We start from the raw sequence: 56928 nt of genomic DNA, 5'->3' as shown, positions 1-56928 counted from the left end.
GTTGGTCGATCGGCTTGTGAATGCGGCCCATGGATCGGTGTTTGACACGATTACGACGCGGACCATTGAAGCGGTATCTCTCGTTCAAGGCCCGAAAGAGGTGTGTGACCAGTTCGAGCATATGGTAACCCCGATGTTCCAACGTCTGCTCGCCAACGTCCAAGAATCCCGCACCCTCGCTCAGACCCGCGACCTCCTCCTCCCCCGCCTGATGTCGGGGGAGTTGCGGGTGGCACAAGCCACGGAGAACCCTGAATGATAGTTTGTCGCACGTTTCAGGAATTGGCGTTCTGGGTCATGGACCGCATGGACCATGCGCTCCGCCGAAATCTTGCGTTCTCCGAGGAGACGATCACCGAAACTCTGCTTCTCAAGCTCGACGAAAGGCTTTCGCATTTCGGGCTGCGCGTAAAGTCATGGACCAAGAAAGAGGAGGGCGTCGGGACGAAAGCTACGGGTGGTCGCCCTACCGGCGCTGATTACGATATATGGTTTCGAGACATTGAGGGCGATGGCATCGGCGTCCGTATTCAGGCCAAACGGATGTTTCCCTCGGGGCTTTATAACAGCCTCGACGGCAATGGTCAGCAGATCATGGACCTTCGGAACAACTGCGGGTCGATGATCCCGATCTACCTCTTCTATAACCGAAACAACGGCAGGTTTACACCCATACCGACCTGCATTGCATCGGCAGAGTTTCGAGTCTGGGGCTGCGCCTTCGCGCCAGTGGATGGCATCCCCGCAATCAACAGTCCTTCTCCAATACAGATCGTCGGCATGCGGCCGTGGCACGAGTTGGTTTCAAATTGCGATTTGGGCCATGGCGAGCAAGGGCCGGGAAGGGACTTTAGCCTCACGCAGTCGGTTGCGGGCAACCTGAGGCGTGCATACGATTCCATTGCGGGGGCTAAATACGATTCCTTTTCACCGCGATTTGATCGTTTCCTGGACGCCCCGAAACTGAGTTTTGAGCCAAGCCGGAGAGAGCCTGACTGGGTCAAGGCTCTGGAACTCTCGCGTGATCGTCCGGGTCTCATCAACGACTACCTTGCAGGAACTGACCTCGAGGGTGTGGCGCTGATCGAGCAGAAGCGGAGGCTATTCTGATTTGCAGTCAACCCTGACCGAAGCCGAAGTCGAAGCCGTTCTGCTCGATCACCTCGGGCGCCTGGGCTATGCCTGCCTGAACGATGCGGTCTCGGGCCCCGATGGGTCTGCGCCCGAACGCGAAGCCTATTCCGACACGGTTTTGGCCGGGCGGCTGCGCGCGGCCATCACCCGCCTGAACCCGCAGATCCCCGAAGATGCGCGCGAGGATGCGCTGCGCCGCGTGATCGCCTCTGACCGACCCTCGCTGATCGAGGAGAACCGGCGCCTGCACCGGGCGATGATCGAGGGCGTTCCGGTGGAATATCGGGCCGAGGATGGAGGGGTCCGCGGCGATGCGGTGCGGCTTCTGGACCCGGAAGACCGGCTGAACGACTGGCTGGCGATCTCGCAGTTCACGGTGATCGAGGCGGGCCACAACCGGCGGCCGGATGTGGTGGTGTTCCTGAACGGTCTGCCTGTCGCGGTGATCGAGGTGAAGAAACCGGGGGCCGAGGCCGCGACGCTTGGCGCCGCTTTCAACCAGTTGCAGACCTACAAGGCGCAGATCCCGTCGCTGTTTCGCGCCAATGCGGTGCTGGTCACAACCGATGGCATCGGCGCGCGGATCGGCTCTCTGACGGCCGATCTGGAGCGTTTCATGCCTTGGCGCACGACCGACGGCACCGATGTCGCCCCCAAGGGCGCGCCCGAAATGTCGGTGCTGATCGAGGGGGTGTTTGCGCGGGAACGCCTGTTGTCGCTGATGCAGGATTTCACCGTGTTCGGCGAAACGCCCGGCGGCATGGCCAAGATCATCGCGGGTTATCATCAATTCCATGCGGTGAAGCGTGCCGTGGTCAGCACGATTGCCGCCAGCCGCTCGGGCGGGGATCGCAAGGCGGGGGTGATCTGGCACACGCAGGGCTCGGGCAAAAGCCTGCTCATGGCCTTTTATGCTGGGCAACTGGTGCGTGCCCCCGCGATGGAAAACCCGACCCTCGTCGTGATCACCGACCGCAACGACCTTGACGACCAGCTTTTCGGCACGTTTTCGATGTGCCGCGACCTGATCCGGCAGACGCCGTTGCAGGCGGACAGTCGGGAAGACCTGCAAAAGGCGCTGTCGCGCGCCTCGGGCGGGGTGGTGTTCACGACCATTCAGAAATTCGCGCCGGAGAAGGGCGAGGCCTATCCGCTGCTGACGGATCGGCGCAATGTGGTGGTGATCGCGGACGAGGCGCACCGCAGCCAATACGGGTTCAAGGCGCGGATCGAGAAGACGGGCGAGATCGCCTATGGTTTTGCCAAGCACCTGCGCGACGCGCTGCCCAATGCCTCTTTCATCGGCTTCACCGGCACGCCGATCGAACAGGACGACGTGAACACCCCGGCCGTGTTCGGCCATTACATCGATGTCTACGACATCAGCCGGGCCGTCGAGGATGGTGCGACGGTGCCGATCTATTACGAAAGCCGCCTTGCGCGCATCGAACTTCCCGAAGAGGAAAAGCCCAAGGTCGATGCCGAAATCGAGGAGCTGACCGAGGATGAGGCGGTCGGCGAGCAGGAGCGGCTGAAGCGGAAGTGGTCGACGGTCGAGGCGCTGGTTGGCGCTGAAAAGCGGCTGCGGATGGTGGCGGAGGATCTGGTCGCCCATTTTGAAGCCCGCGTGCAGGCGATGGATGGCAAGGCCATGGTGGTCTGCATGAGCCGCCGCATCTGCGTGGATCTCTACAACCAGATCGTGGCGCTGCGCCCTGAGTGGCATTCCGATGACGATAATGCGGGTCTGGTGAAGATCGTCATGACTGGCTCGGCCGCGGACCCGGAGGATTGGCAACCCCATATCGGCGGAAAGGCCCGGCGGGATTTGCTGGCCAAGCGGGCAAAGGATCCGAAAGACCCGCTGAAGCTCGTCATCGTGCGCGACATGTGGTTGACCGGCTTTGACAGCCCCTCGATGCACACGATGTATATCGACAAGCCGATGCGGGGCCACGGGCTGATGCAGGCGATTGCCAGGGTCAACCGCGTGTTCCGCGACAAGCCAGCAGGGCTCATCGTCGATTACATCGGCATCGCCCAGAATCTGAAATCCGCGCTGGGCCAATATTCCAAATCGGATCAGGAGCAGGCGGGGATCGACGAGGCCGAGGCGGTTGCGGTTCTTCTGGAGCGTCTTGATGTCGTGCGCGCCATGTTCCACGGCTTCGACTATGCGAATGGGCTGACCGGCACTCCGCACCAGCGCCTGGTCGCGCTGGCAGAGGCGTTGAACTGGATCCTGGCCAAGCAGGACGAAGCGGCCCAGCGAGAAACCGACAAGGAAGCGAAGAAAGCCGCGCACCGCCGATACCCGGATGCCGTGCTGGCGCTTTCGAAAGCCTTTGCCCTGTGCTCGGCCAGCGATGCCGCCCGCGAAGTCCGCGACGAGGTCGGCTTTTTCCAGACCGTTCGGGCGGCAATGGTCAAGGCCGCGGACCCATCCGCTCGCTCCGCCGCCGACCGCGATCTTGCCATTCGTCAGATCGTGAATGGCGCCGTCGCATCGACCGAGATCGTCGACATCCTGTCCGCAGCCGGGCTTTCCTCGCCCGATATTTCCATCCTGTCTGACGACTTCCTCGCGGAAGTCGGTCAGATGGAAAAGAAGAACCTGGCGCTCGAAGCCTTGCGGAAATTGCTGAACGACGAGATCAGATCGCGCAGCCGTTCAAACGTGATCGAGACCCGGAAATTCTCGGAGCGGCTCGAAGACGCCATCGCGCGCTATCACACCAATGCCATCAGCACGGTCGAGGTTCTTCAAGAACTGATCGCGCTGGCCAAGGAGGTTCGCGACGCCCGGAGCAGGGGCGAGGAAACCGGCCTGACCCCCGAGGAAATCGCCTTTTATGACGCGTTGGCCGACAATCAGAGCGCCGTAGACATCCTTGGCAATGACCAGCTGAAGATCATCGCCCATGAACTTCTAAAGGGGCTCAAGGCCAACGTCAGCATCGACTGGGCGCACCGCGACAGCGCCCGAGCCCGCTTGCGGGTGCTGGTCAAGCGCATCTTGCGGAAATACGGCTATCCCCCTGACCTCGAAGACGCCGCCGTGCGCGGCGTCCTCGCTCAGGCCGAGGCGATGTTGTCGGAAATGTCGGGGTAACCGATCATGACAATAACACTGATACGAACCTTGATCCCGCTACTGGCCTTCGTGGTTGCCTCACCTGTGCTCGGCCAGAACTTTTCTTGCCGGATCGGCTCACAACCCGCCTGTCTGGACTACGGAGACCAGGTTTGTTCCAGCAGCGGGATGTGCGTCGACCGCGGCGCTGCCTGCTTCGACACATACCAGTGCAATTACGAAGGCTTCACCTGCAAATCGAACGTGACCGAATGCGTCGCGGCGCATGAAACGCTGCTGAAGGAACACAACGAACTGGTCGAAGACTTCAACGGCAACTTGAAGATCGCAAAGGAGATGGCCTCGAGGCTGGACAATATAGAGAGCTGCCTGACCTATGCCAGCACACTGGAGGACGCCAAACTATGTGCGCAATGAAACTCGCAATGAGAGCCGCGTACAGCAAAGAAATTTGTGGTCGTCGGCATGTGCGTCCACGTTCTACCACAGAAGTGTCCGACCGACATAAGCGTCTTGGCGGCCGTGCATCGGTGCCGTGCCCAGAAAAACGCTCGACGATCAAAGCTACCTGCTTGTGACTATTGGGAAATACGTGCCACCTTGCCTGAGGCAGGAATCAACGTTGCATCTACCGTGAACAGGGAGCGCATGTCACACAAAGCCTTTTCCCTAGAGAATAATCCGTTTCGCGTTCTCCAGGCCAATTATCGATCTTCCGCTGCCGAGATATCCCAACTTGTTGAGGATGCGGAACTCGATGGTATTCACTCGGAAGATGAATTGCAGAGAGCTCGTCAGGCCCTCGTTACTCCGAAGTCGCGTTTGATTTTCGAGCTGTCGTGGTTGCCCGAACTGAGCCAGCTCCAAAAGAGCAAACTAGAGGAAATATTGCGTCAGGATGACCCGGCTGTCATTTTGACCCAAATTGATCACTTTCCGGATCTGGCAAGAGCGAATATCGCTGCGCACCTCTGCTCCAAGGGGAATGCCTCAATTGAAGTTGTGTATTCATTGGCTCAATCTTGGGGCGAGCTTGATGAGGTAAACCTTCTCAAGTTTCTGAATGCGGAACGTCGCTCATCCGGTTTACCAGCGGTAGAAGAGAACCAGTTCCGGGATGGATTGAGGGATATTCGCCAGCGCCATGCCACTGCCGCTGCGAACTGGATATGGTCGCTTCCGGTTCCAGGGAAAGGGATGAATGACGTTGTAGAACAGGAGCTGGAGAGAAATCCCGAGGGGTCGTTTCTGCGGCACCTTGTCGAAATGTATGATAAGGAGAGTGAACCTCATCTTGCGGTTATCAAGGAATCCGTATTGACGGTGACCGAAGCGGCCAGGAAGGTCTCGGCCGATTTGCCTCAACATATCAAAGAAGTTGAGAGACTCCTTGCGGCGTGGGATTCAATCAACCAGCCAGTGCAGGTCTATTCGCAGTTTCGAGGTCAGGAGGAAGGACGCTCCAAACAATTGTATGAGATCATCCGCAAGCTGTGCCTCGAGCTTGCCAACGATCACGGTCGCTATGATGAGGCGTTGACGCTTTCGAACGCTCTGCTGACGACGTTTCCAGAACTGGAGTCGGTCGCGGAATCGCTCAAGGAGGACATAACTACCCTCGAGTCCCTGTCTCACCAGAAGAAGATCTCCGACAAACTGGATCCCCTTGTTGATGCCTGCGAGCGCGCGAAGAACAACGCATCGCGGTTCGGTCAGGCCTTGAGGTCTGATGGCTTCTCCGAGAGCGGTGGCAAGCTTCTGAGTGATGTCGTGAGATCCTTCAATGATGCGAGGAAGTCTCTGTCAGAGCCTGAGATGGCGTACCTTGTGGTGCGCGATCTGGCACTGTCGCTCAATAACGAAAGCAACGATCCGCAGTCTGCATTTCTCCTCGTTGATGGCCTGATTGAGCTTGGCAGCGGCAAAGGGCCCAAGGAGGTGCTTGATAAGTTGCGGGAAGAAAGAGCTATCCTTCACAAGAACTGGAAGATGAAGGAACTGGAGCGCCAAAGTGGAAATCTGAATGGGATGCTCAGGGTCGTCGATGACATGATTGTCTTCGCCAATCCTGCGGACCGTCGAGATTTGGAGAAGCTGAAGTCCAAAATTGAAGGCAAGAGACTTGTCAAGAAGGCGAAGCTCGTGCTTCTTGCGGGAATAGGAGCTGTCATTCTCTATTTTGTTCTGATGGATGAGTTCCGCAAACCTGCGTCCGGGCATTATTATATCCCGCCTGTTGCAGAACGAAGCACGGTTCCAGCGGTGCCGAGCGTTTCGGATCCGTACGAGGTTTCTGATCCGTACGAGGAGGATATGCCGCCCGTCGGAACTGGGCTGTCATTGACCCGAAACCAAGTGAGATACTGCATCTTTCAGGGTGCCCGCTTGGACTACATCCGGCCAATGACCACAAACAACAGACAGATAGACAGGTTTAATGCCCTGGTGGACGACTTTAACGCCCGCTGTGGGAGCTTTCGCTACACATCCGGTGTACTTGAGTCGGTGGAGGGCGAGTTGACGAGTAGAGCTGCGACACTAAGAGCAGACGCGCAAAGGATCGTGGCCTCATGGTAGAAAGTGCGAATACATCGGGTGTCGATCAGGAGTTGGTCGCGCGCCTTTGTGTGGAGTACTGGAAGCTCGTCAGGGCCAGCCAGCGTGCCGCCCAACAATTGCCAGACAAGGATGGAAAGCGCATGGCGGCCCAGTTGAAGTTTTCTGATCTGCAGCTTGCAACCATCTCTGGGCAGCTTGGCTTGAATCTGGTTTCGTTTGACGGCGAGCAATTTTCTGTCGGAATGCCTGCTTCTGCTGACAATGGAGAGGACTTCGGTCAGGATGAAGACCTCGTTGTCACCAAGACGATCGAGCCTGCCGTCGTGCGAGAGATGAAGGTGGTCCACAAGGGACGGGTTCTCGTTGCGAGGCGCAGCGATGAAGAGCGGGAGGAATAGCTTTGTACCTTGGTATTGATCTCGGAACATCCAATTCAGCGGTCGTGGGCAACATCAACGGGTCAACGAGGCTCTTCAAGACATCGGACGGCTCAGATGTCCTTCCTAGCGTGATCTATCTCGACAAGCGTGGGCATCGATTTGTCGGGAAGGCGGCCCAGGATCGTATCACCTCGGCGCCCGCAAACGTCGCGGCAGGTTTCAAGCGGCTGATGGGCACCAAGAGTCCGGTTCGAATTGGCGGCCTAGAGTGGTCGCCCGAAGAATGCAGCGCGGAGATCATCAAGACACTTGTCGGGCAAGCTCTGACCGAGAGTGGCGAGCGACTGATCGAGGGGGCGGTGATTACCATTCCTGCGGCCTTCAACCAAATGCAGAGCGAAGCAACGATCGCGGCGGCGAGGATGGCGGGCCTGGAAAGAGTCAGCCTTCTCCAAGAACCGGTGGCTGCGGCGATGGCTTCAATCGCGCACGGCAAGCAGAAGGACGGGGTCTTCCTAGTTTATGACTTGGGTGGCGGAACCTTCGACGTCGCGCTTGTGATGAGTACAGGCGGTGCAGTGACCGTGGTTGCACATGAAGGCATCAATATGCTGGGCGGTCGGGACTTCGATCGCATCGTGTTTGATAGCCTGGTGCGTCCCTGGCTGCTCGACAACTTTTCGTTGCCGTCGGACTTTCAGAAGGAGGGAACGTACCGGCATCTCTCGACGATCGCACATCGTGCAATCGAGAAAGCAAAGATTCAGCTTTCTGCATCGGAAACAGCATCGATTTTTGCAAGCGAAGACGAAGTTCGTGCCGCTGATCAGGAGGGAGAGGACATTTACCTGTCCATTGATCTTACCCGCGGACAGCTTGTTTCCCTCGTCAGGGATCGCCTCGAAGATTCCATTGATCTGTGCAGAAAAATAATCACAGAAAATGGGTATACCCATGAAGACATTTCTCGAATTGTGCCAATTGGTGGCCCGTCGAAGATGCCAATTGTCAGGGAAATGCTTCAATCTCAACTTGCGATTGAAGTGGAGCAGGGTCTCGATCCGATGACCGCTGTGGCAGTGGGCGCCGCGATATTTGCAGAAAGCAGGCAGTGGGAAGGTGATCAGTCAGCCCGCAAGACGAGTCGCGGACAGGAGACGGTAGCTGGTACGATCTCGCTGACCGTGGATTTCAAGTCGAGGATCGCGGAAGACAATGCGCGGATTAGAGTGACACCTACCTCTGAAGTTCCTGCCGGGTTTGAGATTGAAGTCGTGGACGAAGCCGGCGGTACGACTGGTCGAAAGCCATTCGACGGGGTCGTGAAACTGAGCGTGCCGGTTCGTAAGGATGGGGAAAATCGCTTCGTCTTGACAGTGCATAATGCTGCAGGTCGAATTGTAGAGGACCTGACACGCGAGATCACCATCGTTCGCACTCAAGCAAGCGCTGCAAGCATTCCCATGACTTACACGCTCGCGGTCAAGACGCAGACGGGAACGGTTGGCTATGAACGAAATCGTCTGGAGCCGATCCTGAAGAAGGGGACCGCACTGCCTGCCGAAGGGCGGCATAGGTTTCGCGCAGGCAAGCCGCTCAAGGCGGGGGAGGATGACTTCATCACGTTCGAATTTTACGAGATGCGCGAAGGTATCGATGATCCTGAGCGCAATCTTCATATTGGTGACTTCCGGATGAATGGGCGGGAGGACTTGGAGCGAGGAGAACGCATAAACCGCGGAGACGACCTGATTGTTCACTGGAAAATGAGTGACAACGGCACCCTAAGTTTCGCGGTCGAGTTGCCGAGCCTCGGGCGGTTGATCGACTCTCATAATTTGTACCTTGCCCCGGGAGGACATATAAATTTCGACGGGCAGCAAGGAGCAGAAGTGGCGTCTATGCTTCTTGAACGGGCGGAAAACGACTTGGAGGACCTCAACGAGACGCTCGGCGGCAAGGCGGATCCATCAGGTGATCTCCGGGCACGTATAGAGCGTCTTGATGCTGCGCTCTCCACCTCTGTTGATGCCGATACTCACAGATCCGTTGCGGAAGAGGCACGCCGGGTACGGCAGGAAGTGGCCCTACTTCGCCTGGCACCGGAAAATGAAGAACGGGTGCTGACGAAGGAGGTCAATGAGATCGAGGTTCAGTTTGACGACCTTCGAAACGACGCTCACCCGGTTGACGCAGATCGGTATGAGAAGTTGCTGGCGACAACGCGTCGGGCTATCCGCGAACGCGATTTCGACACTGCGAGGAATTCGCTTGATGAAATGCGGAGCATTCGGCTCAAGGTCTTGGCCGAAAGCCCTGAGTTCTTGCTCGCGATCTTCCAGAGACTCGGAGAAGAGAAGTTCTTGGCCATTGATGAACAGCTGCATGACCGCCTTGTAGCGGCCGGTATTGCGGCGGTGAAATCGAATGATGTGTCTGGATTGAGAGGCGTTATTGGTCAGATGTTTGCCAACAGGGTATCCGGCGGTGGTGACGCCACCGATATCGTCGAACTGGCACACATCCTTGGGAGTTGATGAGGTAGTGGTAGCGGCAGTTTGATCGGAATGTCTTGGGAAATCCGAGCTGACACTGGAGGCGCCTAATGAATACGTTCCGGGGCCGCTTGTTCTGCAAAACTCGTTACGCCCCAGGATCCAGTTTTCGCTCTCGGCAGCAGAAGGCGTGGTGTTAGGCTGCGCGTCTGCCTCAGGACGCCTGCCAAGCGAGCGGATATCAAGCCGCGTTTCGCATCGGGCGCAGATTGAACGCCGTTGACAGTGTGAAATAGTGTTGTGATCCTGCCCCCGCAACCAAAATACCCGACACCCCGCCAACGCCAAGGCGGGGTTTTGCTTTTGTACCCGCCCCCAAAGACAAAATCGAACCCAACTCCCCATAAAGCTCAATCACATGACCGCCAGGCGTGCTGTGACCCCCGATGTTCATCCGGCTGAAACCAGAGTCGTTTGCTGAATTTGGCGCGGTTGCGCCGACGGAGCAATGGGCGATCTGCGCAGCAGTTCAGTTGCGCGAAGCTGATCACCCCTTTCCTCACCTTATAAGAGCCCGTCCTCCGCGGGCATCTGGCAGCCTTGAAGCGCATCGGCGAGCCGCGCACGCGCGGAGCCGGGGCGGAGCGGTTTTTGCTGGCTTTCATGCGGCTTCCAGCCCGTGAGCCAGACCATGTCGAAGCTCGCCCGCACCCGGCCATCGGGCTCGGAAAAATGCGCGGCATAATGCGCGAGCGCCTGCGCGATCACCGCGCGGCGGGTAAATCGGCGCAACCGGTCCGAAAGCGCATTCGCCTCCCCCATCGCGCGCAGATCCGCCATCAGACGCAAGGGATCGGCATAGGTGACCTTGCGCAGCACACTGTCGGCCACCGGCAGCGCGAGCCCGGCACGGTTCAGAAGCCCACCCAGATCGCGGATCTCGCCCATCGGCAGCACCCGCGGCGAGAGCCCGCCCGTGACCGCCACCTCGGCCTCGGCCAAGGCCGCGCGCAGCTCCGAAAGCGTCTGCCCGCCAAACATCACCGCAATGAAAAGCCCGTCGGGCCGAAGCGCGCGGGCCGCCTGCACGATCTGGCCCACCGGGTCTTCGGCCCAGTGCAGGCCCATCGCATGGACGACGAGATCATGCGCTCCGGGGGCGAGGTCGAGCATTTCCGTATCGGCCACGATCTTCGCGCCGGGCAGAACCGCGGCCCAGGGCGTGGGAAAAGCTGTCACGAGGGCGGGCGACGTAAACGTTTTATTAACCTCGTTCAGCCTCTCATGAAGCTCTTCGGCGGCGTCCTCATGCAGGAACAGCGCCGGCCCCAGCCGCCCGGCCCGGGCCCGGTTGCGCTCCAGCGCGCTGCGATCTGTGAGTTTGTGCGAGAGTGTCATGGTTGAGACGGAAGATAAGGCCCTTCGCGGGCATATGCCAGATGGCTTGCGACAGTCACTCGAGATGGTGCTGCATACGATCTTTCCGCCGCGTTGCATCTGCTGCGGCGCCGCGGTGAGTTCGGATTTCGGCCTTTGCGGACCCTGCTGGCGCGAGACGCATTTCATCACCGGCTGCCAATGCGAGGCCTGTGGCGCGCCGCTTCCGGGCGCGGCGGAGGCCAAGGTGCTTTGCGATGACTGCCTTGCCTCCCCGCGCCCCTGGCTGCGCGGCCGCGCGGCCTTCACCTATGAAGGCACCGGCCGACAGCTTGTACTTGCTTTCAAATATGCCGACCGGCTCGACCTCGTGCAGCCGCTGGGCGAGATGCTCGCACGCACTGCCGCACCGCTCATCAGCCCCGGCATGGTGGTGGCGCCGGTGCCCTTGCACCGGCTCCGGCTCGTCAAGCGGATGTACAACCAGTCTGCCCTCCTTGCGCAGAGCATGGCGCGGCGGGTGCGGTTGCCCTGCCTGCCCGATCTGTTTGAACGCAAGCGCGCCACCCGCAGCCAGGAGGGGCTGAACCGCGCCGCGCGGGAAGCAAATCTCGAGGGTGCGATCCGGCTGAGGCCCAAATATGCGGAGCGGATCAGGGGCCGGCCGCTTCTCATCGTCGATGATGTGATGACCTCCGGAGCGACGCTTGCAGCCTGCGAGGAAGCGGCGCGCGCGGCGGGTTCGGGGCCGGTTTCGGTTGTCGTGCTCGCCCGCGTTGCGAAGGACGGCTGAACCCCTTAGTTTGAGGGCAACAAGGAGCCCTCATGAAACGCGTTGAAATCTACACCACTCGCAGCTGCCCCTATTGCATCGCCGCCAAGGAGCTCTTGAGCGCCAAGGGCGTTGCCTTCGAGGAAACCGATGTTGGCGCCGACCCGGCCCTGCGGAGGCGCATGACCGAGCGCGCGCAGGGCGGCTATACGGTGCCGCAGATCTTCATCGGCGGCGAGCATGTGGGCGGCTGCGACGATCTCCATGCGCTCGATGCCGCGGGCCGGCTTGACACGCTGCTGGCCAGCTGATGCGCGCCGCTCTCCTCCAGCTCTCGGTGGGCGACGATCCGGCGGCGAACCTGCCGGTGACGCGCGATTTCATCCGCGAGGCGGCTGCCGCGGGTGCGGGCTTCGTGCTCACGCCCGAATGTACCAACCTGCTCTCTTCCGACCGGACCCATCAGAAGGCGGTGCTTCGCCACGAGGAAGAGGACGCCACTTTGGCCGCGCTGCGGGCCGAGGCGGCGCGGCTCGGTCTGTGGCTGCTGATAGGTTCGCTCGGGCTGAAGACCCACGATGCCGACGGCCGCTTTGCCAACCGCTCCTTCCTGATCGGGCCCGCAGGGCAGATCGTGGCCCGCTATGACAAGATCCACATGTTCGATGTCGATGTGAGCCCGACCGAGCGCTACCGCGAATCGGAGGCCTACCGGCCCGGCACGCGCGCGGTTCTGGCCGAGGCGGAGTTTGCCAAGATCGGCATGGCGATCTGTTATGATCTGCGCTTTGCCCATCTGTTCCGCCGCCTCGCGCAAGCGGGGGCCCAAGTTCTCACCCTGCCCGCCGCCTTCAACGACACCACCGGGGCCGCGCATTGGGAAAGCCTGATCCGGGCGCGGGCGATCGAGACCGGCTGCTTCGTGCTTGCCCCCGCGCAATGCGGCACGCATGGCGCGCATGGCGACAAGCCGCGGCGCACGCATGGGCACAGCCTGGCAGTTGCCCCCTGGGGCGAAGTGCTCGCCGATGGCGGCACCGCGCCCGGTGTCACGCTGGTCGACCTGGACTTGACCCGGGTGAGCGCGGCGCGCGCCCGCGTGCCCGCGCTCCACCACGACCGCGCATTCGAGGGGCCCTGAGATGTCCGACCCGCTGGCCGCCGCGCTTTTTGCCGAGGTTTTCATGGCCGACCAGCTGGCGCGCAATGTGGTCAGCCGGGCTCTGCCCAAGGGCATGGAGATCTCGCATTTCTCGGTGCTGAACTACCTCGCCCATATCGGCGAGGAGCGCACGCCCGCGCAACTTGCCGCGACCTTCCACGTCACCCGCGGTGCGATGACCAACACGCTCTCCAAACTCGCCTGGGCCGGGCATGTGCATATCCGCCCCGACTGGGACGATGCGCGGCGCAAGTTCGTGGCGATCTCGCCCGCGGGACGACAGGCGCGCGATGCGGCACTTGCCGCCTTGATGCCGCGCATCACCGAGGTGGTGCGGGCGGTCGGCGCCGACAAGGTGCGTACCGCGTTGCCGATCCTGCGCGAATTGCGCGCCCAGCTTGAGGACAGCTGAGGCCGGCGCCGGGTCTGACGCAAAATCAAAAAGACCCCGCCGAGCGAACGGCGGGGCAAGGTCGTGCCCGGCAGGCCGGGCACTGGCGGTAACTTTTTGATCTTTGAGATCAGTTCATCTCGGCGCGGATCTGCTGGCGCAGAAGGTCGATCGGCACCAGCTTGCCGTCGCGCTTGAAATGCCAGTAGGTCCAGCCGTTGCAGCTCGGTGCGCCTTCGAGATGGGCACCGACCTGATGGATCGAGCCCTTCACGTCATTGCCCACAAGCGTGCCATCGGCGCGCACCTTGGCCTTGTAGCGGTTGCCGATGGAATAGAGCTCCTCGCCCGGGCGCAGCATGCCGCGTTCGACAAGCTGGCCGAAGGGCACGCGCGGCTCGGCACGTTTCGAACCGGTGATTTCGAGCGCCTCGCGGTCGAATTTGCGCACCTTCTCAAGCCGTTTCTGCGCCGCCTCGCGGTAGGCTTCCTCGCGTTCGATGCCGATGTAATCGCGCCCGAGCATCTTGGCCACCGCGCCGGTGGTGCCGGTGCCGAAGAACGGGTCGAGCACGACATCGCCGGGGTTCGTGGTGCCAAGGATGATGCGGTGCAGCAGCGCCTCGGGCTTTTGCGTCGGATGCGCCTTGTCGCCCGCCTCGTCCTTCAGCCGCTCGCCGCCGGTGCAAATGGGCAGTACCCAGTCGGAGCGCATCTGCACCCCTTCGTTGAGCGCTTTCAGCGCCTCATAATTGAAAGTGTATTTCGCGCCTTCGGATTTCGAGGCCCAGATCAGCGTTTCATGCGCATTGGTGAGCCGCTTGCCACGGAAGTTCGGCATCGGGTTCGACTTGCGCCAGACCACATCGTTGAGGATCCAGTAGCCCTGGTTCTGCAACTCGGCGCCGAGCCGGAACACATTGTGATAGGAGCCGATCACCCAGATCGCGCCATTGGGCTTGAGGATGCGTCGCGCCGCGGCCAGCCAGTCGCGGGTGAAGCTGTCGTAATGGCCGAAGGAGCCGAACTGGTCCCATGCGTCATCCACCGCGTCCACCCGGGAATTGTCGGGCCGGTGCAGCTCGCCGCGCAGTTGCAAGTTGTAGGGAGGGTCCGCGAAAATCAGATCGACGCTTGCCTCGGGCAAGCGGTTCATTTCCTCGATGCAGTCGCCTGCAATGATCTGGTTGAGCGGAAGCGCGAGCGGCGCCTTCCGCGGATCGGTCTTGGTCATCTGTGCCTCATTCTGCCCGCGCGGGTCTTGCCCTTGGGTCGCCAGCTTGTGCCGGTCTGTGCGCCCAAACATGAGTCAAAGCCGATTCGGCGTCAAATTCTTTTTTGAATCAGGGACTTACAGATTTTACTTGGCACAAGATATTGTGCACGGGGCGGAACGAACGCCTATGAACGGGCGTCACCCCCAGATCTAGGAGCGCCTGACGATGCTCCTTTGTCGGGTAGCCCGCATTCCGCTCCCAGCCATAGCCGGGGTATTGTTGCGCCAAATCCACCATCAGCGCATCGCGCGCTTCCTTGGCGAGGATCGAGGCGGCGGCAATGGAAACAGAGCGGGCATCGCCTCGCACTACCGCCTCGGCGGAGAGGGTGAGAGTTTTCGGGAGCCGGTTTCCGTCGACAAGCACATGATCGGGCGCGCGGCGCAGCCCGGCGAGCGCGCGCATCATCGCAAGGTGGCTTGCCTGAAGGATATTGAGCGCGTCGATCTCCTCGACGCTCGCATGGGCCACGCACCAATCCGCATGGGCGGTGATTTCGGCCACCAGTTCGGCGCGGCGTTTTGCCGAGAGCTTTTTCGAATCGTCGAGCCCCACGGGAACATGCGCGGGATCGAGCACCACGGCGGCTGCGGTGACCGGACCGCACAGCGGGCCGCGGCCCACTTCGTCCACCCCGGCCACGCGCAAAAGCCCGCGGGCGCGGGCGGTGATCTCGAAACTGTCGTCTGGTCTCTGGGCCATGCCTCCGCATGCCGCGACCCGGCGGCGGGCGCAATGAAAAAGGCGCGAGGTTGGCCTCGCGCCTTTGCGCATCGCTCAGCGGCGCTGGCTCCAGTCGCGCCGCCCCTGATCGTGGCAGCCGGGCGACTGCACCTCGATCCGGCGGCCGTGACGGTCGCGTTCGATGCGCACCACGCAGGCATCGGCGCGGCGGGGATCGTCGCGCCAGCGATCATGGCCGTGATCGCGGCCGCGGTCGTAATAGCCCCAGGCCGGCGGCGGCGGGCGGTGCGGCGTAGCGCGCGGCTTGTCATTCTGATCGACGATTGCGGCAATCGCACCGATGCCGAGCAGGAGGGCCAGCGCATTGCGGTCGCTCTCGCTCATGGCTGCGGCGGGCGTTGCGGTTATGGTGGTCAGGCCGAGCGCCAGAGCGGTGACGGCGGCGGTCAGGCGGGGGAATGTGAAGGCGGTCATGGGCGTTCCTTGTCTCGGGCGGTCAGAGCCGCGGTTGGGATGAAACGACCCTCGGCCCGGAACGTTCCGTAACGCAATATCAGGCCTCCGTTATCCGATAGCAGGCGCGCCAAACCCCTTTGGCTATTGCATAACGCGGCGCGGCGGCGCAGCTTTGGCGGATGATGAGACACATGCTTCCCGCCCTCATTCTGCTCGCTTTGGCCAGCCCCGCCGGGGCTCAGTGCTATGCCGATTACAAGGCCAAGCAGGACAATCCCCTGCGGCTCCATTACGGGGTGGCGCAGGTGCCCGACTCGGCCTGCTCGAAAGGGGGCGCCGCCGCGGCTCTGGCGCCACGGCTCGCCGCCGGGGGGTGGACGTTGCTCAACATCGTCTCCGTTTTCGGACCAGACAAACTCGACAGCAAGAAGGCCAGCGCCGGTGGCTATTTCCTCCGTTACTGAGGGGCTGAAGGCCGGGTCGCGCGCCGTGCTTTGGGGCGTTGGTGCGATTGTTGTCGCACTCTGCGCAGCGGCGGCGCTCTTGTTCCTCTCGCTCCCCGATGCCAATGCCTTCAACGCGCGGGTCGAAGAGATCTTCGTGCAAAACGATGCCCTCACCAACCCCACGCAATTGCGACTGCTTGAGGTCTTGGCGCAATCGGGCACCTCCTTTGCCGAGGTGCTCTCCTCCTATCGGCTGATCATCTTCATCCTGCTCGTGTTCGCCGCGGTGCTGATGGTGGCGGCGCTCGGGCTTTTGCTCACCATCGTCGGGCTCAACCGGCGCATGAGCGCGATTCAGCGCTCTGGTATCGAGGTGCAGAGCCTGCGCATCCTGCGGGCGGAAAACGCGGTGATGCTGAACGACATGGCCTTCACCCTCACCCCCGCGGCGATTGAGACCCTCGCGGTGCTGGCCGAGGCGCGGATGGACGATGATTTCGTCACCGGCGCGCAGATCGAGGCGATGATCTCGGGCAAACCCGAGGCCGATTGCGACGAGGCCGCGGGCGCCACCCGCATCAAGCGGCTGCGCGACGCCTTGGGCAATGCCCTCGTCAGCGAGCTTCTGGTGCGCAACATTTCACGCAAGGGTTACACGCTCGCCGTAGCAAGAGAGCGTCTGCGCGTCGACTGACCCCGATTCCTGTTGCTTATGGGGGGCGGGGGTCCTATATCGCGGCTTCACTTTTCGCGGGGGGGCGCCCATGATCCCGACACCCTTCTACCTGATCGACGAAGCCCGGCTTCTGGTCAACATGCGCAAGATCGACGCTTTGCGCGCGGCCTCCGGGGCAAAAGCGCTTCTGGCGCTCAAATGCTTCGCCACATGGTCCGCCTTCGACATCATGCGCCCTTACATGGATGGCACCACCTCCAGCTCGCTTTATGAGCTGCGGCTGGGGCACGAGAAGTTCGGCAAGGAAACGCATGCCTATTCCGTCGCCTGGTCGGACCGGGAGATCGACGAAGCCTGCGGCTATGCCGACAAAATCATTTTCAACTCGGTGGGCCAGCTCACCCGGTTTGAGGCGCAATCGGCCGGGATCAAGCGCGGGCTGCGGCTCAATCCCCGGTTCTCCACCTCCGGCTTCGACCTCGCAGACCCGGCGCGCCCGTTCTCGCGGCTGGGCGAATGGGATGTGGCGAAACTGCTTGGCGTGGCCGAGCTGATTTCGGGCGTGATGATCCACTACAATTGCGAGAACCGCGATTTCGCGCTGTTTGACGACCAGCTTGGCCGGATCGAGCGCGACTTCGCGCCGCTTCTGGAAAAGCTCGACTGGGTGAGCCTGGGGGGCGGCATCCATTTCACCGGCGAGGGCTACCCGCTCGACGCGCTTGCCGCGCGGCTCAAGGCCTTTTCCGAGCGCTTCGGGGTGCAGGTCTATCTTGAGCCCGGCGAGGCCTCGATCACGCAATCGACCTCGCTTGAGGTAAGCGTGCTCGATCTGCTCGACAACGGCAAGCAACTGGCCATCGTCGACAGCTCGATCGAAGCCCATATGCTTGATCTGCTGATCTACCGCGAAAGTGCAAAGCTGCCGCAAGAGGGCGATCACGCCTATCAGATCTGCGGCAAATCCTGCCTTGCGGGGGATATCTTTGGCGAGGCCCGCTTCCCCGCGCCCCTCAAGGTGGGCGACCGGATCTCGGTGGCCGATGCGGCGGGCTATACGATGGTGAAGAAAAACTGGTTCAACGGCGTCAACATGCCGTCAATCGCCATTCGGCGTGAGGATGGCACCGTCGAGCTGATCCGAGACTTTACCTACGAGGATTACCTCTCATCCCTGTCCTGAGGGGCTGATCGCCCCCCTTCCCTGCCTCATGAAAGGAGCCAGCAGAAGTGAAGAAGAACGTGCTTATCATCGGTGCCGGTGGCGTCGCGCAGGTGGTTGCCCACAAATGCGCGCAACACAACGACATTCTGGGTGACCTGCACATCGCATCGCGCACCCGTGCGAAATGCGACGCCATCATCGCCTCGGTCCATGCGAAAGGCGCGATGAAGGGGCAAGGCACGTTCGAGGCGCATGCGGTGGATGCGATGGATACGGCGGCGGTGGCGGATCTGATCCGCAAGACCGGCGCGCAGATCGTCATCAACGTCGGCTCGTCCTTCGTCAACATGACGGTGCTGGCCGCCTGCATCGAGACCGGAGCGGCCTATATGGACACGGCGATCCACGAAGACCCGGAAAAGATCTGCGAAGCACCGCCGTGGTATGGCAACTACGAATGGAAACGGCGCGCGGCCTGCGAGGCGGCGGGGGTCACCGCGATTCTCGGCGTCGGCTTTGATCCCGGCGTCGTCAACGCCTATGCGCGGCTCGCCGAGGACGAGTTCCTCGACACGATCGAGAGCATCGACATCGTCGACATCAACGCCGGCTCCCATGGGCGCTGGTTTGCCACCAACTTCGACCCGGAGATCAACTTCCGGGAATTCACCGGCACGGTCTATTCGTGGCAACAGGGCGCCTGGCAAGCGAACAAAATGTTCGAAGTGGGCAAGGAATGGGATCTGCCGGTCGTGGGCAAGCAAAAAGCCTATATGACCGGGCATGACGAGGTGCATTCGCTCTCGGCGCGCTACAGCCACGCCGATGTGCGGTTCTGGATGGGCTTTGGCGATCATTACATCAACGTCTTCACGGTGCTGAAAAACCTTGGCCTGCTTTCCGAACAGCCGGTGAAAACCGCCGAAGGGCAGGAGGTGATCCCGCTCAAGGTGGTGAAGGCGGTGCTGCCCGACCCGGCGAGCCTCGCGCCGGATTACGAGGGCAAGACCTGCATCGGCGATGTGATCAAGGGCACGAAGGGCGGCAAACCCGCCGAGGTCTTCATCTACAACGTCGCCGATCACAAGGAAGCCTATGCGGAAGTGGGAAGCCAGGGCATTTCCTACACCGCGGGCGTGCCCCCGGTGGCTGCCGCGATCCTGATCGCTCAAGGCATTTGGGATGTGGGCACGATGGTGAATGTGGAGGAGCTTCCGCCACGGCCCTTCCTGGAGCGTCTGGGGGAGATGGGCCTGCCAAGCCGGGTGATCGACACGCGCGGCACCGACCGCGCGATTTGAGCCGAAACCAAAGGCCCGCGCGCGCGGGCCTTTCTCCGGCCTCGCCCAGCGGCAAAGCGCAAACAGCCTCTCCGACACGACGGGCGCCTCACGCACGGACGCTCCCGTCTTTTACCGGGGGGCGATGCTCCCTATGCCTGCTGTTAGCCGAGTTCGCGCAGGAAATTCTCCGACCACCAGTGCACATCCTGCGTCAGCAGAACCTCGATCAACGCCTGATACCGTTCCCGCCGTTCGGATTGGGACATCGCGAGCGCAGTGAGGATCGTGCTCGCCATCTGCTCGGTGTCATGTGGGTTGACGATCAGCGCCTGACCCATCTGCTCCGCCGCTCCGGCAAATTGCGACAGCACCAGAACGCCCGGGTCTTCGGGGTTTTGCGCGGCGATGAACTCTTTCGCCACGAGGTTCATCCCGTCCATGAGCGGTGTCACCAGCCCCACATGCGCGGCGCGGTAGAGCCCCGCCAGCACTTCGCGGGGGATCGCGCGGTTGATGAACCGGATCGGCGCCCATTGAATATCGGCAAAGGTGCCGTTGATCCGGCCCGAAAGGTGTTCGGTCTCCTCGCGGATCTGGTCATAGGCCTGCACCCCCTCGCGGGTGGGCGGAGAGATCTGCAGAAGCGACACGTGGCGGTGCCATTCCTCGTGGCGGGAGAGAAATTCGCCAAAGGCGCGGAAGCGCTGCGGCACACCTTTTGAATAATCGAGCCGGTCGACACCGATCATCAGCCGTCGCCGCGTCTTGACGATGCCTTCGGGCAGGGCGCGGAACTGCTCCTCTGCAAGGTCCATGAATTCGCGCGCATTGATTGCGATCGGGAAGGCGGCGACCCGGCTTTGCCGTTGCCCAAGGTGCAGATAGCCCGAGCCGAGGTCGATCGCCTCGCCGATCTCGACCATCGAGGCGAGGCAGGCGCGCGTATCGCGCTCGGCCTGCAGCCCGATCAGATCGAATCCGGCGAGCCATTGGCAGATTTCGCGGCCATTGGGCAGCGCCTGCATCGCGAGCGGCCCGGGAAAGGGCGTGTGCAGGAAAAAGCCGATCCGGTTCGTCACGCCCATCACGCGCAGTTCATAGGCCAGCGCGAGCAGGTGGAAGTCATGCACCCAGATCCGGTCTTCCGGCTCAAGCATCGGCACCAGCATCCGCGCCAACCGCCGGTTCACCCGCTTGTAGGCGGCAAGATATTCCTGATGGATGTCCATCAGGTCGGTGCGGCCATGAAACAGCGGCCAGAGCACCGAATTGGCGTAGCCGGCGTAATAGTTTTGCTGCTCTTCTTCCGTCAGATCGAAGCAGAGCCGCCGAAATGGGCCACCCTCGATCTCGCGCAACGCATCGGAGGGCGTGTCGCAAAGCTCCCCCGAGGTGCCGATCCAGATGCCGCCTGCCTGCTCCAGCGCATCGCCGAGGGCTACGACAAGCCCGCCCGAAGGGTTCGCCCCGGTCGGGATCCGGTTTGAAAGACAGATCAGCCGTCCCATGCATCCCCCCCGATCGCAGTGGTGAGCCAGGCCCGGATTTCCGCGGGATCCGCGAGCCGGAAGCGGGCCGCCGTTGCGCCCGCGCCCACCTTCACCCCGTAGCCGCCATGCGCCTCGGCCCAGGCAAGGGCGGGCTCGTCGGTCACATCGTCGCCCGCATAGACCGGGCGGCGCCCGGCAAAGGGGGCGCGCCGGGTGAGCCGCGCGAGCGCGCCATCCTTGGAGGCGCCGCGCGGGCGCAACTCAACTGCCATCTTGGCAAGCTGCACCTCGAAGCCCGGAAAACGGCGCGCGGCCCTGGTTGCAAAAGCTTCGGTCTCGGCCTGCAATTCAGGCCGGGCGCGATAATGGAGCCCCGCGCCGAGTGATTTCGGCTCGTAAAGCAGCCCCTTGTCGGCGGCAAAACCGGCAAGCTCGGCCTGCAACGCCGCAAGGCCCTCGGGGCGCAGCGGTGGTTCCTCAAGGCCCCGCGATTCGGCGCCATGGCTGCCCACCATCGGCCCGTCGAAGCCGCTCAGATAGGTTTCGAGTTCGGGCAGCGAGCGGCCGGAGACGATGGCGAGCGCGCCATCGAGCCTCTCCGCCAAGGCGCAGAGCACGGCGGAAAGCCGCTCCGGAACAATTATCGCATCGGGACGCGGGGCGATCTCGACAAGACAGCCATCAAAATCTAGAAACAGCGCGTCCTGCGCGGTGTCGAGGGCGGGCGGAGCTTCCTCGGCTCCGAACGGATCACTCATCGGCATGCTCCAAGCTTAAGCGAGGCGCGACACATTTGAAAGGCGGCATTGACCTGAGCCATAAACCCATTAAGTCCGGGTCAGGTTTCATCGGAGTGACGACAGGAAGTGACATGACCGAAGACCGGCCCGCGCGCCTTGCCCATGCTCCCGCTGACCACCCCGTGGTGCCACCGGCGCGGATCGGCGTGCTTTTCGCCAATCTCGGCACCCCCGATGCGACCGATTACTGGTCGATGCGGCGCTACCTGAACGAGTTTCTCTCGGATGCGCGGGTGATCGACATTCCGCAATGGAAGTGGCAGCCGCTGCTGCAACTGATCATCCTGTCAAAGCGCCCCTTCACCTCGGGCGAGAACTACCGCACGATCTGGAACGAGGAGCTTGACGAGAGCCCCTTGATGACGATCACCCGCCAGCAGGTGACCAAGCTGCGCGCCGCGGTGGATCAACGCTATGGCGCAGGCAATGTGATCGTTGATTTTTGCATGCGCTACGGCAATCCCTCGACCCATGATGTGCTCAACGAGATGGTGGCGCGGGGGTGTGAGCGGATCCTCTTCTTCCCGCTTTACCCGCAATATGCGGGCGCCACCTCGGCCACGGCGAACGATCAGTTTTTCCGTGCGCTGATGAGCCTGAAGCGTCAGCCCGCAGCCCGCACCGCGCCCGAATACTTCGCAAAGCCTTCCTATATCGATGCTTTGGCGCAATCGGTCGAGCGTGCCTATGCGGCGCTCGATACGCGGCCGGATGTCCTTGTCGCCTCCTATCACGGCATGCCGAGCCGCTATCACCGGGAGGGCGACCCTTACCACTGCCAGTGTCAGAAAACCTCGCGACTTTTGCGCGAGCGGCTTGGCTGGGACAAGGATTCGATTGACACCACTTTCCAGTCGGTGTTCGGGCGCGAGGAATGGTTGCGGCCCTATACGGTCGAGCATGTGGTGAAACTGGCCGAGGCTGGCAAAAAGAACATCGCCGTGATTTCTCCCGCCTTCTCGGCGGATTGCATCGAGACGCTCGAAGAGATCAATGGCGAGATCCGCGAGGCGTTCGAGCATGCGGGGGGCGAGCATTTCACCTATGTGCCCTGCCTCAACGATGACGATGCCCATATCGCGGCGCTGATGGAGGTCGTGGCGGAAAACCTCTGCGGCTGGATCTGCTGAGCGCCCGGCCCGGGCACCGTCTTTGATCTTGCTTTGTCGTGGCCCTCGGCTAGGCTTCCGTGACGGAAGGAGGCGGCGAGGGAGGAAAAGCTGCGACAGGCGCTCTCATCCGGACTGCGGCACGTCGCCGCACGCGCGACCGCCGGGGCGATCTCGGTCTTCGTGCGGTTCCTCACCGCACCGCAGGCGCTTTATGCGGTGGAGCTGCCGCCGGGGCCGCAACGGATCTATTTCGCCAACCATTGCTCCAATGCCGATGCGGTGCTGATCTGGGCGGTGCTGCCGCCCGAGATCCGCGCCCGCACCCGACCCGTTGCCGCCGCCGATTACTGGCTGAAGAACCGGGTCCGCCGTTTTATGGGGCGCGACGTATTCAGGGTACTCTTGATCGAGCGGCTGCGCGAGCATCGCACCGAGAATCCGGTGGAGCGGATGATTGGGGCCGTTGATGAAGGCTCTTCGCTGATCATCTTTCCCGAGGGGCGGCGCAACGAAAGCCCCGAGCTGTTGCTCGAGATGCGGCCCGGCATCTATCACCTCGGACAGGCGCGCCCCGATCTGGAGCTGGTGCCGGTCTGGATTCACAATCTCAATGCCGTACTGCCGCGCGGCGCGCTCATTCCCGTGCCGATCCTCTGCACCGTGGGCTTTGGTGCGCCGCTCCGCCCCGATCCCGAGGAACCGAAAGAAGCCTTCATGGCGCGCGCCCGCGCCGCGTTGCTGGCCCTTGCGTCGCGCGAGGCGCCATGAGCCCGGACACCTCGCTCAACCTCATCGCCATCTTTGCCGGGCTCTTCGCGCTGCTGGGGCTCGCCTCCGCCGTGGGGCAGGGGTTGCGCGCGCGCTTTGACCCGGAGGGGCGCAATCCGGTCATTGCCACGCTCAACGCCCGGATCGACGGCTGGTGGCTGATGATCATCGTGCTCTCGCTCGCCTTCCTGATCGGGCGCGGCGCGGTGCTTTTGCTGTTCGCTTTCGCCTCTTTCAGCGCGTTGCGTGAATTTCTCACCCTCACGCATCGCGCACGCGCCGATCACGCCGCGCTTGCCGCCGCGTTCTTCCTCGTGCTGCCGGCGCAATATATTGCGCTCTGGGCGGGCTGGTCAGGCTTCTTTGCCCTCTTCATCCCGGTCTATGCCTTCCTCGGCCTGCCGATCCTGACGGTGTTGCGCGCGGAAACGGCGCAATTCCTCAGCCGCGTGGCCGAAACGCAATGGGCATTGATGATCGCGGTTTACTGCGTGAGCCATGTTCCCGCGCTGCTGACGCTCGCGATCCCGGGCTACGGCGGCGACACGGTGCTCCTGATCATCTTCTTGCTGATTGTCGTGCAATCGGGTGATGTGCTGCGCTATTTCGCCGACAAGGTGTTCGGCCGCCACCATGTTGCGCCACGGGTCTCGCAAACAAAAACCTGGGAGGGCTTTGGCTTTGGCGTGCTGGCCGCCTCGGCCATCGGCATGGCGCTCGCCTGGCTCACACCATTCCGCCCGCTTGAGGCCTTTGCGATGGCCGCGCTGATCTCGGCGCTCGGGTTTTTCGGCGGGCTGGTGATGGGGGCGATCAAGCGCGACCGCGGCGTGCGCGAATGGGGCCATGTGATCGAGGGGCACGGCGGCTTCCTCGACCGGCTCGATTCGGTGGTCTTTGCCGCGCCGGTGTTTTTCCACCTGACGCGGCTTTTCTGGCAGGGCTAGATCAGCACCACCTGCGTGCCGACCTTGGCCAGCTCGAAGAGTTCTTCGATATGCTGGTTGAAAAGCCCGATGCAGCCGTTCGACGATTTGCGCCCGATCTTGCGCGTGTCATGGGTGCCGTGGATGCGATAATATTGCCAGCTCAGGTAAAGCGCGCGGGTGCCGAGCGGGTTGTCGGGCCCGGCGGGCACGAAATCCGGCCATTCGGGGTTGCGCTGTTTCATGGACGGGGTGGGCGACCAGGTCGGGTTTTTCACCTTGCGGATTACCTCGGTCCGGCCGCGGCGGGTCAGCTCGTTCGAGACCGGCACCGAGGTCGGATAGAGCTTGTAGATCGATTGGTCCTCGGACCAGAAATGCAGCGCCCGCGAGATCGTGTCGACGAGGATCGCGCCATTTTGCGTGTTCGAGAAATAGGGCTGCCAGTCAAGCTCGCGGAAGCTCGAGATATTGCGCCGCATGTTGGTATTGGCGCTTTCCTCAAGCTGCGTCACCCCGGCATCGGGGGTCTGCGCGAAAACCGCCGGGGCTGCGAGCGAAACGCCCGCAAGCGCAGCGGATCCGAGAAACGAGCGGCGGTCGAGCATCTTGCGCGCATCCGTCATGAGAGAACTCCGTTCGGGCCAGTAGCCGGGCCAGTGCCACCCTGCGGCCGGGCGATATCCCGAACCGCCCGCAAGCCGGCTGTCAGCCCGTTCCCTTATTGCGCCTGAGCCGCAGGTGCAAATCAAACCGGCGTCATTGCGCGCTTTCACGCAACTGTGGGTTTGCGCGTCACGCTGCCGCGGTGTATGGCGCCCCGACGGGGGGCCGATACCGGCCTTCTGCGACAGCGACGCCCGGGGGACGATGATGATCGGCGCCAAATACATGGCCAAATATCTGCTTGTGGCCGCGAGCCTGACGCTCGCCGCCTGTGCCTCGGGAACCGATCCGCAGATCGGCCCGGATGGCAAGCCGCTGCCGCAGCTTTACAAGATTTCCCCCCGCGATGCGCAGGAGATCCCCGCCCGCGTGCTCGAGGCGGTCAATGCGCTGCGCGGCGCGCGGGGCACCGCACCGGTGGCCCTGAACGAGGCGCTCACTGCCGCCGCCGCGCGTCATTCGCGCGATATGGCGGCGCAGAACCGGCCCTGGCACTGGGGCTCGGACGGCTCTTCCCCCGTCGATCGCGCGCGGCAGGCGGGCTATATCGGCAAGCTCGTGGGCGAGAACATCTCGGAGACCTACGAGACCGAGACCGAGACGCTCTCGGCCTGGATGGCTTTGGCCGACACCCGCGACGTGATCCTCAACCCCTCGGTCACCCAGATGGGCTTTGCCTGGTATCAGGAACCCTCGGGCAAGATCTGGTGGACGATGGTCACCGGAGACTGACCCGGGCCTCCCTTGCAGACCAAGATCGGAAAGGCCCCGGCGTCGTCCGGGGCCGTTTCGGTTCAGGGGAAGAGAAAGACCGGTGTGCCGACGCCGACCATGGCATAGATTTCCTCGATCTCCTGATCCGTCACCGCAATGCAGCCCGCGGTCCAGTCGCGCATGCCGGGCGGGTTCTTCCCGGCCTGGCCATGGATCATGATATCCCCGCCGGGCTTGCGGCCCAGCGCTTCGGCATAGGCGACATCATCGGGGTTCGGATAGGATACGCCGAGCGAGAGATGATAGGCCGAATTCGGGTTGCGGCGGCTGATGTAATAGAGCCCTTCCGGGGTCTTGCCGTCGCCCTCGAACCGCTTGGCGCCCACCGGCGCGCCGCCCAGCCCAATCTTGTAGCGCTTGACGACCTTGTCGCCGGAAAACAGGAACATGCGCCGCTTCGCCTTGTAGATCTGGATCTGGGTGATCCGCGGCCCGTTATAGGACTGGAACTTGCTTGAATCGCCGCCACAGGCGGCCAGAAGGGTGAGGCTCGAGAGCCCCAGAAAGACGGTGCGACGCTGCATGATGTGCCTGTATTGGTGTTTTGCGCAGCCTAGCAGAGGACCTGCAGGCTGCGAAGCACTAAGCGCGTGAAAACCGCGCCGCAAGCTCGATATGTGCGGACCAGCGGAACTGATCGACGACGATCAGCTCTTCGAGCATGAAACCGGCGCGGGTGAGCCGCTCGGCATCGCGCGCGAAGGTGACGGGGTTGCACGACACATAGGCAAGGCGGGTGCAGGTCGAGGCGGCGATCTCGGTCACCTGCGCCTCGGCGCCCGCCCGCGGCGGGTCGAGCACCAGCGCGTCGAACCGCGCGATCTCGTCGGGAAGCAGCGGGCGGCGAAACAGATCGCGCGCCTCATGAGTGAGTTTTTTCAGCCCCGGTGCCGCGCGCCAGCCTCGGTCGAGGGCCGCGAGCATCCCGGCTTCGCTCTCGACCGCATGCACCTCTGCGCCGCGGGCGAGTGGCAGCGCAAAGGTGCCGCACCCGGCAAAGAGATCGGCGATCTTCGCTGCGCCCTCGGTCGCGCGGGTGACAAAGGCCACGAGCGCCGCCGCACCCTCGGCGGTGGCCTGCAAAAAGGCGCCCGGCGGCGGGGTGACGCGCGCTGGTCCGAAGCTTTGCAACGCCGGGCGGCGCGCAGCGATCGTTTCGTCGTTCCAGCTCAGCCGGGCGAAGTCTTGCGCCTCGGCAAGCGCGGCGAGGCTTTGGAACAGCGCCGGTTCGATCTCCTTGCCGCCGGTTGCGGCAACCTCCACCCCGGCCTCCGAAAGCGTCAGAGCGAAAGACATCTCGCCCTTGCGCGAGGCGCCGAGCGCAGTTGCCTCATGGAGCGCAGGGAGCGTGGCCAGCAGTTCGGGCCGCAGGATCCGGCACTCCGGCACTTCGACCACGGTGTCGGAGGCGCGGGCGTGAAAGCCGACGAGCGTGCTCTTTTTCGTGCGCCGCCCGGAAAAGCTGGCGCGGCGGCGCGAGAAGGCGGGGGATGTCTCGACCCGCGCCACTTTGGCGGCGATGTCGCGCGCGGCCAGTGCGGTCTCCACCACCTCGGCCTTCCAGCCTTCCACAAAACGGTCGGAGGCATGTTGCAGAACGCAGCCACCGCAGGCGCGATAGTGCGGGCAGGGGGCCTTCACCCGCTCGGGCGAGGGGCTCAGGATGCGAGGCGCCGCGATCCGCCCGGCCTCGACCGCACCTTCCACCGTTTCGCCCGGCAGCGCCATGGCGACATGGAGGCGCCCCGCGGGCGTTTCGGCAATGCCATCGGCGAGAATGGACAGACGGTCGATGATGATCGGCATGGGGCCTCCGTTCCGGCCCCCTTACCGCAAGCTCTGCCCTGCGCCAAGCCTATTGCGCAGCCTCGACCGGGTCGGCCTCTTCACCGCCGCCCTCGTCCTCATCGGTGCCGATGAAGCCGCCCGACTGCCGGTTCCAGTAGCGCGCGTAAAGACCCTGCGCCGCCAGAAGCTCGGCATGCGAGCCCTCTTCGACGATCCGCCCGCTGTCGAGCACAACGATCCGGTCCATCTCGGCAATGGTGGAGAGCCGGTGCGCGATGGCAAGCACGGTCTTGCCCTCCATCACGCGCCTCAGCGCGGCCTGAATTTGCGCCTCGACCTCGCTGTCGAGCGCCGAGGTGGCCTCGTCGAGCACGAGAATGGGCGCGTTCTTCAGAAACGCTCGCGCCAGCGCGATCCGCTGCCGCTGCCCGCCCGAGAGCTTCACGCCGCGCTCGCCCAGAGCCGCATCATAGCCGCGCCGGCCCTTGTGATCGCTCAGCCCGAGGATGAACTCATGCGCCTCTGCCGCTTTTGCCGCGGCGATCATCTCTTCCTCGGTCGCATCCGGGCGGCCATAAAGAATGTTCTCGCGTGCCGAGCGGTTGAACATCGCGGTTTCCTGCGTGACCATGCCGATCTGGCGGCGCAGGCTCTCCTGCGTGACCGCGCGCAGGTCGGTGCCATCAAGCCGGACCGCGCCCTTTTCGGTGTCATAGAGCCGCAACAGAAGCGCCACGAGGGTCGATTTGCCCGCGCCCGAGGCGCCGACGATGCCGATCCGCTCGCTGGGCGCGATCTTCAGGTCGATCTCCTCGATCCCGCCGCGCCCGCGGCCATAGGCAAAGCTCACATGGTCGAAATGGATCGCGCCCTTGATCCGCTCAAGCGTGCGCGCGCCGGGGGCGTCGGTGATCTCATGCGCGGGGGTGAGGGTGCGCATCCCGTCCTCGACCTCGCCGACGTTCGACCAGAGCGCCATCAGCGATTGCGAGACCCAGCCCGACATCTGCGTGATGCGCATCGCCACGGCGCCCGCGGCGGCGATGTCGCCTGCCGTGGCCTCGCCGCGCCGCCACATCAGGAGCGCGCCGCCGACCAGCAAGATCGGCAAGAGCCCGGAAAAGGTGATCTGGCTCGCCCGATACCAGGTGGTTGTCACCCCAAAGTTCTGGGTTGCCGTGCGAAAGCCCTGCATCGCGCCCAGCGCCGCCTGATCCTCGTGGCTCGCATGGGCGAAAAGCTTCACCGTCTTGATATTGGTGATGGTGTCGACAACCTGCCCCGTCACCATCGCGCGGGCAGAGGCGCGCGCTTTCGACCGGCCCCGCACATAGGGCAGGAACGAGCGGATCAGGAGCAGATAGAGCATCAGCCAGACACCGAGCGCCAGCGCGCCGAAAATGTCGATCCCGGCCAACAGGAAGACCGAGCCGATGATCGAGGCAAGCGCGAAGAACACCGTGCTGATGACCTCGGTCACCACATCGGTGACGGCGCGGGCGGTCTGCATCTGCTTTTGCGCGATCCGGCCCGCGAAATCGTTGTCAAAGAAGGTGACCGCATGCCCCATTGTCCAGCGGTGCAGCCGCGAGAGCACCTGCGGCATCAGGTTTGGCGCCACCAGCATGTTTGACGACCATGTCGAGGCGGCAAAGGAGGCCGGGCGGATCACCAGATAAAAGACCACAAAGGCCAAAAGCAGCCACAGATGCTGGCTGACGAAGGTGGTAGGATCTGCGCCGACGATCGAGTCGATGACAAGGCCCAGAAGCCAGGCCGCGCCCACCTCCATCGTGCCGGCAAGGGCCGAAAAGACACCGGCAATGGCCACGGCGGGCCAGGCGCCGCGCAGGCACCAGCGCAGGAAGGCAAGAAGGCGCTGGGGCGGCGGCCCCTCGGCGGGGGTGAAGGCGTTGATCATCGGGATTCCTTTCGCCGCCACCATATAGGCGCGCGCCGGGAAAGGGAAAGCTCACGCCCCCCCGTCTCACGCCCCGCCGCGGAGAAGCGCGTCCCGCGTGAGCGTGAACCCGGAGGCGATCCAGCGCGCCTCAAGTTCTTTCAGGCGCATGCCGAGGGCTGGGCCCTCAAGGCCGGGCATCAGGTCGGCCGCGGTGATGGGGAAGCGTTGCGCCGCGCCGAATGTGACCCTGTTCAGGTCCAATGAGGGTCTTTCTGCTCCAAGCATCGCGGCGCGGATCAGCAGCGCATCGCGCGCGCCCTCCGCGCCGTAGCGATAGCCGAGCTCGGCGGCCTCCATCGTTTCGCCCAGCGCCGCGCGGATCGCCGTGAGCCGTTTTGTCTCGGGCTTGGAGAGCCGCAGCCGTTCCGCCACCTCCGTGCCGCCGAGGCAGGCCAGTCGCCGGATCGGCTCGGGGGCGAGCCCGGCCTCAAGATGAACGAGGGGGGCAAGCGCCGTTGCCTCGGCGCCGGGGATCACCTGCGCCAGCACGCCGCTCGCGGCCATCGCGGCCACCGCAGGGGCCGGGTCCGGCGCGGCCAGAAGCTTGCGCATCTCATGGCCGATCCGCTCGCGCGAAAGCGTCTCTATTTGGGCGGAATGGGTCGCGCAGGCGGCCAGCCCCTCGGCATCCATGCCAAGGCTCGGGTCGCCATACCATGCGGTGAAGCGGAAGAACCGCAGGATACGCAGATAGTCTTCGGTGATGCGCGCCCCAGGCGCGCCCACAAAGCGCAGATGGCGGGCGTGAAGGTCGGCCAGCCCTTCGCCGAGCGGGTCGAGCACGGTGCCATCGGCGCGGGCGTAAAGCGCGTTCATGGTGAAGTCGCGCCGCGCCGCATCTTCTGCAAGATCGGTGGAAAAGGCGACCGTGGCGCGCCGCCCGAAGGTTTCGACATCGCGGCGGAAGGTGGTGACCTCATGGGGCTGATGGTCGACCACGAGCGTTACCGTGCCATGGTCAATACCGGTGGGCACGGCCTTCACGCTTGCGGCTTTCGCCAGCGCCAGCACCCGCTCGGGGCGGGCATCGGTGGCAATGTCGATATCGGAAACGGGCTGCAACAGAGCCGCATTGCGCACGCAGCCTCCCACCAGAAGCGCCTGATGCCCGCCCGCTTCCAGAAGCGCCAGCACCCGCTGGACATGATCGGCGCGGAGCCAGTCGGCGGAAAGCTTCATGGGCCGAGCCGGTCGGTCAGCCCGCGCAATATCCGCGCGGTGGCGCCCCAGATGTAATAGGGGCCGAAGGGCGCGACGTAATAAGAGCGCATGCCCCCGCGCCAGCGCCGCGCCTCGACATGGAAGCTTGCGGGGGTGAGGTGTGAAAACGGCACGGTGAAGATTTCGTCCACCTCGCCCGCCTCGGGGCGCGGGGTGAAGGAGGCCGTGAGCCGCGCGATGACCGGTGTGACCATGAAGCCTGTCACCGTCTCGTGCGGCTCAAGCGTGCCGAGGATCTCCACTGCGGTGCGCGGCAGGCCGATCTCTTCCTCCGCCTCGCGCAAAGCCGCGGCAACGGGGCCCGCGTCGCCGGGATCGACCTTGCCGCCCGGAAAGGCGATCTGCCCCGGATGATGGCGCAGATGCGAGGCACGCTTGGTGAGATAGAGCCTGAGCCCGGCCTCGGTCTCCTCGAAAGCCGCAAGCACCCCCGCAGGCCGCAGCTTCCTGTTTTCCGGCAGCACCGTGCCGGGGTTGAGGTCATAATCCGACGAGGGCCGCCCCGGCCTTGCAAGCGCGGCAAGGAGCGGGGCGAAGGCCTCAGGCATCACCCGCCTCTTTCGGCGTGCCGTCCGGGTTTTTCACCGCCTCGAAGCCGAGCGAGAGCGGGTCGAACACGTAATGCGCACCGCAGAACTGGCAATCGGCGGTCACCGTGCCCTCGGGCGTGGTCATGTGCTTGATGTCTTTTGCCGAGTAGATCGACAGGCTGGTGCGCACGCGCTCTTCCGAACAGGTGCAGCCGAACTGGACCTTCTGCGGGTCGAAGACGCGGGGCACTTCTTCGTTGAAGAGCCGCACGAGCAGGTTCGTCAGCCCGACCGAGGGGCCGGTGAGTTCCATCTCCTCGACGGTGTCGAGAAGCACATTGGCGCGGGTCCAGTTTTCATCCGCTTCGCCCGCGAGAATGTCGGAGTGGCGCAAAAGCCCCCCCTCGCCCGATCCCTCGCGCGCGGCCACCGGGCTTGCGGGCATCATCTGCAGCATCACACCGCCCGCGCGCCAGCGCTCCGCCTGCCCCGGCTCGGTCGAGCGACCAAAGGCGAGCTGGAACCGGGTCGGCAATTGCTCGGATTGCGCAAAATAGGTTTCGGCGCAGCGTGCGAGCGCGCCGCCATCGAGCGGGGTCAACCCTTGATAGGGCAGCGTGCCCTCGCCCTGATCGATCAACACCGCAAAATAGCCCTCGCCGATCTGCCCGAACGGGTCGGCCGTTTCGTCGAGTCGCTCCGCATCAAAGCTCGCCCAGCCACGGATACGGGCGGGCGCGCCCTCCTCGGCGGGGGCATAGTAATCGGTGGCAAGAATCCGGATCGGCCCCTTGCCGCGCACTTGAAGCGAGAGCTTCCAGCGCAGTTTCATGGTTTGCCCGATCAGCGCGGTCAGGATCGCGATTTCCGCCACCAGACCCTCGACGGTGGCGGGGTAATCGTGCTGGCGCAGCACGTCCTCGAGCACGCCATCGAGCCGCGCGATGCGGCCGCGCACGTCGGAGCGGTCAAGCTGGAACGGCAGGACGGTGTCGTCCCAGGTGATATCGGTAAGCTTGGTCATAAGAATCCTGGGGGTTTTCGCGCAGCCCTCGGGCTGCCATACCGTGCCAATATGGTGGGGGCAACCGTTCCCCCAAGGGGTCGGAGGGCGAAAATGCGGCGGTTTGGCGAAAGACTGGTGCCGGGGCAGCGCTACAAGGCGCGCCCGGGGGCCTATGCGGTCTTGGTGCGGGGCGACCAATTTCTGCTCACGCATCAATCCGAACCGCGGCCCGAATACCAGTTGCCGGGGGGCGGGATCGACCCGGGAGAGGGGCCGCTCGCGGCGCTGTACCGCGAGGTGGTCGAGGAAACCGGCTGGCGCATCGCGCAGCCGCGCTGGCTCGGCGCTTACCGGCGCTTCACTTACATGCCCGAATATGACCTCTGGGCGGAGAAGATCTGCCATCTGTATCTGGCGCGGCCGGTGCTGCGCCTGGGGGCGCCGGGCGAGTCGGGCCATGAAGCGCACTGGCTCAGCGGACCTGAGGCTCTCGAAAGGCTGGCCAACCCGGGCGACAGGCATTTTCTGGCGCAGGTTCTGCATCGATTCAATATGTGATACCGGCAAAATCCACACAGTTTCGTCTTGGCAAAGGTTAATTTGATAGGGCGTTACAACTTACAGCTAGTGTAAACTCGCAACTTGGGTTAACTCCGCCTTAAGCAGCATATCCGGCCGCAAGAGCCGGAATTTTTCGAGGCGGAGCAATACTATGGTAAAGTCTGTTGACTTTGCCGTCCGTGATTCCATGGGCGGAGTGACGCGGGGCGTCGTGGCCGGTGACGGCGCGCGGGATTTCATTCAGGTCGGGGCCGGGGATGATATCTCCCTCAACCTGCGGCGCACGAGCATCCTCAAATATCTGCGCGACGGCGATGATCTTCAGGTTTTGCTGGTCGACGGGCGCACGATCACCCTGTCAGGTTTTTATCACGCCGGCGCGCATCTTTATATTTCGGCCGACAGCGCACTGACACCGGTGGTGCTCGAAGAGGGCGGCAACGGCGTGCTCTATGCCGATTACGGCCATGTCGAGATGATCGGCAAATGGAGCCCGAACGATCAGCTGGCCTTTTTTCAGGGGGATGACATTCTGGCGCCCGGCGACGATGATACCACGGGCATGGCGATGTTTGCGCCGCTGGCGGGGCTGGGCGGGCTCGGGCTTGCGGGCGCCGGTCTGGTCGGGCTCGGCCTGCTTGGCGGGGGCGGTGATGGTGGCAATGACACCGGCAGCGGCGGTAACGACACGGGCAGCGGCGGAGATCAAACGACGGTGCCGACTGTCGATCATCCTGATGAAACCTACACGCTGACGACGAATACCGCTGATCCCTCGGCGACGGTCTCGGGGACGGGAGAAACCGGCTCCACGGTGACGGTCGTGCTCGGCGATCAGACGCTTGAGACCACTGTTGATGCGGACGGGCAATGGTCCGTCACGTTCGAGGGGTCGACCTTCCCGTCCGATGGCGATCTGACATCGACAGTCAGCGTGACCGCGCCCGATGGCACGGTTTACGAGCTTGACGGCCCGGATTTCGTGATCGACATGATCCCGCCGGAGGTGGAGATCACCGCTGGTGCGGAATCGACCGGCGATGTCGAGAACCTCGCGGAGTATCAGGACGGGGTCAGCGTCAGCGGCACCGGGGAGGTGGGCGCGGCGATCACGGTCGAAGTTGCCGGGCAGACGCAATCCACCACCGTGGGCGCAGATGGCAGCTGGAGCGTGACCTTCACCACCGATCAGCTCCCGCCCGGGGAATACAGCGAAGAGATGACGGTCACGGCAACCGACGCGCCGGGCAATGTCACCACGATAACCGATACGCTGGTGATCGACACGGTCGCGAACGCGATCACCGTGAACACGGTCGCGGGCGATGACGTGATCAACGCCGCCGAACAGGCCGCGGGTGTCGTGGTTTCGGGCACATCGGTTGCCGGAGCGGTGCTCGCGGTGACGATGGAAGGGGTCACTCAGCAGGTCACCACGGGCACGGATGGCAGCTGGTCGGTGACATTCGCCGCGAGCGAACTGCCAACGGGCAGCTATGAAACCAGTGTCACCGTGACGAGCACCGATGCCGCGGGCAACGTGTCGACAGTGACCCATGCGGTGACGGTCGATACCGAGGCCACCGTCGCTTTCGATGGTGCCCCGGTGACGGCGGATGATCTGGTCAATGCGGCCGAAGCGCAGACCGGCTTTGTGCTCGCGGGCACATCCGAACCGGGCTCGACCTCGGTAATCCTTGATCTCGGTGGCGTGAGCTACAGCACGACCCCGGCCGCCGATGGCAGCTGGAGCGTGACGCTGGTCGATGCGGCGCTGACCACCGGCATCTACACCGCCACCGTGACGGCGATCGATGCCGCCGGCAACAGCGCGACGGCCACCGCTCTGGTGACGCTCGACACCGAGGTGACGAATTTCACGACCGCGGATTCGGTGACAGACGACAATATCGTCAACGGGCAGGAAGCCGAGGACGGCTTCGTGATCAGCGGCACGGTCGAGCCGGGCGCCGCAGTCACCGTGGCGCTGGCGAGCGGCGCGGTGGAAACCGTCACCGCCGGGGACAACGGGATCTGGTCGATCACCTTCGACGCGGGCGATCTGAGCGGCACTTCCGGCACCATGGACTACGAGGTCACGGCAGTGGACGTCGCGGGCAACAGCGCCACGGCCTCGGGGAGCTTCGATTACGATCTCGTCGCCCCCGAAAGCCCCGATATCACCGCTTTCACGCGCGATGCGGGGGCGCTTCTGGGCATCCGCACCGATGTTGGCGAAAGCATTTACGAGATCTCGGCGGTCAATGCCGCGGGAGCCGTCACCGATATCGGGAACGACGTCTCGGTCAACAGCACCATAGGTTACGCGAATTACAATTTCTACGAGAGCGTGCCGAACGGCTCCTATCTTGTGGTGACCGATCACGATCTTGCTGGCAACGAATCCTCGACGCTGCTGGTGGTCGACAACACTTCCGCCGTGACCGTCGATCTGACCCGCGCGGGGCTGGGCGACTTCGACTTCGGCTCGATCGACCTCACCTTTGCCCCGCAGGCACAGCTGACGATCACCGAGGAACAGGTGATGGAGCTCACTGGCGCCGATCACACTCTGGTCATCTCCGGCGACGCGCTCGACCATGTCACCGCGGTCGGTGCGCAGGACAGCGGGAATGATACCGTGATCGGAGGCGAGAGCTACAGCATCTATACGCTTGGCACCGAGGGCGCGACGCTGGTCATCGATGACGACATCACGAATCTGACGATCTGAAGAGGCAGCCATGACCCGAGGGCGCAAGCTGACAGGCCTTCCGGCGCAAGGTTGCGCACGGGTGGTCATGGCGGTCGCGCTGGCCGCGGGGCTGGGCGGTTGCATGGCGGGGGCGCCCTCTCCCACCGACCGCTCCGCCGTTTCAACCGCCTCCATGGGCCTCGCGGCGGGTCCGCCCGGGGCCACGGCGCAAAGCTCGGTGATCATCGCCGATCTGGCCGCGCGGCCCTCCGCCCTGCCGGGAGAGGGCCCCTATGCGCAGGTGGCGCAGGCGGTTTTGCGCGATGCAAAAGGCGCGGCGCAGGCCGAATTGCGTATGAAGCGGCTCACCGCGCAGGCGCAATCGAAGAACTGGTTGCCCGAGATCGGCCCGAGCCTGAGCCTGACCCGGCTCGGCGATCTGGCGGCGCAGATCCTCGTTGAGCAGGTGCTGTGGGACAATGGCGCGAAGCGGGCCGAGCGTGATTATGCTGCCGCCGATGTGGAAGTGGCGGCCGTCGGCCTTTCGAGCGAGATGAACGATACCGTTGCCGATGGGTTGAAAGCCTATATCACCGCCCTCAAGGCGCGCGCGCAGGCGGCGGTTGCCGCCCGTTCGGCGGCGAAGATCGGAGATTACAACCACATCATGCGCCAGCGCGTCGAGGGCGGGCTTTCGGATGGATCCGAGGCGCGAATCCTCGCGCAGAAGCTCACCGAGATGCAAGCCGTGGCCCAGGCCGATCGCGACAGCGAACAGACGGCGCTGGCGCAGCTTGGAGCCATGACCGGGCAGTCCCTCGCGGGGCTTTCCGGGCTCGGAAGCTTTGCGCTGCCAGAGCCGCTTCCCGAGGCGCTCGCCGTGGCCGAGGCGAAAGCCGAGGCCAGGCGCAGCGTGGCCGAAGCCGAGATGGCGCGGACCGGGTATCTGCCCACGCTTTCGGCCCAGGCGAAGACGGGCAGCGGCAAGCCCGATGTCGGCCTCACGCTGGGGCTCGACGAGCGGCTTGGCTTTGGCACAGGCGATGCGATGGCGGCGCTCGAGGCGCGCAAGGAGGCCGCCGCGGCCCGTGTGGAAAAAGCCGGTCAGGATGCGGCGCAGGATCTCGTTTCGCTCCGCGCCAAGCTTGCAGCGCTGCGGGCCAAGGCCGCGCGCGATGCGATCGTGGTCGAAGAGACCGGCGCCGGGCTCGACATGTTTACCGAGCAGTACCGGATGGGCGGGCGCACGCTGATGGAACTCGTGAACATGTACGAAAACTATGCCGAGATGGCGCGTGATCAGGCGGGCCTCACATATGACATCGCTCTGGTCGAGCTGGAAATCGCGCGACGGCACGGAACACTCGTTGCTGGAAGCAGTATCTGACAGGGGCAGGGGTTGGCTGACCGTGTGATAGCGTTCGACATCAATGCCGCCCGCATCAGCGGCGCGGCAGAGGGGGCTTTGCCAAAGCCGACCCCCGCCGTCGCGCGCGACCATGCGCTGCGTCTGCCATCGCGGGCGCGGGCGCGGGCGGAGCTTGTCGCAACCTATGCCGGGTGCCTCGGCGCGCAGCTGCCTGCCGCCGACATTCTCGAACAGATGCTGCTCATGATGGGCGCGGCCCGCGCCGATGCAGCCGGAGCGGCGGCGGACGAGGTGCAGCCCGAGCAAATTGCCGCCGTGCTGCGCGCCGCGGGCATGACCGCCGCGGTCGAACAGATCACGCGCCTCGGCCCCGGCCGCTGGCCCGCGCTGGCTCAGATGACCCCCGGCCAGCTCGTACTGGTGCTCGGTCAGGAGGGGGACACGCTTTTTGTCTACGATACCACCTGCCCGGGCCAGCGCGCCGAAGTGCCGCTTGCAGATTTCACCCCCTTCTTCTCGGGGCGGATCATCCGCGCGCGCAGCACGCTGCGCCAGCTTGAAGCGCGTCACGCCCTCGAAACCGCCTCCGGGCATTGGTTCTGGAGCGCCTTCAGGGCGCAACGCTGGGCCTTTGTTGAAGTCGCGGTGGGCTCGCTGTTCGCAAATATCCTCGCCGTCTCGGTCGCGATGTTCTCGATGCAGGTCTATGACCGGGTGATCCCGCATAAATCGGAATCGACGCTCTGGGTTCTGGCGCTCGGCGCGATTCTGGCGCTTGCGCTCGAAATGGCGCTCAAGCTTGCGCGCTCGGGGCTGATGGATCTCGCGGGCCGCAAGATCGAGCTCACCGTGCACAGCCTGCTGATGGACCGGCTCCTTGGCATGAAAGCCGCGCCCGGGCGACGCTCGCCGAGCCAGCTCTTTGCCGCGATGCGCGAATTTTCCTCGGTGCGGGAGTTCTTCACCGCCTCTACGATCGGCACCATTGCCGATATTCCCTTCATCGTCATCTTCTTCGCCCTTGTCGCCTCGATCGGCGGGAATCTCGTCTGGGTGCTGGCGCTTGGCGCGGTGCTGATGGTCGTGCCCGGCTTCCTGATGCAGGGCCGGATGATGAAGATCACCAAATCCACCCAGGGCGCTTCGGCACGGGCGGCAAAACTGTTGCATGAGGCGATCTACGAGCATGAAACCGTTGCCACCCAGCGCGGTGCCGACCGGTTCAAGCGGATCTGGGAAGAGCTGACCACGCTCTCGGCGGTCAAATCCTCCGAGAGCCGCAAGCTTTCCGCGGCGCTTACCTCCTGGGCGCAGATGGTGCAGCAGGCGACCTATGTTTCGGCCGTGGTGGTGGGCACCTATATGGTGTTTGAGGGCGAGTTTACCGTGGGGGCGATCATTGCCATCGGTATTCTGACCTCGCGCACGCTCGCCCCGCTCACCCAGCTTGCCGGCACGCTCGCGCGCTGGGCGAATGTGAAGGGGGCGCTCGACGGGCTGGACGAGATTGCGAGTGCGGATCAGGTGCAGGCGGGCGGCCGCAGCTATCTGCGCGCGGAGGTGATCGAGGGCGCATATGAGGTGCGCGGGCTCGATTTCAAATACGACCCGGAAGGCGCGAGCACGGTCGACATTCCGGCACTGCGCATTCCTGCTGGGCAACGCGTTGCCGTGCTGGGCGCGAACGGCTCGGGCAAGTCGACGCTCCTGAAACTGCTCGCCGGGATCTATGAGCCCAGCGTCGGGCGGATTCTGCTCGACGGGGTCGACATCGGCCAGTTGCATCCGCGCGATCTGCGCCGTGCCGTTGGCTACCTGAGCCAGGACGTGCGGCTCTTTTCCGGCACCCTGCGCGACAACCTCAACCTCACCCAGCTCGAACGCGATGAGGAGCGGCTTTACAAGGCGCTTGATTTTGCCGGCCTCGGGCCGTTTTTGCGTGCCCATCCGCGCGGGCTCGACCTTGAGATCCGCGATGGCGGCGAGGGGCTCTCGGTGGGGCAGCGCCAGTCGATCGGCTGGGCGCGGCTGTGGCTGCAAGACCCCTCGGTGGTGATCCTTGATGAGCCGACGGCGGCGCTTGATACCACGCTTGAGACCACATTGGTGAGCCGGCTCGAAACATGGCTCGAAGGGCGCACGGCGGTGATTGCCACGCACCGGGTGCCGATCCTTGCGCTGACCGCGCGCACGCTGATCTTGCAAAACGGGCGCATGGCTGTGGATGGCCCGCGCGATGCGGTGCTCGCGCATCTGAGCAAGGCAAAATCCGGTGCGGCGCCATGACCACGGTTGACCCCGCCTCGGTGCATACCGCCGCGCGCCGCATGAGCCTGACGATCTGGCTGGTTGCGGCGACGATCCTCATTTTTCTCGGCTGGGCGGCGATTGCCTCAGTCGATCAGATCGTACGTGGCCCGGGCGAGATCGTCTCCTCCTCGAAGCCGCAGATCATCCAGAACCTCGAAGGCGGCATCCTCGCCGAGCTGAACGTTTCGGAAGGCGAGGAAGTCGAGCCCGGTCAGGTGCTCGGACGCCTCCACGACACCTCCTACAAGGCGCAGGTCGATGACCTCGAAGCGCAGATCGCCGCGCTTGAGATCCGGCAGCTCCGACTTGAGGCGGAAATGGACGGGCTCGACCAGTTCGAACCGAGCGAGGTTCAGGCAAGGCTCGTCCCCGAGATCGTGACATCGGAAAGTGGGCTTCTGATCGCGCGGCTGAGTGATTTCTCCTCGCGGCAAGCGGGCGCCGCCGCCGTGCTCAAACAGGCCAAGGCCGAGCGGGATCTCTACGAAAAGATGTATGAAAAGGACGTCGCGCCGCTGATCGACGTCACGAAGGCGCGCAAGGCCTATTCTGACGCGAAGGCCCAGCTTGACGAGATCGTCACCAAGGTGGAGCTTGAACGCGCCGGCGAGTATTCCGATACGCTCGAAAAGCTCGGCACGCTGCGCCAGCAACTCAAACTGTCGCAGGACCAGCTTGCCCGTACCACGCTGATCGCGCCGATGCGGGGTGTGGTCAACAAGCTCTCGGTGACGACGATCGGCGGCGTGGTGCGCCCGGGCGAGGAGATCATGCAGATCATCCCGCTCGATGACGAGCTCTTCATCGACGCGCGGATCGCGCCGAAGGACATCGCCAATGTGACGCTCGGGCAGGCGGCAACGATCAAGCTTTCCGCCTATGATTACACGATCTATGGCAGCCTTGAGGGCAAGGTGCATTTCGTCTCGGCCGATACGTTCAAGGACGAGCGCCAGCCCGATGCCGAGCCGTGGTACAAAGTCACGCTCAGGGTCGATCTGGCGCATCTGACCGAGCGGCAGCGCCGCCTCGAAATCCGCCCCGGCATGCAGGCCACGGTTGAGCTGCACACCGGCGAAAAGACGATTTTGCACTATCTGCTCAAACCGCTCTACAAGTCGCGCGAGGCGCTGCGCGAGCCCTGAGGCCTCGCCCTCAGCCGTTGTTTTCCTTCGCGCCGTCGAATTCGAACAGCACGGCAGAGGCATCATCGTCGAGCGCATCGCCCGAGATCTGATGCAGGTTCCAGTAAAGCGCGTCGAGCAGCGCCGGGCCGCGCAACGCGCCCAGAGTGACCAGCAATCGAGCAAGGCCCGTTTCGGCCAGCAGTTTGCCATCGGGCTGCATCACTTCGGTGATCCCGTCCGAGCCGAGGAAAAGCCGGTCGCCGGGGACGAGGCGGGTCGTCACTGTCTCGTAGCTGGCGCCCGCGAAAAGCCCCACCGGCATGCCGCCACGGCCCAGGAACTCCACCGCGCCTGAAGCCCGCAATACGGCCGGATAAGGATGGCCCGCCTGCACCAGCGCCACATCGCCCGAGATCATGTCGACATCGGCATAGATCAGGGTGAAATAGCTGTCTGTGCGCATCTCCTCGAGCACCAGCGCATTGAGATGCGCGGCAAGCTCGGCGGGGTCGCGGGCATCATAGATGCCGTATTCGGTCTGGATCAGCGCGATGTTCTGCTCGGGCGAAGAGCCGGACAGATAGCCCGCCAACCGCGCCGTCATCAAGGCCGAGGTGATGCCGTGGCCCGAAACGTCGATCCCGTAAAGTCCGACCCGGCGCGCATTGATCGGAAAAAAGCCGACCAGATCGCCCCCGACATGGCCAGAGGGGCGCAGCATCAGCGACACCTGCGCATTGCCGAAGCCGCGAAACCGCTCGCGCACAAGGCTTTGCTGCAGCTTGCGCGCTTCGATCAGGTCGCGGTCGATCACGTCATAAAGCGCGCGCAATTCTCCGAGCGCCGAAGAGAGAAGCCGGTTCTTCTCCTTCATCTCGTGTTCCATCTTCAGGATCCGCTCGCCCGCGGTGAGGCGCGCGCGCAGTTCCTCGCCATTCACTGGCTTGGCAAGAAAATCGTCGGCGCCGCTTTCCAGCCCCTCGGCAACATCGTTTTTGTCGGATTTCGAGGTGAGCAGGATGAAATAGCCGTAGCCCTCGCGCTTCATCTCCCTGAATCTCTTGCAGAATTCGATTCCGGTCATGCCCTCCATCATCCAGTCGGAGAGCACGAAATCGGGTTCGGTCTCGGCGCAGATCTCCAGCGCCTGCTCTCCGCTTTCGGCTTCGAGCACTTGATAGCCCGAGCGCGCGAGCTGAGCCGAGAGAATACGCCGCTGCATCCGGCTGTCGTCGACCACGAGCACGCGCCGCGGCTGCGCCGTTGCCGCGCCACGGGTTGAGGGTCGCTCATCTTTCAGCGGTTTGGACACGCGGTTCACCGGATACTCTGCTTCGCGTCAAATTGCGGGATCTGACTTAAGAAGCGGTAAACGTCCCTAAACATGACGGGACTTAAAGCTTCGGCAACCTTTGGTCCCTAGCGTGGGACGCGGTGAAGGAAATTGGGGTCCGTGGAGGGCATGATGATTGATTGGGAACGGGTCGCCGAGCTGCGATCCGAGATCGGCGCCGAAGGGTTTGCCGAAGTGCTCGAGCTTTTTCTCGACGAAGTGGAAGCGGTGGTGATGAACCTGGGCCGCAAACCCGGCAAGCTGGGGGATGAGCTGCATTTTCTGAAGGGATCGGCCTGGAACCTGGGCTTCCGAACCTTTGGTGCGATGTGTCAGGACGGCGAGCGGCGCTGCTCGGCGGGCAAAAGCGAGACGGTCGATATTCCCGCCGTGCTTGAGTGCTACGGCGCCTCGAAACAGCAGTTCATGGGCCGGGTGGACGAATTCCTCTCGGCAGCCTGATCAGATCAGGAATTCAGCCAGCGCCGAATCATCGGTGATATCGCGGTAGTCAAAACCTGCCGCATCAAGCTTTCCGGTCAGCGCCGCAAAGGCGCTGGCCTCTTTCGTTTCGATGCCGATCAGCACCGAGCCGAAGTTGCGCGCCGATTTTTTCAGATATTCGAACCGGGCGATGTCATCTGCGGGGCCGAGCATTTCGAGGAATTCGCGCAGCGCACCGGGGCGTTGCGGCATCCGCAGAATGAAATATTTCTTCAACCCCGAGAAGCGCTGGGCGCGTTCCTTGACTTCAGGCAGCCGCTCGAAATCGAAATTGCCGCCCGAGGTGAGGCAAACCACGGTCTTGCCGCGGATCTGATCGGCGAGTTCCGGCAGCACGTCGAGCGCCAGCGCGCCCGCGGGTTCGAGCACGACGCCCTCGTGGTTGAGCATCTCCAGCATCGAGATGCAGATCCGGTCTTCGGGCGAAAGCAGCACATGTTCGGGCGCGATCCAGCCGAGCCTCGAGAAGGGCAGCGCGCCGATCCGCGCCACTGCTGCGCCATCGACGAAACTGTTGACCTGTTTCAGCGTCACGGGTTCACCTGCCGTGAGCGCCGCGATGAGGCTTGCGCCGCCCAACGGTTCGACGAAGCGGTATTCGGTCTGCGGCGCGGTGGCGCGCAAATATCCGGTGACCCCCGCGGCGAGGCCCCCGCCCCCCACCGGCAGGATCACCATGTCGGGCGCGCGGCCAAGCTGGTCGAGGATTTCGACGCCCACCGAGGCTTGCCCCTCGATCACATCCTCATCGTCGAAGGGCGAGAGGAAATGCGCCCCGGCCGCTTCGCAAAACGCCTGACTCGCGGCGAGCGTCTGGTCGAAATAATCGCCCGTCAGCACGATCTCGACCGCATCGCCGCCAAAGACGCGGGTCTTGTCGATCTTCTGCTGCGGCGTGGTGACCGGCATGAAGATCGTTCCCTTCACGCCGAAATGACGGCAGGCAAAGGCCATGCCCTGCGCATGATTGCCCGCCGAGGCGGCGACGAAATGGGTGGCGCCCGGGTCGATCGCGCGGCGCTTGCGCATCGCGGTAAAGGCGCCGCGCAGCTTGTAAGAGCGCACCGGCGTCAGGTCTTCGCGCTTGAGCCAGATCTCGGCACTATAGCGCTTCGAGAGAAAGTCATTGCGCTGCAAAGGCGTCGGCTCGAAGAGCGCGCGCAGCGCACGGGTGGCGGCAAGGGCGGCAAGGGCGAACTGGGTCATCGCCGAGATGTGGCGCCAAGCAGCGCTTTGCGCAAGCCCAAAGGCGGGCGCGCCATTGTGCGGGGCACAATTGGGTGCGGCCAAACCCCGCCGCGGCCCTTGAGAAGCGGGCAAAAACCCACTATGCCGCGCGAAACGCAGCTTCGGAGGCTATCCATGTCCGCTCCCAAGAAAGTCGTGCTTGCCTATTCCGGCGGCCTCGACACCTCGATCATCCTGAAATGGCTGCAGACCGAATACGGCTGCGAGGTGATCACCTACACCGCCGACCTCGGTCAGGGCGAGGAGCTGGAGCCGGCGCGGGCGAAGGCCGAGCTGCTGGGCATCAAGCCGGAAAACATCAACATCGTCGATGTGCGCGAGGAATTCGTGCGCGACTTCGTGTTCCCGATGTTCCGGGCGAATGCGCTCTATGAGGGGCTTTATCTGCTCGGCACCTCGATCGCGCGGCCGCTGATCTCCAAGCATCTCGTTGAGCTGGCGCAAAAGCACGGCGCCGATGCGATTGCCCATGGCGCAACCGGCAAGGGCAACGATCAGGTGCGCTTCGAGCTTTCCGCCGCCGCGCTCGACCCCGCGATCAAGGTGATCGCGCCCTGGCGGCTCTGGGATCTGACCTCGCGCACCAAGCTGCTGGAATTCGCCGAGGCGAACCAGATCCCGATTGCGAAAGACAAGCGCGGCGAGGCGCCGTTCTCGGTCGATGCGAACCTCTTGCACACCTCGTCGGAGGGGCGCGTGCTGGAGGATCCGGCGGTCGAATTCCCCGATTACGTGCTGCAGCGCACCGTGCCGGTGGAACAGGCCCCCGATCAGGCAGAGATGGTGGAGATCACCTTCGAGAAGGGCGATGCGGTGGCGATCAACGGTGAGGCGATGTCGCCCGCGACGATCCTTGCCAAGCTCAACGAGATCGGTGGCAAGCATGGCATCGGCGTGCTCGATCTGGTGGAAAACCGCTTCGTCGGCATGAAGTCGCGCGGTGTCTATGAAACCCCCGGCGGCACGATCCTTCTCGAGGCGCACCGCGGCATCGAGCAGATCACGCTCGACGCGGGCGCGGGGCACCTGAAAGACAGCATCATGCCGCGCTATGCGGAGTTGATTTACAACGGCTTCTGGTTCAGCCCCGAACGCGAGGCGCTGCAAGCGCTGATCGACAAGACGCAGGAGCATGTCTCGGGCACGGTGCGGCTCAAGCTTTACAAGGGCAAGGCCTCGACCGTGGCGCGCTGGTCGGAAGAGAGCCTCTATTCCGAAAAGCACGTCACCTTCGAGGAAGATGCGGGCGCCTACGACCAGAAGGACGCGGCGGGCTTCATCCACCTCAACGCGCTGCGTCTGCGCCTCATTGCCACCCGCAACGCGCGTGTGGCGAAGAAATGAGCGCCAAGGTCGCCATTGTCACCGTTTCCGACCGTGCCTCGCGCGGGGAATACGAGGACAGGGGCGGGCCGGGCTGTGAAGACTGGATCCGGGGCGTCGTGACGACGCCCCTTTCCATTTCCCGCGTGATCATTCCCGACGGGCGCGACAGCGTGGCCGCCTGTTTGCGCGGGCTGGTGGCGGAGGGGGCGGATCTGATCCTCGTCACCGGCGGCACGGGCCCCGCGCCGCGCGATGAAACGCCCGAAGGGGCGGGCGCGGTGATCGAGAAGGAACTCGCGGGCTTTGGCGAGGAGATGCGGCGGGCGAGCCTTCGGGAAGTGCCGACGGCGATCCTCTCGCGCCAGACCGCAGGCATTGCGGGCAAAAGCCTGATCATCACGCTGCCGGGCAGCCCGCGCGCGATCGGCACTTGTCTGAATGCGGTTTTTGCCGCCGTGCCCTATTGCCTCGATCTGATCGGCGCGGCCCATATCGAGACCGATCCGACCAAGATTGCGGCGTTCCGCCCGAAGGCGAAGTAGCAGGGGGGCACTGCCCCCTGCCTTACCGTTTCACCGCCGCGGCGGCGTAGTTCACGCTCAGATCGCGCGACGAGAGCGACCAGCTCCAGCCGAGCGGGTTGAACACCATCCCCTTGCGGTCGATCGGGTCGAGGCCTGCGCCGCGCATCAGGCCGTAAAGCTCGTCGGGCGTGATGAATTTCGACCAGTCATGCGTGCCCACCGGCAGCCAGCGCATCACCCGTTCCGCGCCGAAAATCGCCATCATGTAGCTTTTCGGATTGCGGTTGAGGGTCGACATCACCATCAGCCCGCCCGGGGTCATCAGGCTTGCGCAGGTGTTGGTGAACCCCTGAGTATCGGCGACATGCTCGATGATCTCCATCGCCAGCACCACGTCGAACCGCTCGCCCGCGGCGGCAAGGTCTTCGGCGGCGCAATTGCGGTAGTCGATGGTCAGCCCCGATTGCTCGGCATGGAGCTGCGCCACGGGGATGTTTTTGGGCGCCGCATCCGCGCCCACCACGGTGGCGCCGAGCCGCGCCATCGGTTCGGCGAGCAGCCCGCCGCCGCAGCCGATGTCCAAGAGCCGCAGCCCCTCGAACGGGCGCGAGGCTTTCAGGTCGCGGCCGAACTGGGTGGCGATCTGGGTGGTGATGTAATCGAGCCGGCAGGGGTTGAGCATGTGCAAGGGCTTGAACTTGCCGTTCGGATCCCACCATTCTGCGGCCATTGCCTCGAATTTCGCCACCTCGGCGGGGTCGATCGTCCTTGTCGCAGCTTCCATGCCACCCTCCGGCTGAATTTTTCCTCCGCCCCGTGGCGGGCGGGTTGCCTGCGTTATATAGTGCAGCGATGGACAAGAACGCAGGGCAAAAGCGCACGGCCAGCGCCTTTCTTTATCCGCCGATCGAGCCCTTCGATCAGCGGCTTCTCGACGTGGGCTTTGGCCATCAGATCTATTTCGAGCAATCCGGAAACCCGCAGGGGCGCCCCGTTGTCGTTGTCGTGTGTCATGGTGGACCGGGGGGCGGTTCCAGCCCCGCGATGCGGCGCTATTTCGATCCGGCGCATTACCGCATCGTGCTCTTTGACCAGCGCGGCTGCGGGCTCTCCAAGCCGCATGCTTCGGTCAATCACAACACCACCTGGGATCTGATCTCCGATATGGAGCGGATCCGCACCGCGCTCGGCATCGAGAGCTGGATCGTCTTTGGCGGGAGTTGGGGCGCGACGCTCGCGCTCCTTTACGCGCAGACCTACCCCGACCGCGCCGAGGCGCTTGTTTTGCGCGGCGTGTTCCTTGCGCAGCGCTCCGAGCTCGAGTGGTTTTACGGTGGTGGGGCGGGGCAGTTCTTCCCCGATCTGTGGACACAATTCATTGCGCCAATCCCGGACGAGGAACGCCACGACATGATCACCGCCTATAACCGGCGGCTCTTTTCGGGCGATTACCTGCAAGAGGCGCGGTTTGCGCGGCATTGGGCGATGTGGGAAAACGCGCTCGCCTCGGTCGATTACGATGGCTTTCCCGGCGAGGCGCCGCCCGATTACGCCCATGCCTTTGCGCGCATCGAGAACCATTACTTCATGAACCATGCGTTTTTGGAAGAAGACGGCCAGATCCTGCGCGACCGGCACCGGATCGAGCATATTCCCGCCACCATCGTTCAGGGCCGGATGGATATGATCTGCCCGCCGATCTCCGCCTGGCGGCTCGCGCGCGGCTGGAAGCGATGCGACCTGCGCCTTGTGCCCGCGGCGGGCCATGCGCTGAGCGAGCCGGGCATCACCGCGGGGCTCGTGGCCACGATGGATCGCATGCGCGGCTGAGCGGTTTTACAGGTCTTTGACAGAAAGCTTGCAACGCAGACCGCTTTCGCCTATATGCACCTCAACAGCGGCGTATCGAGGTCCAAACTTGATACCCACCGAACCTATGTTGCGGGCCGCTACGGCCCGTTTTTTGTTTTCAGGGATCGGATATGACCGACCTTATCGCCAAGACCGCGATCGACCGGCGCCTTGCCGAAATCGTCGGCCCCTCCATCGAGGGGCTCGGCTTCGAACTCGTGCGCATCCGCCTGCAGGGCGGCAAGCATCCCCTTTTGCAGATCATGGCGGACCGCCCCGAGGGCGGAATTGACGTGGATGATTGCGCGGTGATCTCCACGGCGATCTCGGCCGTGCTCGACGTGGAAGACCCGATCGAGGAAAAATACACGCTCGAGATCTCTTCACCCGGCATTGACCGGCCGCTGACCCGGCTGAAGGATTTTGACGCCTGGGAAGGCTATGAAGCCCGGCTTGAGACCTCGGAGCAGATCGACGGGCGCAAGCGCTTCAAGGGCCTGCTGCGCGGCACCGAAAATGACGAAGTGCTGATCGAGATCGAGGAGCAGGGCGAGCAGGTTACCATCGGGTTGCAGTTCGACTGGCTCACCGATGCGAAACTGATCCTGACCGATGAGCTGATTGCCGAGATGCTGCGCCAACGCAAAGCCGCCGGCATCATCGACGAGACGAAATTCGACGATATCGAAGACGACACGAACTCCAACGACCAAGATCCCGACGAGGAGACCTGAGAGATGGCAATCACCTCTGCCAACCAGCTCGAACTTCTGCAAACGGCCGAAGCCGTCGCCCGCGAGAAGATGATCGACCCGGATCTGGTGATCCAGGCGATGGAAGACAGCCTCGCGCGGGCCGCGAAGTCGCGCTATGGCGCCGAGATGGACATCCGCGTGGCCATCGACCGCAAGACCGGTCGCGCCAGCTTCACCCGCGTGCGCACCGTGGTCGAGGAGGATGCAGTCGAGAACTATCAGGCCGAACTGACCGTGGCGCAGGCCAAGCAATATCTCTCCGACCCGAAGGTGGGCGATGAGATCGTGGACGAGGTGCCCCCGGTGGATCTTGGCCGGATCGCCGCGCAATCGGCCAAGCAGGTGATCCTGCAAAAGGTCCGCGAGGCCGAGCGCGACCGCCAGTTCGAGGAATTCAAGGACCGCAAGGGCACGATCATCAACGGCGTGGTCAAGCGCGAGGAATACGGCAATATCATCGTCGATATTGGCCGCGGCGAGGCGATCTTACGCCGCAACGAGAAGATCGGCCGTGAGAGCTACCGCCCGAACGACCGCATCCGCGCCTATGTGAAGGATGTGCGCCGCGAGACCCGTGGGCCGCAGGTGTTCCTCAGCCGCACCGATCCGCAGTTCATGGCCGAGCTCTTCAAGATGGAAGTGCCGGAGATCTATGACGGTATCATTGAGATCCGCGCCGTCGCCCGCGATCCGGGCTCGCGGGCGAAGATCGCCGTGATCTCGAACGACAATTCGATCGACCCGGTCGGCGCCTGCGTCGGTATGCGGGGGAGCCGCGTGCAAGCTGTGGTGGGCGAGCTGCAGGGCGAGAAGATCGACATCATCCCGTGGAACCCCGAGCCCGCCACCTTCCTCGTCAACGCGCTGCAACCGGCGGAAGTGGCGAAGGTGGTGATCGACGAGGAAGCGGGCAAGATCGAGGTCGTGGTGCCCGACGAGCAGCTTTCGCTGGCGATCGGTCGGCGCGGGCAAAACGTGCGGCTGGCGAGCCAGCTCACCGGGCTCGATATCGACATTCTGACCGAGGCCGAGGAATCGAGCCGTCGTCAGGCAGAATTCGCCGAGCGCACCAAGCTCTTTGTCGATGCGCTCGATCTCGACGAATTCTTTGCCCAGTTGCTGGTGGCGGAAGGCTTCACCAACCTCGAAGAGGTGGCCTATGTCGACCTCGACGAGCTTCTGTCGATCGAAGGTGTGGATGAGGGCACGGCGGAAGAGCTGCAAGCCCGCGCCCGCGACTATATCGAGGAGCAGAACCGCAAGGCGACCGAGGCCGCGAAGGCCATGGGCGTCGAGGAATCGCTCTTTGACTTCGAGGGGCTGACGCCCCAGATGATCGAGGCGCTGGCAAAGGATGGCGTGAAGACGCTCGAAGACTTCGCCACCTGTGCGGACTGGGAACTGGCAGGCGGCTGGACCACCGTCGATGGCTCGCGCGTCAAGGACGACGGCATTCTCGAGAAATTCGGCATGTCACTCGAAGATGCGCAGACGCTGATCATGACGGCGCGGATCCAGCTCGGCTGGGTCGACCCCTCGGAACTGGAGACGGCCGAGGCGGAAGAAGAAGACACCGAGGAAGAGACCGAGGAATAAGATGAGCCGCGGGGGCCGGGAGAAAGATCACGAGGAGGCTGAACGGCGCTGCATCGTCACCCACGATGTCGCGCCGAAGGTCGGGCTCGTGCGCTTCGTGCTCGGTCCTGACGGCATGATCTACCCGGATCTGGCCGAAAAGCTTCCCGGCCGCGGGATCTGGGTCACCTCGGAACGCGATGTGCTGGAAAAGGCGGTCTCGAAGGGGCTCTTTTCCCGCGCCGCAAGGTCGCAGGCCAAGCTGCCCGAAGACCTTTTGGGTCTCGTCGAAACGGGCCTGGCGCATCGCGTGGTGGAGCTGATTTCGCTTTCCCGTAAGGCGGGGGATGCGGTCTGCGGCTTTGAAAAGGTCAAGGGCTGGCTGGCCGACGGGCGCGCGAAGGTGCTCTTTCAGGCGTCGGACGGTTCGGACCGCGGCAAGGGCAAGCTCTGGACGCCCCCCGGCGGGCGCTGGTTCGGCTGCCTGACCGCCTCGGAATTGGGTTTGGCTTTTGGCCGCGACCGTGCGATACACGGCGCGCTTGCGGCTGGAGGACTCACCCCTCGTGTGATTAGAGAAGCGGCAAGGCTTGCGGGATTGCGCAGGCAGGACGGCGGCCAGACCGCCATGAAGGATACGAAGACGGCATGAGCGATACGGACGGCAAGAAACCCCTTGGTCTTGGTGGCGGCGCGCGCCCCGGTTCGGTGAAGCAGAGCTTCAGCCACGGGCGCACGAAGAACGTCGTGGTCGAAACCAAGCGCAAGAAGGTCATGGTGCCCAAGCCCGGTGCCGGCGGTGCAAAACCGTCTGGCAACCCCGCGCTGGGTGATCCGTCGCGTCGCCCGGCCGGGATCTCCGATGCCGAGATGGAACGCCGTCTGAAGGCATTGCAGGCCGCCAAGGCCCGTGAGGTCGAGGAAGCCGCGCAACGCGCCGCCGAGGAAAAGGCGCGCGAGGAAGAGCGCGAGCGCCGCCGCGCCGAGGCCGAGGCCAAGGAACGCGAGGAGCGCGAGCGCGAAGAGGCGCTCAAGCTCAAGCAGGAAGAAGAGGAGCGCAAGGCCCGCGAGGCGGAGCTGCGCGCCCAACGCAAGGAAGAAGTGCGCGCGAAACCCGCGCCCAAGCCTGCCACCCCCGCCGATCCGGCGGCGGCCGAGGCGGCGGCGGCGCGTGCGGCCACCAAGGGGGTTTCGACCACCGGCCCGCGCAAGACCGACCGTGATCGTGATGACCGCAGCACGCCGCAGGTCGACCGCACTTCGAAGGGCAAGGGCGACGAGGGCCGCCGCGCCGGCAAGCTGAGCCTTTCGGATATCGAGGGCGAGGGCGGGCGTCAGCGCTCGCTTGCCGCGATGAAGCGCAAGCAGGAAAAGGCGCGGCAAAAGGCGATGGGCTTCGGCCAGAAAGCCGAGAAGATGGTGCGCGAAGTGCAACTGCCCGAGACGATCGTTGTCTCCGAGCTTGCCAACCGCATGGCCGAACGTGGCGCCGATGTCGTCAAGGCGCTGATGAAGATGGGCATGATGGTCACCGCCAACCAGACCATCGACGCCGACACCGCCGAACTCATCATCGACGAGTTCGGCCACCGCGCGGTGCGCGTGTCGGATGCCGATGTCGAACAGGTGATCGACACGGTCGAGGACAAGGACGAGGATCTCGTCTCGCGTCCGCCGATCATCACGATCATGGGCCACGTCGACCACGGCAAGACCTCGCTTCTCGATGCGATCCGGCATGCCAACGTGGTTTCGGGCGAGGCGGGCGGCATCACCCAGCATATCGGCGCCTATCAGGTGACGACCGAATCGGGGGCTGTTCTGAGCTTCCTCGACACGCCCGGCCACGCCGCCTTCACTTCGATGCGGGCGCGCGGTGCGCAGGTGACCGATATCGTCGTGCTGGTGGTGGCCGCCGATGACGCGGTGATGCCGCAGACGGTCGAGGCGATCAACCACGCCAAGGCCGCCAACGTGCCGATGATCGTGGCGATCAACAAGATCGACAAGCCCGCGGCCAATGCCCAGAAGGTCCGCACGGACCTGCTGCAGCATGAAGTCGTCGTCGAGGAGATGGGCGGCGAGGTGCAGACGGTCGAGGTGTCTGCCAAGACCGGCAAGGGGCTCGACACGCTGCTGGAGGCGATTGCGCTGCAAGCCGAGATCCTCGAGCTGCGTGCCAACCCGCATCGCGCGGCGCAGGGCGCGGTGATCGAGGCCAAGCTCGACGTCGGCCGTGGCCCGGTGGCGACGGTTCTGGTGCAACACGGCACGCTCAAGCGCGGCGATATCTTCGTTGTCGGCGAGCAATGGGGCAAGGTGCGCGCGCTGCTCAACGACAAGGGTGAGCGGGTCGAGGAAGCCGGGCCTTCGGTGCCGGTGGAAGTCCTCGGCCTCAACGGCACACCCGAGGCGGGCGACGTGCTGAACGTGGTCGAGACCGAGGCGCAGGCGCGCGAGATCGCCGACTACCGGATCCAGGCTGCGAAGGACAAACGCGCCGCCGCCGGTGCCGCGACCACGCTTGAGCAGCTGATGGCGAAGGCCAAGGCGGACGAGAGCGTGGCCGAGCTTTCGGTCGTGGTGAAGGCCGACGTGCAGGGCTCTGCCGAGGCGATCGTGCAGGCGCTCGAAAAGATCGGCAACGACGAGGTGCGGGTGCGCGTCATCCACTCCGGCGTCGGCGCGATCACCGAAAGCGATATCGGCCTTGCCGAGGCGTCTCAGGCGCCGGTGATCGGCTTCAACGTCCGGGCCAATGCGCCCGCACGCGCGGCGGCGAACCAGAAGGGCGTCGAGATCCGCTACTACTCGATCATTTATGATCTGGTGGATGACATCAAGGCGGCTGCCTCGGGGCTGCTTAAGGCCGAGGTCCGCGAAACCTTCATCGGCTATGCCTCGATCAAGGAGGTCTTCAAGGTCTCTGGCGTCGGCAAGGTGGCGGGCTGCCTTGTCACCGAGGGTGTGGCGCGCCGCTCGGCGGGCGTGCGGCTTCTGCGCGACAACGTGGTGATCCACGAAGGCACGCTGAAAACGCTCAAGCGCTTCAAGGACGAAGTCAAGGAAGTGCAATCCGGTCAGGAATGCGGCATGGCCTTCGAGAATTACGACGATATCCGCCAAGGCGATGTGATCGAGATCTTCGAACGCGAGGAAGTGGAGCGCAAGCTCTGAGAACTCCTCTGCTCGCGGCGTTCATGCTGCGGGCAAGAGACCGGAACGAAACAGGGGGGCCTTGGGCCCCCCTTCTGCTTTTTTGGCATACCGGTTGCGGTCAGGCGGATTTCCTGAGCACCGGTTTGCCGGTGAACAGGCCTTCGCCGACACGCACCACGATCTTGCCATTCTCGAGCTGGCTTTCGAATGTTCCCTGAACGGAAACGCAGCTGCCGACAACGATGGTGCGAAGCATGAGGCACTCTCCCATAGGTTTATATGAGTGAGCTTAGTCACGATAATTTTACGAAGTGCAAATGAAAAAGGGACGCACCCGGCAACAAAGTGTAAATTTGTTGCGCATGGCGCCTTTATGACGCAGGATAATTTCTGCACTGCAGTGATTATTTCTGCGCGCGCAACAATCAGAGCCAGTCTTGCAGCACAGCGATCAGCGGTTCGTCGGCGGGCGGCATCGGGTAATCGCGTAGGTCCGAAGGGGCTACCCAGGCCAGTTTCTGCCCCTCGCGCGGCAGCACCTTGCCCTCCCAGCGGCGGCAGGCAAAGACCGGCATCAGCAGGTGAAACTCGGCGTAGGCATGCGAGGCGAAGGTGAGCGGCGCGAGGCAGCTTTGCCAGGTGTCGATGCCAAGTTCCTCGTGCAGCTCGCGGATCAGCGCCGCCTCCGGCGTTTCGCCCGGCTCGACTTTGCCGCCGGGAAACTCCCAGAGCCCGGCGAGCGATTTGCCTTCCGGGCGCTGGGCGAGCAGCACGCGCCCGTCAATGTCGATCAGCGCCACGGCGCTCACCAGCACCACCCGCGCGGGCGCAAGCGGAGCGGGCGTGCCGGGCCCGCAACCACCGCTCACGAGCGGTAATCCGCGTTGATGTCGATGTAGCGATGCGTGAGATCGCAGGTGAAGACCGATTTCGCCGCCGCGCCGAGGCCCAGATCGACGCCGATGACGAGTTCCTGCCCCTTCATGTAAGCGCTCGCGGCCTCTTCCGAGTAATCGGGCACGCGCGCGCCCTTCTCGGCCAGAACCATCTCGCCAAAGGAGATCCGAAGCGTATCACGGTCCGCTTTCGCGCCGGATTTGCCCACCGCCGCCACGACCCGGCCCCAGTTCGCATCCTCGCCCGCGATCGCGGTTTTCACGAGCGGCGAATTGGCCACCGCCATCGCCACCTTGTGGGCATCGGCGACCGTCTCGGCACCGCTCACGCGCACCTCGACGAATTTCGTCGCCCCTTCACCATCGCGCACCACCTGATGCGCGAGATCCATCATCACCCCACGCAGCGCGGCTTCGAAATCCTTCGCCACTTTGGAACGCAGATCGGTGATTTCTGCCGCAGGGCTCTTGCCTGTGGCGGCGAGGATCAGCGCGTCGGAGGTGGAGGTATCGCTGTCAACCGTGATCGCGTTGAACGTGTCATCGACCTGCCGCGAGAGCATCTTTTGCAGAAGTTTCGCAGAGATCTTCGCATCGGTGAAAATGTAAACAAGCATCGTCGCCATGTTCGGCGCGATCATCCCTGAACCCTTGGCGATGCCGGCGAGATGGATTACCCCGCCCTCGGTCTCGACCTCGGCAGAGGCCCCTTTGGGGAAAGTGTCCGTCGTCATGATCGCGCGCGCCGCGGCTTCCATGCCTTCGGCATCGAGCGCGTCCACAAGCCCCGGCACGGCCGCGACGATGCGCTCATGCGGCAGTGGCTCGCCGATCACCCCGGTAGAAGAGGAGAAAACGCGGTTGGCCGGAAGGCCGAGCGCATCGGCTACGGCGGTCGTTACGGCATCGACCGAGGCTTGCCCGGCGGCGCCGGTGAAAGCATTGGCATTGCCCGAGTTGACGAGGATCGCGGCCCCCGCGCTTTCGTCCACCGTGTCCGCCAGCTTCGCCTGGCAGTCGAGCACGCAGGCGGCGCGGGTGGCCGAGGTGGTGAACACCCCGGCGAGGCTCGCGCCCGGCGCGATGCGCGCGAGCATCACATCGGTGCGGCCCGCATAACGCACCCCGGCGGCGGCGGCGGCAAAGGCCACCCCTTCGATCACCGGCAGCGCAGGAAAGGCCGCGGGGGCAAGCGGCGAGATCGGGTTTTTCGCCTTGGACGGGGTCGCAGGCGCCTTTGCGGGCGCGCTTTCGCCCAGCTTCCCCTTCAGCGCCCGGACCTTTGCCTTCAGCCGGTCGATGCGCGCCTCAAGCTCTTTTTTCTTGCCCATGATGTCTCCTCGCCCGCCGATATTCGGCTTATTCCTCGCCCGTCAGTTTGGGATCCTTCAGGACCGCGGGGTCGATGCCCTCAACGAATTTTTCTACTGTCGCCTTCGCCACGGTATCGTTCACCCGGTCCTCGACCGCCTTTTGCCGCAGGTCGCCCGAGAGATCGGCGGTTGCTTCCTCCAGCGTCGGCGCGGCAGCAAGGCGGCTTTCGATCAGCTTCACCACGTGCCAGCCGTATTCGGTCTGGATCGGGCCTTTCACCTCGCCATCCTTCATCCCGGCAACCGCTTCGGCAAAGGGCTGCACCATCGCATCGAGCCCGAACCAGCCCAGATCGCCGCCGTTCGCCGCGGCCCCGTCTTGCGATTTTTCCTTCGCGAGGGTGGCGAAATCGGCGCCGCCCTGGATCTCGGCGAGGATCGCCTTCGCCTCTTCCTCCGTCGGCACAATGATATGCGCGGCGTGGAACTCCCGGCTCGGTTCGGCCTTGGCGTATTTGGTGTCATAGGCCTGTTTGAGCGCCTCGGGCGTCACCGCGCGCTTGGCGGTATAATCGAGCAGCATGCCCGCCAGATAGGCGCGCCGGTCCACCTCAAGCGCGATCTCGTCGCGATGGGTCATCATGCCTTCGCCGATTTCGGACAGCGCGGTTTGCTGGATCAACTGATCCAGCACGCCCCCGAACAGGATCTCGTCGGGCAGTTGGCGATATTCGGCGGGCAGCGCGTTGCGCACCGCAACCATCATGCCGAGGGTGATTTCCTTGCCATTGACCTTGGCCACCACGGTATCGGGGCCGAGATCCTTGGGCGCAGCTTCTGCGAACGCACCCGTGGCGAGGCAGGCCAGAACGGCAGCGGTGCCCAGAAATGTCGTGATCTTCGGCATGAAAGCCTCTCCGCAAGGGCCGCGGCACCCCGCGGCGTTGACACTCGGACAGCGCACCCTTACATCGCCAAGGGTCCTGTGAAGGCGCTCCGCCCTTATTCGCTTGCCGTTCTACGGGCGTCCGGAGGGTGCGGCAAGGCTGCATTTCACACGATTAGGTCAGTCGAACCCGCGGAGACAAAATGCTGGGCATCGGATTCATTGCAAGAAAGATTTTCGGCACGCCGAATGACCGCAAAGTGAAGCGGACCCGCCCGATCATCGCGAAGATCAACGCGCTCGAGCCGGAGTTCGAAAAGCTGACCGACGAGGGCATCGTCGCCAAGACCCGCGAATTGCAAAAGCGCGCGCAATCGGGCGAGAGCCTCGATGCGCTTTTGCCCGAGGCTTTCGCCAACTGCCGCGAGGCGGCGCGCCGGGCGCTTGGCCTGCGCGCTTTCGACGTGCAGCTTGCCGGCGGCATTTTCCTGCATCAGGGCAATATCTCGGAAATGAAAACCGGCGAGGGCAAGACCCTTGTCGCCACCTTTCCGGCCTATCTGAACGCACTCGCGGGCAAGGGGGTGCATATCGTCACGGTGAACGACTACCTCGCCAAGCGCGACTCGGACTGGATGGGCAAGGTCTATCGCCAACTGGGCCTGACCTGCGGCGTCGTCTACCCGTTTCAGGGCGATGGCGAGAAACGCGCGGCCTATGCGGCCGACATCACCTATGCCACGAACAACGAACTTGGCTTCGATTACCTGCGCGACAACATGAAGGCCTCGGTGCCGGAAATGTATCAGCGCGGTCATTTCTTCGCGATCGTCGACGAGGTGGACAGCATCCTGATCGACGAGGCGCGCACGCCGCTGATCATCTCGGGGCCGTCGCAGGACCGCTCCGAGCTTTACCGCACGCTCGATGCCTATATTCCGCTGCTGGACCCCGAGCATTACACGCTCGATGAAAAATTCCGCCGCGTGACTTTCACTGAAGAGGGCAACGAATTCGTCGAGGACAAGCTCCACGAGAGCGGGCTTCTGCCCGAGGGTCAGTCGCTCTACGACCCGGAAAGCACGACGATCGTGCACCATA

General features: G+C 63.7%; 53 protein-coding genes (2 of these 53 only partly in view). 33 read left to right on the top strand and 20 right to left on the bottom strand.

The genetic code is table 11. The annotated features are described in order from the left end of the window. The 7 genes from CRO22_RS04210 to CRO22_RS04180 all read left to right on the top strand — a co-directional run. Window positions 1-259, top strand: the end of a protein-coding gene (locus CRO22_RS04210; protein WP_097068811.1) for a restriction endonuclease subunit S. Its footprint begins 956 nt before the window's first position; 259 of the gene's 1215 nt are visible here — the last part of the coding sequence; its start codon lies beyond the left edge, outside the window; it ends in the stop codon at window positions 257-259. Then, window positions 256-1110: a hypothetical protein gene (locus tag CRO22_RS04205; RefSeq protein ID WP_097068810.1), complete on the top strand. Its 855-nt coding sequence runs from the start codon at window positions 256-258 to the stop codon at window positions 1108-1110. Before CRO22_RS04210 ends, CRO22_RS04205 begins: the two co-directional genes overlap by 4 nt. Before the next feature lies 1 nt (window position 1111). After that, window positions 1112-4246 (top strand): type I restriction endonuclease subunit R, encoded by a 3135-nt coding sequence (locus tag CRO22_RS04200; RefSeq protein WP_097068809.1) that lies wholly within the window; start codon window positions 1112-1114, stop codon window positions 4244-4246. Window positions 4247-4276: 30 nt separating this feature from the next. Next, window positions 4277-4645, top strand: a complete 369-nt coding sequence (locus tag CRO22_RS04195) for a hypothetical protein (RefSeq protein ID WP_245860869.1) — start codon at window positions 4277-4279, stop codon at window positions 4643-4645. A 231-nt stretch (window positions 4646-4876) separates the two neighbouring features. After that, window positions 4877-6805, top strand: a complete 1929-nt coding sequence (locus CRO22_RS04190; RefSeq protein ID WP_097068808.1) for a hypothetical protein — start codon at window positions 4877-4879, stop codon at window positions 6803-6805. After that, a complete protein-coding gene (locus tag CRO22_RS04185) occupies window positions 6799-7185 on the top strand; it encodes a hypothetical protein (protein ID WP_097068807.1) in 387 nt (128 codons plus the stop codon). The genes CRO22_RS04190 and CRO22_RS04185 overlap by 7 nt, the downstream gene beginning before the upstream one ends. 2 nt (window positions 7186-7187) lie before the next feature. Beyond that, window positions 7188-9704, top strand: coding sequence for an Hsp70 family protein (locus CRO22_RS04180; protein WP_097068806.1), 2517 nt, complete (start codon window positions 7188-7190; stop codon window positions 9702-9704). 522 nt (window positions 9705-10226) lie between these two features. Here the strand turns inward: CRO22_RS04180 and CRO22_RS04175 are convergent. Continuing rightward, window positions 10227-11060: a methyltransferase domain-containing protein gene (locus CRO22_RS04175; RefSeq protein WP_097068805.1), complete on the bottom strand. Its 834-nt coding sequence runs from the start codon at window positions 11058-11060 to the stop codon at window positions 10227-10229. A 34-nt stretch (window positions 11061-11094) separates the two neighbouring features. Here CRO22_RS04175 and CRO22_RS04170 point away from each other — a divergent pair, with 34 nt between their 5' ends. From CRO22_RS04170 to CRO22_RS04155, 4 genes are read left to right on the top strand one after another with little or no spacing between them, the layout of a single operon-like run. Then, the gene (locus tag CRO22_RS04170) at window positions 11095-11832 is read left to right on the top strand and encodes a ComF family protein (protein WP_097068895.1); all 738 of its coding nucleotides are present in this window, start codon (window positions 11095-11097) and stop codon (window positions 11830-11832) included. Window positions 11833-11864: 32 nt separating this feature from the next. Then, the gene (gene grxC / locus CRO22_RS04165) at window positions 11865-12122 is read left to right on the top strand and encodes a glutaredoxin 3 (RefSeq protein WP_097068804.1); all 258 of its coding nucleotides are present in this window, start codon (window positions 11865-11867) and stop codon (window positions 12120-12122) included. Beyond that, entirely contained in the window at window positions 12122-12952 is an 831-nt protein-coding gene (locus CRO22_RS04160; RefSeq protein WP_097068803.1) for a carbon-nitrogen hydrolase family protein, read from the top strand. Before grxC ends, CRO22_RS04160 begins: the two co-directional genes overlap by 1 nt. Window position 12953: 1 nt before the next feature. Next, complete coding sequence (locus tag CRO22_RS04155; protein WP_097068802.1) at window positions 12954-13385, top strand: MarR family winged helix-turn-helix transcriptional regulator; 432 nt, start codon at window positions 12954-12956, stop codon at window positions 13383-13385. Between the two features lie 109 nt (window positions 13386-13494). Here CRO22_RS04155 and CRO22_RS04150 read toward each other — a convergent pair whose 3' ends face one another. From CRO22_RS04150 to CRO22_RS04140, 3 genes are all read right to left on the bottom strand, one after another. Continuing rightward, window positions 13495-14598, bottom strand: coding sequence for a site-specific DNA-methyltransferase (locus CRO22_RS04150; RefSeq protein ID WP_097068894.1), 1104 nt, complete (start codon window positions 14596-14598; stop codon window positions 13495-13497). 109 nt (window positions 14599-14707) lie between these two features. Then, a complete protein-coding gene (locus tag CRO22_RS04145; protein ID WP_097068801.1) occupies window positions 14708-15343 on the bottom strand; it encodes a ribonuclease HII in 636 nt (211 codons plus the stop codon). Window positions 15344-15418: 75 nt separating this feature from the next. After that, window positions 15419-15799 carry a hypothetical protein gene (locus tag CRO22_RS04140; RefSeq protein ID WP_097068800.1) on the bottom strand — a complete coding sequence of 127 codons (381 nt, stop codon included), beginning with the start codon at window positions 15797-15799 and terminating at the stop codon, window positions 15419-15421. 164 nt (window positions 15800-15963) lie between these two features. Between CRO22_RS04140 and CRO22_RS04135 the strand changes: the two genes are divergently transcribed. From CRO22_RS04135 to CRO22_RS04120, 4 genes are all read left to right on the top strand, one after another. After that, window positions 15964-16245, top strand: coding sequence for a hypothetical protein (locus tag CRO22_RS04135; RefSeq protein ID WP_097068799.1), 282 nt, complete (start codon window positions 15964-15966; stop codon window positions 16243-16245). Then, entirely contained in the window at window positions 16223-16921 is a 699-nt protein-coding gene (locus CRO22_RS04130) for a winged helix-turn-helix domain-containing protein (protein WP_097068798.1), read from the top strand. The genes CRO22_RS04135 and CRO22_RS04130 overlap by 23 nt, the downstream gene beginning before the upstream one ends. 70 nt (window positions 16922-16991) lie before the next feature. Further along, window positions 16992-18086, top strand: a complete 1095-nt coding sequence (locus tag CRO22_RS04125) for a carboxynorspermidine decarboxylase (protein WP_097068797.1) — start codon at window positions 16992-16994, stop codon at window positions 18084-18086. Between the two features lie 47 nt (window positions 18087-18133). Further along, window positions 18134-19369, top strand: a complete 1236-nt coding sequence (locus CRO22_RS04120) for a saccharopine dehydrogenase family protein (RefSeq protein ID WP_097068796.1) — start codon at window positions 18134-18136, stop codon at window positions 19367-19369. A gap of 143 nt (window positions 19370-19512) precedes the next feature. Here CRO22_RS04120 and CRO22_RS04115 read toward each other — a convergent pair whose 3' ends face one another. Both CRO22_RS04115 and otsB read right to left on the bottom strand, forming a co-directional pair. After that, the gene (locus tag CRO22_RS04115; protein ID WP_097068795.1) at window positions 19513-20859 is read right to left on the bottom strand and encodes an alpha,alpha-trehalose-phosphate synthase (UDP-forming); all 1347 of its coding nucleotides are present in this window, start codon (window positions 20857-20859) and stop codon (window positions 19513-19515) included. Continuing rightward, complete coding sequence (gene otsB / locus CRO22_RS04110) at window positions 20847-21599, bottom strand: trehalose-phosphatase (protein ID WP_176518533.1); 753 nt, start codon at window positions 21597-21599, stop codon at window positions 20847-20849. Before otsB ends, CRO22_RS04115 begins: the two co-directional genes overlap by 13 nt. 113 nt (window positions 21600-21712) lie before the next feature. On the opposite strand from otsB, the gene hemH reads away from it, so the two are divergent. The 3 genes from hemH (at window position 21713) to CRO22_RS04095 (ending at window position 24468) form a co-directional block, all read left to right on the top strand. After that, on the top strand, window positions 21713-22771 hold the full coding sequence (gene hemH, locus CRO22_RS04105; protein WP_097068793.1) for a ferrochelatase: 1059 nt from the start codon (window positions 21713-21715) through the stop codon (window positions 22769-22771). 162 nt (window positions 22772-22933) lie between these two features. Continuing rightward, window positions 22934-23521 (top strand): lysophospholipid acyltransferase family protein, encoded by a 588-nt coding sequence (locus CRO22_RS04100; RefSeq protein ID WP_245860868.1) that lies wholly within the window; start codon window positions 22934-22936, stop codon window positions 23519-23521. Further along, window positions 23518-24468, top strand: coding sequence for a phosphatidate cytidylyltransferase (locus CRO22_RS04095; RefSeq protein ID WP_097068791.1), 951 nt, complete (start codon window positions 23518-23520; stop codon window positions 24466-24468). The genes CRO22_RS04100 and CRO22_RS04095 overlap by 4 nt, the downstream gene beginning before the upstream one ends. On the opposite strand, the gene CRO22_RS04090 is transcribed toward CRO22_RS04095, so the two are convergent. Beyond that, the gene (locus CRO22_RS04090) at window positions 24465-25073 is read right to left on the bottom strand and encodes a L,D-transpeptidase (protein ID WP_176518532.1); all 609 of its coding nucleotides are present in this window, start codon (window positions 25071-25073) and stop codon (window positions 24465-24467) included. The two genes, CRO22_RS04095 and CRO22_RS04090, sit on opposite strands and share 4 nt — an antisense overlap. Before the next feature lie 247 nt (window positions 25074-25320). Between CRO22_RS04090 and CRO22_RS04085 the strand changes: the two genes are divergently transcribed. After that, window positions 25321-25845 (top strand): CAP domain-containing protein, encoded by a 525-nt coding sequence (locus CRO22_RS04085; protein WP_245860867.1) that lies wholly within the window; start codon window positions 25321-25323, stop codon window positions 25843-25845. Window positions 25846-25907: 62 nt separating this feature from the next. Here CRO22_RS04085 and CRO22_RS04080 read toward each other — a convergent pair whose 3' ends face one another. The 6 genes from CRO22_RS04080 to hslO form a co-directional block, all read right to left on the bottom strand. Then, window positions 25908-26411 carry a L,D-transpeptidase family protein gene (locus CRO22_RS04080; RefSeq protein ID WP_097068790.1) on the bottom strand — a complete coding sequence of 168 codons (504 nt, stop codon included), beginning with the start codon at window positions 26409-26411 and terminating at the stop codon, window positions 25908-25910. Window positions 26412-26469: 58 nt separating this feature from the next. Beyond that, on the bottom strand, window positions 26470-27693 hold the full coding sequence (locus CRO22_RS04075) for a class I SAM-dependent RNA methyltransferase (RefSeq protein WP_097068789.1): 1224 nt from the start codon (window positions 27691-27693) through the stop codon (window positions 26470-26472). Between the two features lie 49 nt (window positions 27694-27742). Beyond that, on the bottom strand, window positions 27743-29596 hold the full coding sequence (locus tag CRO22_RS04070) for an ABC transporter ATP-binding protein (RefSeq protein WP_097068788.1): 1854 nt from the start codon (window positions 29594-29596) through the stop codon (window positions 27743-27745). Between the two features lie 66 nt (window positions 29597-29662). Then, window positions 29663-30817 carry a CCA tRNA nucleotidyltransferase gene (locus CRO22_RS04065; protein WP_097068787.1) on the bottom strand — a complete coding sequence of 385 codons (1155 nt, stop codon included), beginning with the start codon at window positions 30815-30817 and terminating at the stop codon, window positions 29663-29665. Next, entirely contained in the window at window positions 30814-31407 is a 594-nt protein-coding gene (locus CRO22_RS04060) for a CoA pyrophosphatase (RefSeq protein WP_097068786.1), read from the bottom strand. Before CRO22_RS04060 ends, CRO22_RS04065 begins: the two co-directional genes overlap by 4 nt. Next, entirely contained in the window at window positions 31400-32413 is a 1014-nt protein-coding gene (gene hslO, locus CRO22_RS04055; protein ID WP_097068785.1) for an Hsp33 family molecular chaperone HslO, read from the bottom strand. Before hslO ends, CRO22_RS04060 begins: the two co-directional genes overlap by 8 nt. A 93-nt stretch (window positions 32414-32506) precedes the next feature. On the opposite strand from hslO, the gene CRO22_RS04050 reads away from it, so the two are divergent. From CRO22_RS04050 to CRO22_RS04030, 5 genes are all read left to right on the top strand, one after another. Further along, on the top strand, window positions 32507-32953 hold the full coding sequence (locus CRO22_RS04050; RefSeq protein WP_097068784.1) for an NUDIX hydrolase: 447 nt from the start codon (window positions 32507-32509) through the stop codon (window positions 32951-32953). 154 nt (window positions 32954-33107) lie between these two features. Continuing rightward, on the top strand, window positions 33108-35690 hold the full coding sequence (locus tag CRO22_RS04045; RefSeq protein WP_097068783.1) for an Ig-like domain-containing protein: 2583 nt from the start codon (window positions 33108-33110) through the stop codon (window positions 35688-35690). A 10-nt stretch (window positions 35691-35700) separates the two neighbouring features. Beyond that, on the top strand, window positions 35701-37038 hold the full coding sequence (locus CRO22_RS04040) for a TolC family protein (protein WP_097068782.1): 1338 nt from the start codon (window positions 35701-35703) through the stop codon (window positions 37036-37038). 12 nt (window positions 37039-37050) lie between these two features. After that, entirely contained in the window at window positions 37051-39306 is a 2256-nt protein-coding gene (locus tag CRO22_RS04035; protein ID WP_097068781.1) for an ATP-binding cassette domain-containing protein, read from the top strand. Beyond that, window positions 39303-40475, top strand: a complete 1173-nt coding sequence (locus CRO22_RS04030) for an HlyD family type I secretion periplasmic adaptor subunit (RefSeq protein WP_097068780.1) — start codon at window positions 39303-39305, stop codon at window positions 40473-40475. The genes CRO22_RS04035 and CRO22_RS04030 overlap by 4 nt, the downstream gene beginning before the upstream one ends. Before the next feature lie 10 nt (window positions 40476-40485). Here the strand turns inward: CRO22_RS04030 and CRO22_RS04025 are convergent, their stop codons facing one another. After that, a complete protein-coding gene (locus tag CRO22_RS04025) occupies window positions 40486-41769 on the bottom strand; it encodes a PP2C family protein-serine/threonine phosphatase (RefSeq protein WP_281254740.1) in 1284 nt (427 codons plus the stop codon). A 153-nt stretch (window positions 41770-41922) separates the two neighbouring features. Between CRO22_RS04025 and CRO22_RS04020 the strand changes: the two genes are divergently transcribed. Beyond that, the gene (locus CRO22_RS04020; protein WP_097068890.1) at window positions 41923-42252 is read left to right on the top strand and encodes an Hpt domain-containing protein; all 330 of its coding nucleotides are present in this window, start codon (window positions 41923-41925) and stop codon (window positions 42250-42252) included. Here the strand turns inward: CRO22_RS04020 and ilvA are convergent, their stop codons facing one another. Then, entirely contained in the window at window positions 42253-43500 is a 1248-nt protein-coding gene (ilvA, locus tag CRO22_RS04015; protein WP_097068889.1) for a threonine ammonia-lyase IlvA, read from the bottom strand. Between the two features lie 156 nt (window positions 43501-43656). Here ilvA and CRO22_RS04010 point away from each other — a divergent pair, with 156 nt between their 5' ends. After that, window positions 43657-44886, top strand: coding sequence for an argininosuccinate synthase (locus tag CRO22_RS04010; RefSeq protein WP_097068779.1), 1230 nt, complete (start codon window positions 43657-43659; stop codon window positions 44884-44886). Then, window positions 44883-45410 (top strand): molybdopterin adenylyltransferase, encoded by a 528-nt coding sequence (gene mog / locus CRO22_RS04005; RefSeq protein WP_097068778.1) that lies wholly within the window; start codon window positions 44883-44885, stop codon window positions 45408-45410. The genes CRO22_RS04010 and mog overlap by 4 nt, the downstream gene beginning before the upstream one ends. 22 nt (window positions 45411-45432) lie before the next feature. Here the strand turns inward: mog and ubiG are convergent, their stop codons facing one another. Next, on the bottom strand, window positions 45433-46176 hold the full coding sequence (ubiG, locus tag CRO22_RS04000) for a bifunctional 2-polyprenyl-6-hydroxyphenol methylase/3-demethylubiquinol 3-O-methyltransferase UbiG (protein WP_097068777.1): 744 nt from the start codon (window positions 46174-46176) through the stop codon (window positions 45433-45435). Window positions 46177-46244: 68 nt separating this feature from the next. Between ubiG and pip the strand changes: the two genes are divergently transcribed. The 5 genes from pip to infB all read left to right on the top strand — a co-directional run bounded on the left by pip (window position 46245) and on the right by infB (window position 52750). Further along, window positions 46245-47222 carry a prolyl aminopeptidase gene (gene pip, locus CRO22_RS03995; RefSeq protein WP_097068776.1) on the top strand — a complete coding sequence of 326 codons (978 nt, stop codon included), beginning with the start codon at window positions 46245-46247 and terminating at the stop codon, window positions 47220-47222. Between the two features lie 152 nt (window positions 47223-47374). After that, window positions 47375-47977 (top strand): ribosome maturation factor RimP, encoded by a 603-nt coding sequence (gene rimP / locus CRO22_RS03990; protein WP_097068775.1) that lies wholly within the window; start codon window positions 47375-47377, stop codon window positions 47975-47977. 3 nt (window positions 47978-47980) lie between these two features. Further along, on the top strand, window positions 47981-49594 hold the full coding sequence (nusA, locus tag CRO22_RS03985; protein ID WP_097068774.1) for a transcription termination factor NusA: 1614 nt from the start codon (window positions 47981-47983) through the stop codon (window positions 49592-49594). Between the two features lies 1 nt (window position 49595). Beyond that, complete coding sequence (locus CRO22_RS03980; RefSeq protein WP_097068773.1) at window positions 49596-50225, top strand: RNA-binding protein; 630 nt, start codon at window positions 49596-49598, stop codon at window positions 50223-50225. Further along, on the top strand, window positions 50222-52750 hold the full coding sequence (gene infB / locus CRO22_RS03975) for a translation initiation factor IF-2 (protein ID WP_097068772.1): 2529 nt from the start codon (window positions 50222-50224) through the stop codon (window positions 52748-52750). The genes CRO22_RS03980 and infB overlap by 4 nt, the downstream gene beginning before the upstream one ends. 100 nt (window positions 52751-52850) lie before the next feature. On the opposite strand, the gene CRO22_RS18785 is transcribed toward infB, so the two are convergent. The 4 genes from CRO22_RS18785 to CRO22_RS03955 all read right to left on the bottom strand — a co-directional run bounded on the left by CRO22_RS18785 (window position 52851) and on the right by CRO22_RS03955 (window position 55848). Continuing rightward, window positions 52851-52988: a hypothetical protein gene (locus tag CRO22_RS18785; RefSeq protein ID WP_097068771.1), complete on the bottom strand. Its 138-nt coding sequence runs from the start codon at window positions 52986-52988 to the stop codon at window positions 52851-52853. A 169-nt stretch (window positions 52989-53157) separates the two neighbouring features. Next, entirely contained in the window at window positions 53158-53601 is a 444-nt protein-coding gene (locus CRO22_RS03965) for a (deoxy)nucleoside triphosphate pyrophosphohydrolase (protein ID WP_097068770.1), read from the bottom strand. After that, on the bottom strand, window positions 53598-54959 hold the full coding sequence (gene argJ / locus CRO22_RS03960) for a bifunctional glutamate N-acetyltransferase/amino-acid acetyltransferase ArgJ (RefSeq protein WP_097068769.1): 1362 nt from the start codon (window positions 54957-54959) through the stop codon (window positions 53598-53600). The genes CRO22_RS03965 and argJ overlap by 4 nt, the downstream gene beginning before the upstream one ends. A gap of 28 nt (window positions 54960-54987) precedes the next feature. After that, complete coding sequence (locus CRO22_RS03955; protein ID WP_097068768.1) at window positions 54988-55848, bottom strand: peptidylprolyl isomerase; 861 nt, start codon at window positions 55846-55848, stop codon at window positions 54988-54990. Between the two features lie 182 nt (window positions 55849-56030). On the opposite strand from CRO22_RS03955, the gene secA reads away from it, so the two are divergent. Continuing rightward, window positions 56031-56928: the 5' portion of a preprotein translocase subunit SecA gene (gene secA, locus CRO22_RS03950; protein WP_097068767.1), read on the top strand. 1817 nt of this gene lie beyond the right edge of the window; the window shows 898 of its 2715 coding nt (coding positions 1-898); it begins with the start codon at window positions 56031-56033; its stop codon lies beyond the right edge, outside the window.

It is taken from the genome of Rhodobacter maris, assembly GCF_900217815.1.
Taxonomy (GTDB): domain Bacteria; phylum Pseudomonadota; class Alphaproteobacteria; order Rhodobacterales; family Rhodobacteraceae; genus Rhodobacter; species Rhodobacter maris.
The sequence above is the reverse complement of the archived record's forward strand: the minus strand, read 5'-3'. Positions and strand labels throughout refer to the sequence as shown.

Excerpts from the sequence above, each read along its gene's own strand:
- CRO22_RS04205 (WP_097068810.1), top strand. The coding sequence starts at position 256 with ATGATAGTTTGTCGCACGTTTCAGGAATTGGCGTTCTGGGTCATGGAC.
- CRO22_RS04190 (WP_097068808.1), top strand. The coding sequence starts at position 4,877 with ATGTCACACAAAGCCTTTTCCCTAGAGAATAATCCGTTTCGCGTTCTC.
- CRO22_RS04185 (WP_097068807.1), top strand. The coding sequence starts at position 6,799 with ATGGTAGAAAGTGCGAATACATCGGGTGTCGATCAGGAGTTGGTCGCG.
- CRO22_RS04175 (WP_097068805.1), bottom strand. The coding sequence starts at position 11,060 with ATGACACTCTCGCACAAACTCACAGATCGCAGCGCGCTGGAGCGCAAC.
- CRO22_RS04170 (WP_097068895.1), top strand. The coding sequence starts at position 11,095 with ATGCCAGATGGCTTGCGACAGTCACTCGAGATGGTGCTGCATACGATC.
- grxC (WP_097068804.1), top strand. The coding sequence starts at position 11,865 with ATGAAACGCGTTGAAATCTACACCACTCGCAGCTGCCCCTATTGCATC.
- CRO22_RS04160 (WP_097068803.1), top strand. The coding sequence starts at position 12,122 with ATGCGCGCCGCTCTCCTCCAGCTCTCGGTGGGCGACGATCCGGCGGCG.
- CRO22_RS04155 (WP_097068802.1), top strand. The coding sequence starts at position 12,954 with ATGTCCGACCCGCTGGCCGCCGCGCTTTTTGCCGAGGTTTTCATGGCC.
- CRO22_RS04150 (WP_097068894.1), bottom strand. The coding sequence starts at position 14,598 with ATGACCAAGACCGATCCGCGGAAGGCGCCGCTCGCGCTTCCGCTCAAC.
- CRO22_RS04145 (WP_097068801.1), bottom strand. The coding sequence starts at position 15,343 with ATGGCCCAGAGACCAGACGACAGTTTCGAGATCACCGCCCGCGCCCGC.
- CRO22_RS04140 (WP_097068800.1), bottom strand. The coding sequence starts at position 15,799 with ATGACCGCCTTCACATTCCCCCGCCTGACCGCCGCCGTCACCGCTCTG.
- CRO22_RS04135 (WP_097068799.1), top strand. The coding sequence starts at position 15,964 with ATGAGACACATGCTTCCCGCCCTCATTCTGCTCGCTTTGGCCAGCCCC.
- CRO22_RS04125 (WP_097068797.1), top strand. The coding sequence starts at position 16,992 with ATGATCCCGACACCCTTCTACCTGATCGACGAAGCCCGGCTTCTGGTC.
- CRO22_RS04115 (WP_097068795.1), bottom strand. The coding sequence starts at position 20,859 with ATGGGACGGCTGATCTGTCTTTCAAACCGGATCCCGACCGGGGCGAAC.
- otsB (WP_176518533.1), bottom strand. The coding sequence starts at position 21,599 with ATGAGTGATCCGTTCGGAGCCGAGGAAGCTCCGCCCGCCCTCGACACC.
- hemH (WP_097068793.1), top strand. The coding sequence starts at position 21,713 with ATGACCGAAGACCGGCCCGCGCGCCTTGCCCATGCTCCCGCTGACCAC.
- CRO22_RS04095 (WP_097068791.1), top strand. The coding sequence starts at position 23,518 with ATGAGCCCGGACACCTCGCTCAACCTCATCGCCATCTTTGCCGGGCTC.
- CRO22_RS04090 (WP_176518532.1), bottom strand. The coding sequence starts at position 25,073 with ATGACGGATGCGCGCAAGATGCTCGACCGCCGCTCGTTTCTCGGATCC.
- CRO22_RS04085 (WP_245860867.1), top strand. The coding sequence starts at position 25,321 with ATGATCGGCGCCAAATACATGGCCAAATATCTGCTTGTGGCCGCGAGC.
- CRO22_RS04080 (WP_097068790.1), bottom strand. The coding sequence starts at position 26,411 with ATGCAGCGTCGCACCGTCTTTCTGGGGCTCTCGAGCCTCACCCTTCTG.
- CRO22_RS04075 (WP_097068789.1), bottom strand. The coding sequence starts at position 27,693 with ATGCCGATCATCATCGACCGTCTGTCCATTCTCGCCGATGGCATTGCC.
- CRO22_RS04070 (WP_097068788.1), bottom strand. The coding sequence starts at position 29,596 with ATGATCAACGCCTTCACCCCCGCCGAGGGGCCGCCGCCCCAGCGCCTT.
- CRO22_RS04065 (WP_097068787.1), bottom strand. The coding sequence starts at position 30,817 with ATGAAGCTTTCCGCCGACTGGCTCCGCGCCGATCATGTCCAGCGGGTG.
- CRO22_RS04060 (WP_097068786.1), bottom strand. The coding sequence starts at position 31,407 with ATGCCTGAGGCCTTCGCCCCGCTCCTTGCCGCGCTTGCAAGGCCGGGG.
- hslO (WP_097068785.1), bottom strand. The coding sequence starts at position 32,413 with ATGACCAAGCTTACCGATATCACCTGGGACGACACCGTCCTGCCGTTC.
- CRO22_RS04050 (WP_097068784.1), top strand. The coding sequence starts at position 32,507 with ATGCGGCGGTTTGGCGAAAGACTGGTGCCGGGGCAGCGCTACAAGGCG.
- CRO22_RS04045 (WP_097068783.1), top strand. The coding sequence starts at position 33,108 with ATGGTAAAGTCTGTTGACTTTGCCGTCCGTGATTCCATGGGCGGAGTG.
- CRO22_RS04040 (WP_097068782.1), top strand. The coding sequence starts at position 35,701 with ATGACCCGAGGGCGCAAGCTGACAGGCCTTCCGGCGCAAGGTTGCGCA.
- CRO22_RS04030 (WP_097068780.1), top strand. The coding sequence starts at position 39,303 with ATGACCACGGTTGACCCCGCCTCGGTGCATACCGCCGCGCGCCGCATG.
- CRO22_RS04020 (WP_097068890.1), top strand. The coding sequence starts at position 41,923 with ATGATTGATTGGGAACGGGTCGCCGAGCTGCGATCCGAGATCGGCGCC.
- ilvA (WP_097068889.1), bottom strand. The coding sequence starts at position 43,500 with ATGACCCAGTTCGCCCTTGCCGCCCTTGCCGCCACCCGTGCGCTGCGC.
- CRO22_RS04010 (WP_097068779.1), top strand. The coding sequence starts at position 43,657 with ATGTCCGCTCCCAAGAAAGTCGTGCTTGCCTATTCCGGCGGCCTCGAC.
- mog (WP_097068778.1), top strand. The coding sequence starts at position 44,883 with ATGAGCGCCAAGGTCGCCATTGTCACCGTTTCCGACCGTGCCTCGCGC.
- ubiG (WP_097068777.1), bottom strand. The coding sequence starts at position 46,176 with ATGGAAGCTGCGACAAGGACGATCGACCCCGCCGAGGTGGCGAAATTC.
- pip (WP_097068776.1), top strand. The coding sequence starts at position 46,245 with ATGGACAAGAACGCAGGGCAAAAGCGCACGGCCAGCGCCTTTCTTTAT.
- rimP (WP_097068775.1), top strand. The coding sequence starts at position 47,375 with ATGACCGACCTTATCGCCAAGACCGCGATCGACCGGCGCCTTGCCGAA.
- nusA (WP_097068774.1), top strand. The coding sequence starts at position 47,981 with ATGGCAATCACCTCTGCCAACCAGCTCGAACTTCTGCAAACGGCCGAA.
- CRO22_RS03980 (WP_097068773.1), top strand. The coding sequence starts at position 49,596 with ATGAGCCGCGGGGGCCGGGAGAAAGATCACGAGGAGGCTGAACGGCGC.
- infB (WP_097068772.1), top strand. The coding sequence starts at position 50,222 with ATGAGCGATACGGACGGCAAGAAACCCCTTGGTCTTGGTGGCGGCGCG.
- CRO22_RS18785 (WP_097068771.1), bottom strand. The coding sequence starts at position 52,988 with ATGCTTCGCACCATCGTTGTCGGCAGCTGCGTTTCCGTTCAGGGAACA.
- argJ (WP_097068769.1), bottom strand. The coding sequence starts at position 54,959 with ATGGGCAAGAAAAAAGAGCTTGAGGCGCGCATCGACCGGCTGAAGGCA.
- CRO22_RS03955 (WP_097068768.1), bottom strand. The coding sequence starts at position 55,848 with ATGCCGAAGATCACGACATTTCTGGGCACCGCTGCCGTTCTGGCCTGC.